A 55,009-nucleotide genomic window follows, 5' to 3' on the forward strand; every position below is an offset into this window, starting at 1 on the left:
ACATCGCCCGATCGAAGCAGCGCCCGGTGTACTCGGCCATCCGCGCCGGGTGGGTCACGTGGCCCTGGTACTTGGTGAACTCCTGGAACATCGGCAGCTGGTGGCACTCCTGGAAGCCGCCTAGGCCGATGCCGGTGGTGCCCGCCTCGGGAGTGACGATGACCACCGGGCTGTGCGCCCAGTAGGCCGCGGCGATGCCGGTCACGGCGTTGGAGATGCCCGGGCCGTTCTGGCCGATCACCGTGCCGTGGCGCCCCGAAACCCGGGCATAGCCGTCGGCCATGTGCGCCGCGCCCTGCTCGTGGACCACCGGGATCAGGCGGATGCCGGCCGGCGCGAAGATGTCCATGGCGTCCATGAAGGCCGAGCCCATGATGCCGAACATGTCGGTGACGCCGTTGGCGACCAGGGTCTCCACGAAGGCCTCGGAGGGCGTCATGGTCTGCTTGCCCTGCACGACCTGGCGGGTGTCTGTGGTGTTGTCGGTGCTCATGGGAACCTCCACGGGAGCGCTGGGATGGATATTGTTCTCGCGAATCCTGTTTATGGTACGAGAAGTTCCAAAAATCGGAACGCGAGTAAAAAGTAGCGCCACACCCACGCCTCGTCAACACAAATTCCATAAAATGGGACAAATTGATTTCTTTTCAGGAACAAATTATCTTGCGAGCAAAGGGAGAGTTGACCATGACCACGCATCGAACCGACATGAGCCGCCTCGAGGGCGATACGCCGGCACAGCGTCTGCTGGCGCTGCTGGAAGTCATCGCCGGGAAGGACCAGTTCTTCACGCTGCAGGGCATGGTCGACGAGACCGGGCTGCCGAAGCCCACCCTGCACCGCATGCTCCAGCAGCTCGAATCGTCGGGCATGCTGCAGCGCGAGGCCGATGGCCGGCACTACAGCAAGGGCAGCCGCCTGCGCCGGCTGGCCGAGACACTGCTGCTCAACGACACGATCCAGGGGGCTCGCCATGCCGTGCTGACCCAGCTGGTCGACGAGGTCGGCGAAAGCTGCAATATCACGGCACTGTCCGGCGGCGAAGTGCTGTATCTCGACCGGGTGGAGACCTCGGCGCCCCTGCGCTTCTATCTCCATCCCGGCTCCCGGGTCCCGGTGCATTGCTCGGCCAGCGGCAAGCTGTTCCTGGCCCAGATGGCGCCCGCCCAGCGGAGGCGCCTGCTGGACCAGATGCCGCTGACGGCATTCACCCATAACACCCTCACCGACCCGGAGGCCCTCGAGGCCGAGATCGAGACCGTGCGTCGCCAGGGATACGCCTTCGATGACGAGGAATTCCTCCCGGGCCTGCTGTGCATCGCGGTGCTGGCCCCCAACCCGGATGGCGCATCGAACACCGGCCTGGCCATCCAGGCGCCTGTGATGCGAATGAATCGCGACAAGGCCCTGGCCTGCCTGCCGGCCCTCCAGAAAGCCGCCGAGGCGATCGCCAACATCCACCGGGAAGCCCTGCCGGACGCTGCCGAGCTCGCCTCGGCGGATCGCTGAGGGACCACTCCATATGCCTGGCCAGACGCCTACCGAGGGGCGGCACGGGGCCCGGTCATGAGACCGGAAGAGAGGCTCCCGGCGAGGCACGATGCCGCTCCCCCTGGCTTGAGGGGGAGATTGCGCATATCCTCTGAGCCATACGTGATGGCCCGCACCGCAACAGGGAGACCGCAATGACCGGACTGCTACCCGATGTCGACCCCGATGGACTGCTCGAGTACTCGGTGGTCTACACGGACCGTTCGCTCAATCACATGTCGAAGAGCTTCCAGGAAGTGATGTGCGACATCTCCGCCACCCTCAAGCAGGTCTACCGCGCCCATTCCGCGGTGATCGTGCCGGGTAGCGGCACCTTCGGCATGGAGGCGGTCGCCCGCCAGTTCGCCACCGACCGGCGTTGCCTGGTGATCCGCAACGGCTGGTTCAGCTACCGCTGGAGCCAGATCCTGCAGAAAGGCGATATCCCCTCCGACCTCAGCGTACGCAAGGCACGCCGGCTGGACGACGATGACCCGACCTCGCCCTTCGCGCCGCCGCCCATCGAGGAGGTGATCGAGTCGATCCAGGACCAGAAACCCGACCTGGTCTTCGCGCCCCACGTCGAGACCTCCTCCGGCATGCAGCTGCCGGACGACTACCTGAGGCGCATCGCCGAGGCCATCCACGACGAGGGGGGGCTGCTGGTGCTCGACTGCATCGCCTCGGGCACCGTCTGGGTCGACATGCAGGACGTCGGCGTCGACGTGCTGATCAGCGCGCCCCAGAAGGGCTGGAGCGGCTCGCCCTGCTGCGGCATGGTGATGCTCTCGCGGCTGGCCCGGGAGATCATCGACGAGACCGAGAGTTCGAGCTTCGCCTGTGACCTGCGCAAGTGGCTGTCGATCATGGAGACCTACGAGGCCGGCGGCCACGCCTATCATGCCACCATGCCCACCGACGGCCTGCGCCAGCTGCGCGACGTGATGGCCGAGACAGCGGCCTATGGCTTCGACAAGGTCCGCGACGAACAGCTCGAGCTGGGTCGCCGTGTCCGCGAGCTGCTCGCCGAGCACGGCTACCGGAGCGTCGCCGCCCCGGGGTATGAGGCGCCCGGCGTGGTGGTCTGCTACACCCAGGATCCCGATATCGCCGTCAAGTTCGCCGCCGCCGGCATCCAGGTGGCCACCGGCGTGCCGCTGATGTGCGACGAGGGCGACGACTTCCAGACCTTCCGCATCGGCCTGTTCGGCCTCGACAAGCTGCACCATATCGAGCGCAGCCTGGGCCACCTCGAAGCAGCCCTGAAGGAAATCGAATCCGGCCACGAACGGGCCTGAGGGCATTCCCCGGAATGATGAAGGGCGGCCATTGGCCGCCCTTCGTGTATCTGTATCTGGGCGTTGACGGGGGAAGGGCTCGCCTCAGGAACCGAACAGCGAGAGGAGGATGCGTTCCCCGTAGCCCCACAGCAGCACCGTCATGCCGAGCAGCGCCTCCAGCACCAGCACGCCGATGCCGAGGGTGGTACTGGAGACGATGAAGCCCTCCTCGCGACTGATACCGAGAAAGGCCGGAATCCCCAGGTACAGCAGGTAGGCGGTATAGCAGAGCCCGACGACGCCCACAAGCAGGCACAGCCAGACCAGCGGGTAGACCGCCACGATGCCGCTGAGGAACATCGGTGTGGCCACATAGCCGGCGAAGACGATGCACTCGCTCTGGCTCGGCGGCTGGGTGAAACGCTTGGCCATGGCGCGGATCACCTTGCCCACCACATAGACCGCCGCGAGTATCACCAGGTAGAAGACGAGCCCTGCGCCCAGGGCATCCAGGTAGCTGAGCCGTATCGTGGTCTCGCCCCCCAGCCCCCAGCCCACCTGGGTCGTGCCGATATAGGAGCAGATGACCGGGATGGCCGCCAGCAACAGCACGTGATGCTCGTAGAGGTGGGTCAGCGTCTCGCGCTCTTCCTTGATCTGGCGCCACTCGCGCTGCGGATGGGCCAGCAGTCCCCAGGCATGTGTCAACATCGCGTTACCTCCTGCCGTCGACGGGCCGTTCGGCCCGTCGGTCCATTGCATTGGGCGACACACGCAGTATAGGCAGGAGGTGGGACGGCATGCCCCGCGCCAGGGACGCTCAGTTCAACGCAGCGGCCCAGAGCGGCGCCGCCGGCGGCAGGCTCGCATCCAGCGACATCATCAGGCTCAGGGCGGTGATGGTCACAATCGAGAAGCCGAACACCCGTCGGGCCCAACGTTCCTCGTCATCGGCACGATAGCCCTGCAGGGCCAGGTATAGCCAGTAGCCGCCCATGCCCAGGGCCACGGCGAAGTAGCCCGGCCCCGCATAGCCCGCCACGCTCAGCGCCAGGGAGGCCGCCACGAAGGCCAGGATATAGCCGAGGATATAGTGCTTGGCCGTGTGGATGCCCTTGACCACCGGCAACACCGGGATCGAGGCCGCGCGATAGTCCTTCAGCCGGAAGATGGCGATGGCATAGGAATGCGGCATCTGCCACAGGCAGAAGATCACCAGCAGCGTCAGCGCACCGGTATCGAACACCCCGGTGACCGCGCAGTAGCCGACCACCGGCGGCACCGCCCCGGACAGGCTGCCCACCAGGGTGCCGTAGGCGGAGCGACGCTTCATGCACAGGCTGTAGGCCCCCACGTAAATGGCGAAGCCAAACGCCGCCAGGCCCACCGTGAGGGCGTTGGTGAACAGCGCCAGCAGGGCAAAGCCCGCGACCCCGAGCAGGGTCGCGAAGCGCAGCGTGGCGGCCGGCGTGAGCCGACCCTGGACCAGCGGGCGGTTCCGCGTGCGCGTCATCAGGGCGTCGATATCCCGGTCGATGACGTTGTTGAAGGCACAACCCGCGGCGATCACCAGCGCCAGCCCGACCAGGGTCGCCAGCAGCAGCAGCGGGTCCACCTCCCCCCGGGCGGCCAGGAAGAAGCCGCCCAGCACCGAGATGGTGTTGCCACCGATGATCCCCGGCTTGGTCAGGGTGAGATAGTCCTGGCGCATGGTCGGCGCCGGAGTCAGCCGATCATCATGTTCAGATGCAGATGATGCATGATCCATAGCGAACCTCCGATGACCAGAACCAGGATCGTCACGGTGAAGACGAATGACATGAAGTTCCAGCCTTCATCGGCCTTGGTATTCATGTGCATGAACAGCACCAGCTGCACCAGCAGCTGGGCCACGGCCGCCACCACGATGGTGATCACCGTCGCCAGGGTGTCGAGGGCCCCGGTCATCACCACCCCGAAGGGAATGATGGTCAGGACGATGGACAGGATCAGGCCGATCACATAGGACCTGACGCTGCCGTGGCTGTGCTCGACGTGCGTTTGTCCACTCATGTCACAGGACTCCCATCAGGTAGACGAAGGAGAAGACGCAGATCCAGACGATGTCCAGGAAGTGCCAGAACAGGCTCAGGCACATGATCCGCGGGCGAGTGACGTCGGTCAGGCCCTGCTGCTTGACCTGGAGGATCATCACCAGGATCCAGATCAGGCCGAAGGTCACGTGCAGGCCGTGGGTGCCGACCAGGGTGAAGAAGGCCGACAGGAAGCCGCTGCGATCCGGTCCGAAGCCTTCGTGAATCAGGTGCTGGAACTCGTAGATCTCCATGGCCACGAAGGCCGTGCCCAGGGCGAAGGTGATCCACAGCCAGCGACCAACCTTGGCCGCCTGGTTGGCGTTCATGGACAGCACGGCCATGCCGTAGGTGAAGCTCGAGAACAGCAGCAGGAAGGTCTCGACCAGGATGAACGGCAGCTCGAAGATCTCGCCCGGGGTCGGGCCCCCGGCCGTGCCCTGCAGGAGCACGGCGTAGGTCGCGAACAGGGACCCGAAGATCACCAGGTCGCTCATCAGGTAGACCCAGAAACCGAAGATCTTGGTGCCCGCGGTGTCGTGGTGGTCATGGTCATGCCCGTGGGCATGACCGTGATTGCTCAGAGTATCGGTAGCCATGATTACGCCTGCACCCCCAGCCGAGTTGAATACGCGAGATCGCCCTTCTGCTTCAGGCTCTGGCGGTGCTCGCGCTCGATGCGCTCCACCTCTGCCGCCGGCACGTAGTAGTCGACGTCATCGTTGAACACGCGGGCGATGAAGGTGGCAAAGACCCCGAGGCCACCCAGAGCCACCAGCCACCAGATGTGCCACACCAGGGCGAAGCCGGCGATGGTGGCGAACAGCGCCATGACCGGGCCTTCCCAGGTGTTCTTGGGCATGTGGATGTCCTGGTAGGGCGGCTCGGACAGCGGCGGCACGCCACCGTTGGCCTGCTTGGCCGTCCAGAAGTCATCGACGCCCTTCACCTCGGGCAGGTGCGCGAAGTTGTAGTACGGCGCCGGCGAGGAGGTCGCCCACTCCAGGGTGCGGCCATCCCAGGGGTCACCGGTGACGTCCAGGTTGAGCTTGCGATCGCGGATACTGACGTAGAACTGGATCACGGTGCAGGCGATGCCGGCGGCGATGATCAGGGCACCGACCCAGGCCACGAGCATCAGCGGCTGCCATTCCGGGTTGGCGTAGGACTGCATGCGACGCACGGCACCGAAGAAGCTCAGCACGTACAGCGGCATGAAGGCCACGTAGAAGCCGATGATCCAGCACCAGAAGGAGCGCTTGCCCCACTTCTCGTTCAGGGTGAAGCCGAAGGCCTTGGGGAACCAGTAGGTGAGGCCCGCCAGCATGCCGAACACCACGCCACCGATGATGACGTTGTGGAAGTGGGCGATGACGAACAGGCTGTTGTGCAGCACGAAGTTCGCGGCCGGCACCGACAGCATCACGCCGGTCATGCCACCGATGGTGAAGGTGATGATGAAGCCGAGGGTCCACAGCACCGGCGAGGTGAATTCCAGGCGGCCGCGGTACATGGTGAACAGCCAGTTGAAGATCTTCACCCCGGTGGGGATGGCGATGATCATCGTCATGATGCCGAAGAAGGCATTGACGTTGGCGCCCGCGCCCATGGTGAAGAAGTGGTGCAGCCAGACGATGAACGACAGGAAGGTGATTGCCACCGTGGCCCAGACCATGGTGTTGTAGCCGAACAGGCGCTTCTTGGCGAAGGTCGCAATGACCTCGGAGAACACGCCGAACGCCGGCAGGATCAGGATGTACACCTCAGGATGGCCCCAGGCCCAGATGAGGTTGACGTACATCATCATGTTGCCACCGAGATCGGTGGTGAAGAAATGCATGCCCAGGTAGCGGTCCAGGGTCAGCAGGGCGATGGTCGCCGTCAGGATCGGGAAGGAGGCGATGATCAGGATGTTCGCGCACAGCGAGGTCCAGGTGAAGATCGGCATACGGAACAGCGTCATGCCCTTGGTGCGCATCTTCAGGATGGTGACGAAGAAGTTGATCCCCGTCAGGGTCGTGCCGATCCCCGATATCTGCAACGCCCATATCCAGTAGTCCACCCCGACCCCTGGACTGTAATCGAGTCCCGAGAGTGGCGCATAGGCCAGCCAGCCGGTCTTGGCGAACTCGCCGACGAACAGCGAGACATTGACCAGCACGACACCGGCGGCAAACAGCCAGAAGCTCAGGTTGTTGAGGAAAGGGAAGGCCACGTCACGCGCGCCGATCTGCAGAGGCACCACCAGGTTCATCAGGCCGATGACCATGGGCATGGCCACGAAGAAGATCATGATCACGCCGTGGGCGGTGAAGATCTGGTCATAGTGCGAGGGGGGCAGGAAGCCCTCGGCCCCGGCCGAGGCCATGGCCAACTGGCTGCGCATCATGATGGCATCGGCGAAGCCACGCAGCAGCATCACCAGGGCCACGATGAAGTACATGATGCCGAGCTTCTTGTGGTCGATGGAGGTGATCCACTCCCGCCACAGATAGCCCCACTTCTTGAAGTAGGTGATGGCGCCCGTGATCCCGAGCCCGCCCAGCACGATGGCCGCAACGGTCACCATGATGATCGGCTCGTCGAACGGAACCGCCTCTAGAGTGAGTTTTCCGAACATAATTTACTCCGCTGCCTCCGCGCTCATGGGCTTGCCGTGAGACTCGGTCGACTCGTGGTGACCGCCACCATGGCCGAAGCCTTCGGCATAGCTGTCGGCATATTTCGACACACGCTCTTCGTGGTCACCGCCGGCATGGAAGCTCTTGATGATGCTCTCGTAGAGAGACGGGGATACCTCGGAGAAATACTGGATCTCGGTGTCCTCGGAGGGCGCGGCGAGCTCGTAGTACTCCTCGGGGAAGGTCAAGGACTCGGACGACTCGCGGACCTTGGTCACCCAGGCGTCGAAGTCCTCCTCGGAGCCCACGTGGGCGTCGAAGGTCATGTCCGAGAAGCCGGCACCACTGTAGTTGGTGGAGCGGCCGGGATAGGTGCCCTGTTCGTCGGCGATCAGGTGGACGTCGTTATCCATGCCGGCCATGGCGTAGATCTGACTGCCCAGGCGGGGAATGAAGAACGAGTTCATCACCGAGCCCGAGGTGACGCGGAAACGCACCGGGGTATCCTCGGGGAAGGCCAGCTCGTTGACCGTGGCGATGCCCTGTTCCGGGTAGATGAACAGCCACTTCCAGTCCAGCGAGACCGCCTCGATCACCATCGGCTCCTCGCCATCGTCGGCAGCGATGGGCTTGTGCGGATCCAGGCTGTGGGAGGTGTACCAGGTCAGCACCGCCAGGAAGGCAATGATCACGCAGGGAATCAGCCAGACCACGGCTTCGATCTTGTTGGAGTGGGCCCAGTCGGGCTGGTAGGTGGCGTCACGATTGCTGCGGCGGTAGCGCCAGGCGAACAGCAGGGTCATCACGATGACCGGCACGACGACGATCTGCATCAGCCCGAAGGCAGTCAGGATCAGGGTGCGCTGCTCTTCCCCGATCTGTCCCTTGGGATCCAGCAACGCCGAGCTGCAGCCCGCCAGCAGCAGCGGTAGCACCGCCAGCAGCAGGCCGCCGAGCTTGCGCAGGGAGGGGGTTCGACTCATGTTTCGACCTCGTCAGGGGGCTTGGTGACAGGCGCATAGCCTATTCATTTTAAGCAAGCTATATGCATGCCCAAGACCTCTCCGGCGCAGGTCGACGCTCTCCCTACGGGGCGACCTTCGACCGTCGTGGAGAGGGCTCCGGGGCTGACTCACGGCCGCTGGATCGGGACACGTCGAACGGTGTCACGAGCGGACGGCGGCCGTGAGGCCGGGATTGTGCAAACAGTGAGGGCGAAACGGAAGGGGCGATTTGACGCAGGGTGTCGCACCGCCCCCTGGAGGGGGCAGCGATCAATTCAGCAGGAATGGTGCCCGGGGCGGGCGCTCAACTCACGAGCGGCTCAGCTCGCCCCCACGCCCTTGGGCAGGAACCCCAGGTTGTTCTCCACGGCCTTGACCCCCGGAATGTTCTCGGCGGCCACCTGGACCGCCCAGCGCTGCTCCTTGCTTTCCACCAACCCCCAGAGCTGGACGTTGCCGCCGGAGACGATGACGTTGAGGCGGTCGACCAGCACGCCGGTGTGAGCATCGACTTCCTTGAGAATGGCCTCGCGAATCGCCCGGTCATCGGCCAGCGGCGCCTCCCCCGGCGACGCAACCGAGAAGCCTCGCAGCAGGTTGGCGCGGCTGACGATACCCACCAGGCGGCCATCACGGACCACCGGCACCCGCTTGATGCCCCGCTTCTCGAGCAGTGCCGCGATGCGGTGCAGCGGTTCATCCTCTAACACGGTGACCGGCGCCGGGGTCATGATCTCGCCGGCCAGGCGCCCGTGCGTGCGCACATACTCGGCGTCCTTGTTCCCCGTGGAGAACAGGCGCAGCCACCAGGATCCATGGGCCTTTTCCGCTTCCTCGCTCTCGATTCGTCGAATCAGGTCCCCCTCGCTGACGATCCCGAGCACCCGCTGATCGTTGTCGACCACCGGGACGGCACTGATGCCATGCTCCAGCAGCAGGCTGGCGATCTCGCGGACCTCGCTGTCGGGGGACACGGTGATCACATGGGGCGTCATGACGTCGGCGGCATGCATGGTCAAGCCTCCAGAGCACGGATGATACGATGAGCGGTAACGGCGGCCGTCCCCGGCCAGGCTTCTATCACCATAGCAGGCCTTGCGGGCCGGGAACTTGATCCGCGACAGGGTTGCTCGTCATCAAGGCCGTTGTGGCGCCGCCTCGGTGATCACCTCGTCGATGTCATCGAGCCCGGCGAAGCGCGCCGGGCGGACCAGGCCCTGCTTGCTGGCGTCGACCACCAGCAGCCGGCGCTGGGCGGTGGCGATGGCCGCCTGCTTGGGCGCCACCTCGTGGAAGTGGAAGCAGCTGAGTCCCTGGCGCGGATGCACGCCGGCAGCCGACAGGAAGGCCTTGTTGAGACCGAAACCGCGGATCGTCTCGGCCATGTCATCGCTGGCGAAGGAACGCGACGAGCCGTGATAGATCCCGCCCAGCAGCCACAGCCGCACCCCCGGCCGGGCGCTGACGGCCTCGGCCACGTTCAGGGCATAGGTGACCACCGTCAGCGACATGTCCTCGGGCAGGCTCAAAGCCAGCGGCATCAAGGTGGTGCCGCAATCGATGAACAGGGTGTCGCCCGCCTCCAGCGTGGCCAGGGCCCGCTCGCACAGCCGCCGCTTGGCCTCGGCGTGGCGGTCGCGCTGCACGGCCAGATCGTAGGCCGGAACATGGCGGGGGTCGTCGGCACGCATCAGGTGACCGCCGATCAGCACCAGCTCGCCGTCGGCTCCCGCCAGGTCACGCCGGATGGTCATCGCCGAGACGCCACACAGCGAGGCCGCCTCGGCCAGCCGCAGGCTACCGCCCTCGGCCAGGGCCTGTTGCAGGCGCGTCAGTCGCACCGCACTTCGATCGTTCACTCCACTCCCTCCGCCTCTCGGGACGGCTCTCGGCGAGCCCACGCCCCTGTTGCGTTGGCGCCGCCGCGAACGCGGGCTTGCGGCGCGAAATGTGATTAAAATAACATTGTCATGTTACCTGAGTAACAGACATGTCGCGCATCAGCCTTATCCCCGGCCCGACCGGGTTCACGTACCGACGTCGGCGTGATCGTCCGCTCCTCCTCTACCCGGCGCATCACACGACAACAACAGCAAGGAAAGCCGTTTCCATGCCGACTGCCATCGCCCCCGGCCGCCTCGCGCCCCTCGCCGGCCTGCTGCTGGCCGCCGCCACGCTGCCCGCCGACGACGCCTCGGCCTCGTCCTTCACCCCGCAGTGGTCGTTCGCCAACGCCTCGATCAACTACCTCGACTGGTCCGACGGCACTGAGCAGCGCACCGCGACCAATGCCGCCAAGGGCGACTTCTTCTACCTCGAGCTCGAGGGCGGCGCAGGGTTCGACTGGGGGGAGTTCTACGGTTTCTACGATTTCGAGAACCCCCACAATGACACCCTCGAGGACGATACCCGCGACAACCGCCGCAGCGCCGCCAAGGTCACCTCGCATATCTATCTCGGCAACTCGCCCTTCTCGCTCTACTTCCATGTCTACGACTTCCGCGACTATGGTTTCGACAGCGAGGAGCAGGACCGCATCGCCGGCCTGGGCTATCGTCACACCTTCGCGAACGGGCTGTGGATCAAGCCCTTCCTCGGCAAGGCATGGGTCGAGAGCGGCGACGGCGGCTACGACGGCGAGAACGGCTACATGGCCGGCTGGGTGCTGGGCTACGACTTCGCGGCCTTCGGCGAGCGCTTCAGCCTGACCAACTGGCACGAGCAGACCTTCGACCGCGAGGACGCCTACCTGCGCCAGAACTACGTCAACGGCCCGGCCGGCGGCGTCGGCACCAATGGCGCGGCGGCCCTATGGTGGCACCCGATCGATGCCGTCACCACCGGCCTGCAGTATCGCTACTCGCACAACAAGCTGGGTACCGCCGACGACTATCAGAATGCGATGATCTACACCCTCAAGTACAACTTCCGGTGAGCCATCGCCGGTCATGAGGCCGTGACCCAGCCCATGCCGCCAACCACAAGGACCTCCCCATGACCTTGATCATGAGCGTGATCGGGATGGTGACGCTGATTGCCATCGCCCTGATCTTCTCCTCCAATCGCCGGGCGATCCGCCTGCGCACCGTGGGCGGCGCCTTCGCCATCCAGGCCGGCCTCGGCGCCTTCGTGCTCTACGTGCCGGTGGGCCAGACGGTGCTCAAGACCGTGTCCGACGCCGTCAGCCAGGTGGTGCTCTACGCCAACGACGGCATCGACTTCCTGTTCGGTGGCCTGGCCAACGTCGAGGCGACCGGCTTCGTGTTCGCCATCAAGGTGCTGCCGGTCATCATCTTCTTCTCGTCGCTGACCGCGGTGCTCTACTACCTCGGCATCATGCAGTGGGTGATCCGCATCCTCGGCGGTGCCCTGCAGAAGGCGCTCGGCACCTCGCGCACCGAGTCGCTCTCGGCCACCGCCAACATCTTCGTCGGCCAGACCGAGGCGCCGCTGGTGGTGCGCCCCTTCATCGCCCGCATGACCCCCTCCCAGCTGTTTGCGGTGATGTGCGGCGGCCTGGCCTCGGTGGCCGGCTCGGTGCTGGCCGGCTACGCCGCCCTCGGCATCCCCATGGAGTACCTGGTGGCCGCCTCCTTCATGGCCGCCCCCGGCGGACTCTTGTTCGCCAAGCTGCTGATGCCCGAGACCGAAACCCCGGACGACGACATGGGCGAGGCGGAGGAACGCCTCGACGCCGAGGAGCACCATCCCAGCAACGTGCTGGACGCCGCGGCCGCCGGGGCCTCCTCGGGCCTCTCCCTGGCCGCCAACGTCGGCGCCATGCTGCTGGCCTTCATCGGCCTGATCGCCCTGCTCAACGGCCTGATCGGCGGGGTCGGCGGCTGGTTCGGCGTGGAGTCGCTGAGTCTGGAGCTGATCCTCGGCTGGCTGTTCTCGCCGCTGGCCTTCCTGCTCGGCGTGCCCTGGGAGGAGGCGACACTGGCCGGCTCCTTTATCGGCCAGAAGCTGGTGGTCAACGAGTTCGTCGCCTATATCAACCTGGCCCCCTATATCGACGGCGAGCAGGTGGTCGCCGCCACCGGCGAGGTGATGTCGGCCCACACCTCGGCGATCCTGTCGTTCGCCCTGTGCGGCTTCGCCAACCTGTCATCCATCGCCATTCTGCTCGGGGGCCTGGGCAGCATCGCCCCGAGTCGGCGCCACGAGATCGCGAGGTTTGGCATCAAGGCCGTGCTGGCCGGTACCCTGTCCAATCTGATGTCCGCTACCCTCGCCGGCTTCTTCCTCGCGCTTGGCGCCTGAGGAGACCGGCAAGCGCCGCGGCCCCCGCCGCGGCGCCACTTTTCCCCCTTAACAGGACGATCCCATGACCGATCTGCAACGCGCTGCCCGCCAGGCTCTCTCGCTGATGGACCTCACCAGCCTCAACGACGACGACACCGATGCCACCATCGAGGCGCTGTGCCAGCGGGCCAAGACCCCGGCGGGGACGCCGGCGGCGGTCTGCGTCTACCCCAACTTCATCGTCCCGGCCCGCCGCGCGCTGACCGCCCACCGGCTCAACGACACGGTGAAGATCGCCACGGTCACCAACTTCCCCCACGGCAACGACGACGTCATGGGCGCCGCCCGCGAGACGCGCGAGGCGGTGGCCTCCGGGGCCGACGAGGTCGACGTGGTCTTCCCCTATCGCGCCCTGCTGGCGGGTGACGAGGCCGTGGGCCAGGAACTGGTCGAGATGTGCAAGGCGGCCTGCGGCGACAAGACCCTCAAGGTGATCCTCGAGACCGGCGAGCTCAAGGATCCCGCGCTGATCCGCCGGGCCGCGGAGCTCGCGGTCGCCGGCGGCGCCGACTTCCTCAAGACCTCCACCGGCAAGGTGGCGGTGAACGCCACTCTGGAGGCCGCCGAGATCCTCCTCGAGGTGATCCGCGACAGCGACCGCGACGTGGGCTTCAAGGCCGCCGGCGGGGTGAGCACCGCCGAGGATGCCGAGGCCTACCTGGCCCTGGCCGAGCGCCTGATGGGGGCGGCCTGGATCACCCCGGCCCACTTCCGCTTCGGCGCCTCGGGCCTGCTCGACGACCTGCTGGACACCCTCGGCCTGGCGGGTGGCGTCGCCGCTCTCGAGGCGAACTACTGATGCTGCCCCAGGAGGCCATCCGCGCCAAGCGCGACGGCCAGTGCCTGGACGCCGTGACGATCCGGGACCTGGTCGCCGGCATCAGTGACGGCGGCCTCGGCGACGCCCAGGTCGGCGCGCTGGCCATGGCCATCTATCTCAGGGGCATGGACGCCGCCGAGACCGTGGCCCTCACCGAGGCCATCCGCGACTCCGGCGAGGTGCTGGACTGGTCGGGACTCGACCTGCCCGGCCCGGTGCTCGACAAGCATTCCACCGGTGGCGTGGGCGATCTCGTCTCGCTGGTGCTCGGCCCCTGGGTCGCCGCCTGCGGCGGCCATGTGCCGATGATTTCCGGCCGCGGCCTGGGCCACACTGGCGGCACCCTGGACAAGCTCGAGGCGATCCCCGGCTATTCGGTCACGCCGGACACCGCCACCTTCCGGCGTCTGGTCAAGGACGTCGGCGTGGCGATCATCGGCCAGACCAGCGAGCTGGCCCCGGCCGACAAGCGCCTCTACGCGGTGCGCGACGTCACCGCCACCGTGGAATCGCTGCCGCTGATCGTCTCCTCCATCCTCGGCAAGAAGCTCGCCTGCGGCCTCGATGCCCTGGTGATGGACGTGAAGGTCGGCAGCGGCGCCTTTATGCCCACGCCCGAGGCGTCCCGGGAACTGGCGGAAACGATTGCCGAGGTAGCGAGCCGCGCCGGCACGCCGACCACGGCGCTGCTCACCGACATGAGCCAGCCGCTGGCGCCCTGCGCCGGCAACGCCGTGGAGGTCCGCGAGGCCCTGGCGGTGCTGACCGGCGAGCGTCGCGACGGCCGCCTGCTGGAGGTGACCCGCACCCTGGCCGCGGAAATGCTGATGGTCGGCGGGCTGGCCGCGGATCGCCCCAGCGCCCTGGCCAGGCTCGACGAACGCCTGGCTTCCGGCGCGGCCGCCGAGCGCTTCGCGCGCATGGTGGCCGGCCTCGGCGGGCCGGCCGACCTGCTCGAGGCCGCCGACCGCCACCTGCCCACCGCGCCGGTGGTGCGCGAGATTCGCGCCGAGCGCAGCGGCTACCTGCGGGCCTTCGATACCCGGGCGCTGGGCATGGCGGTGGTGGAGCTGGGCGGCGGGCGCCGCGCCCCCGGGGACGCCATCGACCCGGCCGTGGGCCTGGCCGACATTGCCGCCCTGGGCGAGCGGGTGGCGGCCGGCCAGCCCCTGGCGATGATCCATGCCAGAAGCGAGCCGGAGGCCGAGCGCGCCGAGCGCCAGTTCCTCGCCGCCCTCGAGATCGGCGAGACGGCCCTTGCCGAACCTACACTGATACACGACATCATTCGTCGGGAGGCCCCATGACCCGCGCCCTCGTGCTCGTCCTCGATTCCTTCGGCATCGGCGCCACCCCGGATGCCCCGGCCTTCGGCGATGCCGGGGCCGATACCCTGGGCCATATCGCCGCGGCCTGCGCCCGGGGCGAAGCGGATAGCGCCGAACGCCATGGCCCGCTCGCGCTGCCGAACCTGGGTCGGCTGGGGCTCTTCCACGCCCACCGCGAGAGCACCGGCGGCTGGGCCGACGGCATCACCCCGCCCGACGCCGTGACCGGCGCCTACGGCCACGCCCGAGAACTCTCCTCGGGCAAGGACACCCCCTCCGGGCACTGGGAGCTCGCCGGCGTGCCGGTGCGCTTCGAGTGGGGCTACTTCCTGGAGCGCGAGCACAGTTTCCCGACCGAGCTGCTCGAGGCGCTGGTCCGGGAGGCCGAACTGCCCGGCGTGCTGGGCGACTGCCATGCCTCCGGCACCGAGATCATCACCCACCTCGGCGAGGAGCACCGGCGCACCGGCAAGCCCATCGTCTACACCTCGGCAGACTCGGTGTTCCAGATCGCCGCCCACGAGGAGGCCTTCGGGCTGGACCGGCTCTACCGGGTCTGCGAGATTGCCCGGCGCCTGCTCGAACCCTACAACATCGGCCGCGTGATCGCCCGCCCCTTCACCGGCGACGACGCCGCGAGCTTCACCCGCACCGCCGCGCGCCGCGATTACAGCGTCGAGCCACCCGCCCCCACGGTGCTCCAGCGCCTGCACGACGACGGCGGCCAGGTGGTGGCGATCGGCAAGATCGCCGACATCTATGCCCACTGCGGCATCTCGCAGACGATCAAGGCCAGCGGTCATGATGCCCTGTTCGACGCCACCCTGGCGGCGCTCGAGGCGGCCGGCGACCGCACCCTGATCATGACCAACTTCGTCGACTTCGACATGGTCTATGGCCATCGTCGCGACGTGGCCGGCTATGCCGCCGCCCTGGAGGCCTTCGATGCCCGGCTGCCCGAACTGCTCGCGAGCCTGGCCCCCGACGACCTGCTGGTGCTCACCGCCGACCACGGCTGCGACCCCACCTGGACCGGCACCGACCACACCCGCGAGCACGTCCCGGTGCTGGCCGTGGGCGCGGGCCTCGCCGCCGGCTCGCTCGGCGCGCGCGCCAGCTTCGCCGACATCGGCCAGAGCCTGGCCGGACACTTCGGCCTGCCGCCCATGGACGACGGCGAGAGCTTCCTGCCGGCAAGTCCCAACCAAGGAGATCAGTAATGGCGACACCCCATATCCAGGCCGCCCGCGGCGACTTCGCCGATACCGTGCTGATGCCCGGTGACCCGATCCGCGCCAGGTACATCGCCGAGACCTTCCTCGAGGATGCCCGCTGCATCAACGAGGTGCGCAACATGTACGGCTACACCGGCACCTACAAGGGCCGCGAGATCTCGGTGATGGGCCATGGCATGGGCATTCCCTCGGTGTCGATCTACGCCAAGGAGCTGATCACCGACTACGACGTCAAGCGGCTGATCCGGGTCGGCTCCTGCGGGGCGGTCCGCGACGACGTGGCGGTGCGCGACGTGGTGATCGGCCTGGGCGCGAGCACCGATTCCGGCGTCAACCGCACCCGCTTCCGCGGCCACGACTTCGCCGCCATCGCCGACTTCGACCTCACCCGCCATGCCGTGGATGCCGCCGCGACCCAGGGCGTGCCGGTCAAGGTGGGCAACATCTTCTCGGCGGACCTGTTCTACAACCCGGACGCCGAGCTGGTCGAGACCCTGCGCCGCTACGGCATCGTCGGCGTGGAGATGGAGGCCGCCGGCCTCTACGGGGTGGCCGCCGAGTTCGGCGCTCGTGCCGCCACCATCTGCACGGTCTCCGACCACATCGTCAAGGGCGACTCGCTGTCCAGCGAGGCGCGCGCCACCACCTTCGACGAGATGATGACCATCGCCCTGGACAGCGTGCTGCGCGACGATGCCCAGGAGGCCGGCGCATGAGCGGGGCCATCGAGCGCGACATCGTCGAGGCGCTGATCGCCGTGCGCGACCGCGCCTACGCCCCCTACTCCCACCACCCGGTGGGCGCCCTGGTCGTCAGCGAGAGCGGCACCCGCTACACGGGAGCCAATGTCGAGGTGGCCCACTACAAGGGGCTCTGCGCCGAGGCCTCGGCCATCGCCGCCTTGGCCAGCGCCGGCGAGCGCGAACTGCGCGAGGTCTACGTGATCGGGCCGGGCGAGCACCTGTGCACGCCCTGCGGCGACTGTCGCCAGCGCATCCGCGAGTTCGCAAGCCCCGAGACGCTGATCCGGGTGGTCGACGCCGAGGGCCGGTTGCTGCGCCGCTACACCATGGACGAGCTGCTGCCGGACTCCTTCGGCCCGGAGAACCTGGGGCGTCCCTCGACCATGGGCGACTGAGGCAAGCCGCCGGCGGGTCTCACTTCGTCGGTGGCACTTTGGTAGACTGTGGCCCCGCCAGGCCCCCGCGCACGACAGGAGACCCGCTCCATGCCTGCCCCCGCCCTTGCCATCCGCCGCACCCCCCTGGTCGCCGTCTACGGCACCCTGAAGCGCGGCCTGCGCAACCATCACTGGCTGGACGGTGCCGACTTCGTGGGCGCGGATCGGCTCACCGACGCCACCCTCTACGACCTCGGCCCCTACCCCGGCGCCCGGCTCGAGCCCTCGCGGGGCGTCGAGATCGAGGTGTTCCGCGTCGATGCGTCGCTGCTTGCGGGCCTCGACCGCCTGGAGGACTACCGGATCCGGCGCCCGGCAAGCGGCACCTACGACCGCGTCGTCCATCCCACCGCCTTCGGGCCGGCCTGGCTGTATCTCTACAATCGCGACGTGGCGGGCTGCAGCGTGATCCGCGAGGGCGGCTGGTCGCCGCACGCCCGCCGTTCTGTGGTATAACCCCTGCCGATCTCTCGCATGCCACGACCAAGGAGAATGCCGTGGGCCGTCTCTTGTCCCTTATCGTGATCCTCGGCCTGGCCTATGGCGGGCTCTATGTCGTCTATGGCATGAGCGTCAAGGACGACGTCGAGCAGGCGCTCGCCGACGTCGGCCTGACCGCCCTGGAGGTGCAGGGCGTCGACTACGGCCCGCTGGCCCCCCTGAGCACGGAGGCGACGATCTCCGCCGACGTCAACTATCAGGGCGCCTCGGCTACCGTCGACCTGCGTCTGCAGGGCCATCCGCTGTTCTCGGACAAGATCCGCCTCGAGCTCAACGGCCTGCAGGCCCTGCGGCTGACCATCGGGGCGGGGCAGTAACGACCTCGTCAACAGGGCCGGCCCCCGGTTACGGTCGGTACTGATGACCGTTCATCCGCCATCGACGACCCGGAGCCCCTTCATGTCCCGCGCTATCGACATTCCCGCTGCCGACGGCATCATCGACGCCCATGTCTTCACGCCCGGCAACGCCGCCGGCCCGCTGCCGGCCGTGGTGCTGTTCACCGATATCGGCGGCCTGCGCCCCTGCTATCACGAGAAGGCCCAGCGGCTCGCGGACAACGGCTACGCCGTGTTGATGCCCAACGTCTACTACCGCGATGCGACCGGCACCGTCGTGCCGGAAGGCAAGTCCTTCCGCGATCCGGACGTGCGCCCGACGCTGCTCGGGTATGCCGAGCACCTGACCCCCGAGGCACAGGCCCGCGACTTCGTCGCCCTCCTGGACTGCATCGATGCCGAAGCCGAGTTCGCGGACAGCAAGGTGGGCGTGGTCGGCTACTGCATGACCGGGGCCTTCGCACTGCGCATGGCGGCCGAACACCCCGGCCGCGTGGCCGCCGCGGCCGGCTTTCACTCGGCCCGCCTGGCGGAGGCCGGCGACCCGACCAGCCCCGTGCAGGTGGTCGGCACCATCGAGGGGCGCGTCTACTTCGGCCACGCCGACCAGGACGAGCTGCTGCCCCCCGCGCAGATCGCCCACGTGGACGAGGCACTGGCCGAGGCCGGCGTGCACTTCACCACCGAGCTCTACAAGGGCGCCGCCCACGGCTTCACGGCCAAGGACGCGCCCTCCTACGACGCGGCCGCCGACGCCCTGCATCACAAGCGCCTGGCCATGCTGCTGGAGGAGGCGCTATGAGGCCGGGCATGAATTGACTGGCCTTACCGAGATTCACGCCCTGCTGGCCTCGACCGACGCCCTGGGCTACAGGCGCCCGTTGCGGGTCGGCCGAGGCACGACGACGACCCCTCACGAATCCGCTGACGGGCGGGATGGGGCCGGGAGGTGGTATCCCATGACGATCAAGCGTTCAGCCAGGGTGGCAATATGCGCCGGACTGACCTCGCAGCAGCCGCCGACGATAGTCGCGCCCAGCTCAATCCACCGACAAGCATGGTCGGCATAGCCCTCTGGATCCAGATCCTTGCGTGTCTCCAGTGCCTTCACCGTGCCGCCGGGCTTGAGGTCAGCCGCCGACATGAAGCCGTTGGCGTACCCCCCGAATGGCACGCCAAGGCCAGCAAGCTCGTCCATCGCGGTCGTGACCGCCTCAGGCACCGAACAATTGACCAATATCGCCTCGGCACCGGCCTCTACCGCCCCCCGGGCCGCCTCGACCAGCGGCTCGCCGGAGCGCAGACGCGTGCCATCGTGGTCTTCCACCGTGAAGGCGACCCACACCGGGATACCAGACTCCACCGCCGCGAGCGTCGCGGCACGCGCCTCGCGCATGAGGGACATGGTTTCACAGAGGAAAAGATCGACCCACTCGGCCTGGGCCTGCACCAGTCGGCGATAGTCGCGCAGGCAAGTGACGTCGTCCGGCACGACTTCGGGGTGATAACTCGCGACCAGCGGAGGTAGGCAGCCCGCAATGCGCACCGCCCGACCGCTTTCCTCACGCACCTGGCGAGCGGCGTTCAGCGCCGCGGCATGCAGCGGCGCGAACATGCCGGCATCACCGTCACGCGCAAGGCGCTGCGGTGTCGCGCTGTAGTTGTTGGTCGTGATGACCTGGGCACCGGCGTCGATGAAGTCACGGTGGACGGCGGTGACCAGCTGCGGTTCGTCCAGCATGACCTGCGCGGACCACAGCGGAGTGGCAGGGCGATCGCTGCGCCGCCTGAGCTCCTGGCCCATGCCTCCGTCCAGCAGCACTACGCGGTGTTGTTCAGAGCTCATCCGATCACTGCCCTTCTGTTTTTGCCAATGAGTTGTCAGCCGGGATATTGCCCCGCGACCCTAGCCGTTCGAGTTTGCCTGCTCAAGCCCCTGCCGGCTCAAGGAATGGCGCCGTATGGTACCAACCAGTGCCCCGACCGCCGCGCGCGTGGCCCGGATCGGTATGAAATCGATCATTCAGGTATCCACATCCATCAGTCCGGTTCACGCCGCTCGTCAAGGAGCCGATCAAGGGCTGCCTCAAAGGTGCCGTCCTCTCGCCATTGCCGAAACCGGTCGTGGACCGTCTTCCAGGGGCCATACCCTTCCGGGAGGTCGCGCCACTTGGTGCCAGAGCATAGCGCCAGCAATTTCCGTTCAGCACTTCGCGGTCCTCCCGGCGGGGACGGCCCAATGGCTGGGTAGGCGAGGCAATGTCCTCGATCGTCTTCCAGCATTGATCGGAGAGCGCGTAGCGTCCTGCCATGCGCGATGATTCAGTTGCGGCATGGGTCATAGTAAAACCCGACGTTTCAACAAACCGGAAGCGAATGAGGAGCCAGCCGCAATGGCTCTTTGAGCTTTGATCCAGCCCAGGAAAGCGACGAGGCGCTGCGTTGATGCACCTCGACGGGGTCGCCTCGCTATTCGCCGAACTGCTCCCTGAGGTAGTCGATGATGACCTGGGCGCCGTAGAGCCAGCGCTCCTCGCCCTGCGGCTCGCGAATATACAGGCAGGGCACCTCCAGCTTGCCGCCCTCCTCCTTCAGGGCCCGGGTATTCTCGGGGTCGAGGCGCACGTCGCGGGTCTCGATCTCGAGACCCAGCCGGGTGATCTCCCGCCTGACCTGGATGCAGTCGGGCTCGCTCCAGGCCTGGTAGAGGGCCAGGGTCTCGCAGGCCTGGTCCACCTCGGCCTGCTGTGCCTCGCTGCGCGACACCTGCCGGGAAGTGCCGAGCTTGTCGGCCACCCAGATCACCGGCGCCAGCAACGTCCGAATAACAGAACGCATGATGTTCCTCCCTACCATCAAGATTTGACGCCCGTCGCCGATAACGGATGGTCGTCCCCGCGATCGGCGAGCGCCGGACCTTCTGGCCCCCGAGATTACGCTAGCATATCGTGGCCCCGGGCTTGGCAAGGCCCGGAGCCAGTAAAACCATGAGCCCCCAGGCCCACCGACAAGAGTCAGGGAATGACCGCCGCCCGCTTCTCCCCCTTCGAACTCCTGCTGCTCCAGAGTCGCGACCAGGCCGACACTGCCGCCCTGCTGCTGCTGGCCTGGGTGCTGACCCAGCAGGGGCCGGTCGGGGAGTCCGAGCGCGCCCACCTCACCGCCCTGACCGGAGCCTTCCGCCACGGCCATGAGCTAGCCCCCGTGCTGGAGGTCGCCGCCAGCCAGGACCTGGGCGCCATCCAGCTCGCCGCCGAGGTGCTGCAGAAGGAACTCCACGGAGAGACGTCCCGCGCCTTCCTGCGCCTGGCCGTCACCCTGGCCACCGAGGAAGCCGAACCGACCCTGGCCAATCATCATGTCCTGCGCTTCCTGGCCGACCTGCTGGGTGTCGCACCCGCCGAATTCGCCGCGCTATATGCCTCCCAGGCGGGCCGCCCGCTGCGCGAGCCGGGCGATCCCAGCCGCCACGCGTACTGGCAGCGCCGCGAAAAGGGTGCCCGGGAACGCCGTCGCAAGCCGCCGCCCGGCAAAGGCGACGAGCCCCAGGACGAGACACAGGAAGCGATACGCAAGCGCCAGCGTGACGAGCGGGCGGAAGCCCGCCGCCAGGCCCGCGCGGCACGGGCGCAAGCCAGGCACGAGCAGCACAAGGCCAAGGAGCAGGCCCGGGCCCGGCAGCGCGCCGAACGCGAAGCCGAGCGACGCCACAAGCAGGCCCGGCGCGAGGCCGAGAGAGAGCGCCAGCGGGCCGAGCGCGAGGCAGCGCGACAGCGCCGGCAGGCCCACCGTGAACGCCGGCGGGAATCCCATGACGAGCGCCGGCAACGCTCGAGGCCGGGGGGCGACGGGACTCACCATGCCCACGCGCGGGCCACGGCGCCCGACCCGAGAATCCGCAGCGCGCTGACCGTGCTGGGGCTGGAGCCCGGTGCCAGCCGCGGCGAGATTCGCAAGGCCTATCGCCGCCTGGCCCAGGCCCACCATCCGGACCGTTTCCACCGGGAGGGCGAGGCCATCGTCGCCAGCGCATCCCGGCGCTTCCAGCGGATCCGCAAGGCCTATGACTTCCTGATGAAGGTGAGCTGAGATGCGCGACCTCTATCAGCGGCTGCGCCTGGCCCCGGGGGCCGACGACGCCCAGATCGCCGCGGCCATTGCGGCCTGCGAGCATACGGCGCTCAAGGCCGATGCCGACGCGGTGCTGCAGACCGAATGGCGCCGCGCGGAGTATGACGCCCTGCACGACACCCTCGCCGATATCGGCCGGCTGCGGGCCCGGCTGGGCTTGACCCATGCCCCCTACTGGCGGGCCGGGCCCGCCGACGACTTCTCGCTGCCGCCGGGCCCGCCCGGCTCCCGCCTCGAGGCACTGATGGGGCGCCTTGAGCATGCCGCCCGCCGCTACAACCGCTGGCGCCGCCTGCATGCCCCCTGGTTGATCGCCGGGCTGGTGGCACTGGCGCTGGGCGCCGGCGTCATGCTGGGTCGCTGGATGCCGTGATCCCGGCTACTGGCCCGGCGACGGGTCTGGCGAGGCCCCCCGGGCATTGGTGTCGCCGCCCGGGTCGGCCACGCCGGCCTCGCCCGGCTCGCGGCCCGCGGCATCGCGGGCCTCGCCCCGCTCTTGGCTGCCGTCCAGGCGGCCGCCGCCCATGCCCTCCATGCTGACGCTCAGGCGTGGCACGCCCAGGTCCAGGGCCTGCTCTTCCATGCGCTGCTTGAGCAGCAGGTTGAAGGCGCGGGCCACGTCCCACTGCATCTCCGGCGAGGTGCGAAAGCGCATGCGCAGGATGGCGCAGCCATCCTCGAAGTGGTCGATGCCCTGCATCTCCAGCGGTGACCAGATATGGTGACGCATCATCGGATCCTGGCGCAGCGCCAGGGCGGTGTCGTGCATCAGGTCGGTGGCCTTGTCGATGGGCATGTCGAAGGGGATGCGGATCTTCATCAGGGCGATGCCGAACTGCCGCGACATGTTATGGATCGACTCGATGCGGCTGAAGGTGATGATGTGCACGATGCCATCGAGATCGCGCAGCCGCACGGTGCGCAGGGTCAGGCCCTCGACGGTGCCCATGTGGCCGTTGATCTTGACGAAGTCGTCCACGGCCAGCGAGTCCTCGATGAGGATGAAGATACCGGTGATCAGGTCCTGGACCAGGGTCTGGGCACCGAAGCCCACGGCCAGGCCGATCACCCCGGCACCGGCCAGCAGCGGCGTGACGTTCACGCCCAGGTTGGCCAGCCCGACGATGGCCGCAATGATCACGATGGTGGCGAAGATGATGTTGCGGATCATCGGCGTGATGGTCTGGGCGCGGGCCTGGTTGACGCGCCGGCCGCGGGAGCGTGCCGAGGACACCAGGGCCCGCTGGATCGCCGTGTCGGCGAAGATCCATGCCAGCCAGGCCAGCAGCACGGTGAAGCCGATGCCCAGCAGCGCCTGGCCGATGCGTACGCTGGCCACGCCCTGCTGGCCGATGCCGACCAGCGAACCACCCCAGACCTGCAGCGACAGCTCGGCGAAGGCGATCCAGGCCAGCACATGGGACAGGGCATAGCCGAAGCGCTCCAGGCGCCGCCGGTAATCGCTCTGGCGCCGTCGCTTGGAGCGGCGCTCGGCATGGCGGCGGATCAGACCGGTCACCACCAGGGTCAGCACCAGCAGCGAGGCGGAGATGATCGAGCGGGCCAGGGCCGTCCCCACGTCGCCGCCGGTCACGAAGATCGCCAGCAGCGAGCCCCACACCAGCATCAGGGCCGGCACGTGCCACAGGCCGCCGACCACCCGGGCCACCTCGGTGGCCCCGCTGCGCTCGCGGCGATAGCGATAGGAGCGGTTGCCGATCAAGTGCTTGATGGGGCGCTTGAAGCGCAGGATGAAGCGTCCGCTAAGCAGCGCCGCCAGGGTGTTGGCCAGCACCGAGAGCAGGCTGGCCAGATCACTGCCGAGCAGCTCGGTGAGGCGCGACGAGTTGAGGGCATCGCCCAGGGCGATCAGTGCGCCGATGATGAACAGCGGGCGCAGGGCGCGGTGCTGGAGAAGCTGCACGGCGGTGAAGCGGTGTCCCCGGGTGAACACCGAGATCACCGACTCCACCACCACCGACAGGGTGCGCCCGCACAGGGCCACATAGGCGATCACCAGGGAGGCGGTGCGCCCGGCGCTCTCCGGCACCAGCTGGGCGATGCCCAGCACCATGGCGAACGCCAGCGCCCAGGGCAGCATGCGGCGCAGGAAGTGGATCGCCAGCAGGCCGCCCTTGGGTTCCCGAGGCAGGTCCAGGGGCCACCCCCGCCGCTGGGCCAGCATGCGGCCCAGGGCGATGAGGATGATCAGCAGGCCGGCCCAGATCACCGTCAGCACGGCCATCTCGATCACGAAGCGCAGCAGCTCGGTGTTGCCGGTGTTCACTACCAGCGCCGATAGCTCCGACCAGCCCTGGCGCAGCTGGCGTCCCCACTCGTCGAGCGGTGAGCGCCCCGACTCGGCCTGCTCGCCCAGCGCGTTGAAGGTCTCGGCGAGCGCCCCCAGCAGGCCCTGCGGGGTCGCGATGCCTTCCTGGTCCACCACCTCCTCGTTGGCCTGGCGCAGGGCCTCCAGGTTGGCGAGCAGCTCCCCGCGGCGCTGCTCATTCTCCAGGGTGTCGATGATCCGCTCCAGAGACGCCTGGAAGGCCTCGGGATCGTGCCCCTCCTCGGTCTCCCCGCCCCCCAGGGCGGACAGCGGCAGGGACTGCGCCGCCGCCGCCAGGGGCAGCAGCACGAGCACCAGGGTCAACAGGCCTCGCAGGGCATCGCGTAGGCGGGGCAGGCTTGGCAACGTCGGGTCTCCCTTGTGTGGCATGCCGGCATCTTGCCGCATCCTGTCCTCCAACGGCAGTGTGTTAGGCTGCCGACGAACAAGCCCACAGGATGCCGACATGACGCCCCAGCCGCCACCCGTGCCCTGCAAAGCCGATGGCAGTCGCCGCCGGGTCGGCGTCGAGATCGAGTTCGCCGGCATGCCCCCCCGCGAGACGGCCTGCCTCGTGCAATCGCTGTTCGGCGGCCGGCTGGACGTGATCAGTGCCCACCGGCTCAAGGTGACGGGCGCCCGCTGGGGCGACTTCGGCATCGAGCTGGACACCCAGTATGCCCATCCCGACAGCCGGCTCCTGGATCCCGATGCCTACCAGGACAGCGAGTGGGAACGCATGCGCCAGGACTTCCACAAGCGCACCCGGGAACTGATCGGCGACGTGGTCACCGGCCTGGTGCCCACCGAGATCGTCTGCCCCCCCGTGCCCTGGGACGAGCTCGAAGAACTCGACGCGCTGTTCGAGGCGCTGCGCCATCATGGCGCCAAGGGCACCGACGCCAGCCTGCTGTACGGTTTCGGCCTGCACCTCAATCCCGAGGTCCCGAGCCTGGCCGTCGAGGATATCCTGGCCTACCTGCGGGCCTACCTGCTCACGGCGAAGTGGCTGCGCGAACAGATCCGGGTGGACATCACCCGCGAGATGCTGCCCCATGCCAACCCCTTCCCCCGGGCCTATGCCCTCAAGGTGCTGGACCCGGGCTACACCCCCGACCTGGAGACGCTGATCGACGACTACCTGGAGGACAACCCGACCCGCAACCGCGAGCTGGACCTGCTGCCGCTGTTCGCCTACCTGCATCCCGAGCACCCCCACGAGCTGCTCAATGACGCCCTGGTCAAGCCGCGCCCCACCTTCCACTACCGGCTGCCCAATGCCCAGCTGTCGGAACCCGGCTGGGGGGCCGTCACCGAATGGAACCGCTGGCTGGAGGTGGAGGTGCTGGCGACCGCGCCGGCCACCCTGGCGGAGCGGGGCGCCCAGTACCTGGCCCTGCATCGGCCCTCGCTGCCCCGGCGCTGGTGGACCGCCCTGCGGCGCTGGAGCCGTCGCCCATGAGTCGGGAGACGCGTCCCCTGATCGGCATCACCACCTCGGACCGCAAGAGTCGGATCGCCTGGTGGTTCGACTGGTTCGCCGTGTGGCGCCATGGTGGCCGGCCCCTGCGGCTGTCCCCCGCGCGCCCCCGCCCGATGGCCCTGGATGGCCTGATCATCGGCGGCGGCGACGACATCGAGGCCCACCACTATGGCGGCGAGATGCAGCTCGACGTGCGCGTCGACCCCGAGCGGGACCAGCTGGAGCTCGAGCTGCTCGAACGCTTCATCCCCGCGCGCCGGCCGGTACTCGGCATCTGCCGGGGCGCCCAGCTGATCAACGTCCACCTGGGAGGCACCCTGGACCCGGACATCTACACCACCCATGAGGGGCTCAAGCGGCGGCGCACGGTCTTGCCGCGCAAGACCGTGGACATCGTCGGCGACAGCCAGCTGAACCGCATCCTGCGGGTCACCTGGTGCCGCATCAACAGCCTGCACCACCAGGCGGTGAAGGAGACCGGCCAGGGCATCGAGATCGTCGCCCGGGACCGGGACGGCCTGGTGCAGGGCATCGAGTCCCGCCAGCACGACTTCCTGATCGGGGTGCAGTGGCATCCCGAGTGGCTGATCTTCAACCGTCCCCAGCAGCGCCTGATCCGCGCCCTGGTGGACGCCGCCCGGCGCCGGCCCTGAACGCCAGGAGGCCACCCGACGGTGGCCTCCTCGTCTGGCGCGAGCGCTGCTGGCTCACCCCTCCAGCTTGGCGTCCAGGCTGATCTCGGCGTTAAACAGCTTGGAGACCGGGCACCCCTCCTTGGCCTTGTTGGCGGCATCCTGGAAGGCCGCCTCGTCGGCGCCGGGGACGCTGGCCCGGGTGTCCAGGTGGATCGCGGTGATGCCGAAACCACCTTCGACTTCCTCCAGGGAAACCGTGGCCTGGGTGGCGATGCGCTCGGGGGTGAAGCCCGCCTCGCCGAGGATCATGGACAGCGCCATGGAATAGCAGCTGGCATGGGCGGCGCCGATCAACTCCTCGGGGTTGGAGCCGGCCTCGCCCTCGAAGCGCTTGGCGAAGCTGTAGGACACCTCGTTGAGCACGCCGCTCTGGGTGGAGACCGTGCCCTGGCCATCCTTGAGACCGCCCTGCCAGACGGCGCTTCCGTTCTTCTTGATGCTCATGTCGACTCCTTGATCGTTGGGTGGGTCGAAGCCTTGCCCCTACACGATAGACCATGCGGGTGGCCTCCCCGGGACACAGGGTCACGTTGCATCCCTTTCGAGCTGCCTCCAGAATACATGGAAAATCCTTCCACAAATATCGAAAGGAGGCGTCATGACGATCCCGCCCCGTGTCACCCTGGCTGCCACCGCCCATGAACCCGCCGTCGAGCTTCCCGCCATCGGCCAGGGCACCTGGTTCATGGGCGAGGGTCTCGTGCCCCGGGCCAACGAGGTGCGCGCCCTGCAGCAGGGCCTGGAGCGCGGCCTGAGGCTGATCGACACCGCCGAGATGTACGGCGACGGCGGCGCCGAGTCAGTGGTCGGCGAGGCCCTGGCGGGACGCCGCGAGGACGCCTTCCTGGTCTCCAAGGTATATCCCTGGAATGCCGGGCGGGAGACCGCGATCGCCGCCTGCGAGGCGAGCCTCAAGCGACTCGCCACCGACCACCTCGACCTCTACCTGCTGCACTGGCCCGGCGGCATCCCCCTGGACGAGACCCTGGAGGCCTTCGAGCGGCTGCGCGCGGCCGGCAAGATCCGCCGCTTCGGCGTCTCCAACTTCGACGTGGCTGATATGGACGCTCTCCAGGCCACGCCCGGCGGGGACGCCTGTGCCATCAACCAGGTGCTCTACCATCTGGGCTCCCGCGGCATCGAGCATTCGCTGCGTCCCTGGCAGCGCCGGCATGGCATGCCGCTGATGGCCTACTGCCCCCTGGCCCAGGCCGGCCGGCTGCGCCGGCGGCTGCTCGACCACCCGGAGGTGCAGGCGGTGGCCGCCGAACGCGATCTCACGCCCGCCCAGCTGCTGCTGGCCTGGGCCATCCGCCCGGTCGACGACCAGCGTGGCGAGGCCCGACGCGACGTCATCGCCATTCCCAAGGCCGTCCAACCCGGCCACGTGAGCGACAACGCCGACACCCTCGACATGCGCCTGGACGAGGACGCCCTGGCGCGGCTCGATGCCGCCTTCCCGACGCCGACGCACAAGGCGCCGCTGGATATCGTCTGAGGCCTGCCGGCGCCCCGTCGTGTGGGGCGCCTCACCACACCTTCCCTTGCCTCCAGGTCTGCGTCCGCAGGCCGACGCCCCCTTGTCTCCTGCCGGCACGCTGGTAACATCGCGTTACAAATTGTACCCATTGGAGCATCCTGGTGCCATCCTGCCGTGGTTTCACCCTGATCGAGGTGCTGGTCGCCGTCCTGGTGCTGTCGATCTCCCTGCTGGGCCTGGCGGCCCTGCAGCTCAAGAGCCTGCAGGGCAGCCATGTCGCCTATCAGCGTGCCGTGGCCAACCTCGCCGCCCAGGATGCGGGCGAACGTCTCTGGGAATGGCTGGGCCAGCAGGAGGGTCTGGCCTGCCCGGACGACAATGAGCTGTCGACCCTCCAACGGGACTGGACCCAGGCCTGGGAGAATGATCTACCAGGGTTTTCGAGCAGTCGCTTGAGTTGGGCGGATCGCTCGGCTTGCCGGGTCGATGTCACAGTCCGCTGGAAAGATGAGCGCTTTGCGTATCGCAAGGCCGATGGTGACATGGAGACGGAGAGCGTCTCCCTGCTGACCTACACGCTGGCTATTCCCCATGCATGAACCGACGCCACCCATGCCACGGCGGCACCACCAGTCGGGCTTCTCGCTCGTCGAGACGATGATCGCCACCCTGCTGGGGCTATTGGTGCTCGCCGGGGCGACGCAACTCTATCTCACCCTGGGCCGCAGCCAGGATCGTAGCGAGCAGCTGGCGGAACGCCAGCAGGCCCTGGTCTTCGGCACCGACAGCCTGCTGCGCGACATTCGCGTCGCCAAGGGATGGGACCTGCCAGCCGACGGCATGACCGCCACCAGCCTTCGGCTCACCCTGGAGGGCAGTCGCCGTGCCACGTATTGTCCGGGCGCCGGCACCGACGATTTCACCGTGACCTATGCCCGGCAGGACGATGACCTGATCCTGGATCCCGGCTGCGCGGCCTCGATGGCACTGGTCAGCGGCATTGCCGGCTTCCGCGTCGAGCGCGGCGCCGGTTCCCACAGCGCCAGGATCACGATGACCCTGACGGCGGCGCAGGATGCGCCGTCGCCGACCCTGACGTTCACGGCCGTCAACCGACCGATGACAATCCGCAACGCCACAGCAGATGACTGAAGGGGAATAGACATGGATGTCCAGCCTGGTCGCCAAGGAGGCATGGCGCTGGTCGTGGTGCTCGTGCTGATGTCGGTGGGGACCTTGCTCGCGCTCTCGACCTTCCAGTCGAGCCTCTTGCAGGAGCGCATCACCGGGAACTATCGCCTGGCGACCCTGGCCCAGATGGGCGCCGAGGCCGGCATCGGTGCCGGACGCCGGGCCTATGGCGAGGGGCAGCGGCCGCCGTCCGGCCTGGACGATCCGGCCTCGACCTGGAGCGCGACGACCCCGGTATCCTCGCTCGCCAGCTTTCGCTTCGCCATCGTCGATAAGCAGCAGGCAGAGCAGCTGACCAACCTGGCGTCCGTGGCGACGGGCACCTACGTGCTATCGCGCGGCTACGCCGGCCCGGACGCCAGCCCCGTGGAGCGCATGATCCTGTCGCGGGTGGCCGGCGGGGGCGCGGCGCCTGACCTGGAGGCCGTGTTCACCTGCTTCGGCGCCGACTGCTCGGCCATCGGTATCGAGCATGTCGATGGCCGGGATCATCACCTTCCCAGCGACTTCTCCTGCACCGGGAGCCACTGCACCACGACTCCGGTGGACGACCCCGACGCGATCCCCCGGACGGCGCTTTACAACGATGCCTGGTTCAGGGCAGAGAGCGGACAGGCGGATGGCGACACGGATTCGCTCAGCGCCGAGTACCTCGAAAAGCGCCAGGCCTGGGCGGACTATCTGGACAGCCTTCCCGAAGCCTCCGCCAGCTTCGGCGACAGGAAGAACGACAAGATCAGCGGTTGGACCTCCCGGGAAGACCAGAGAGTCATAGAGATCATCGGCAGCGCCCGACTCAACAGCAACCAAGCTACCGCCGGGGTGATCATCGTCAGGGATGGCGGCATCCTCAGCGTGAACGGCACGGCCCACCATGAGGGGCTGATCCTGGTCGAGGAAGGCGGCCGCATCGACCTGGCCAACGGCACCTTCGATCTCTATGGCGGGATCGTGATGCTGAAGTCCCCATCCCCCGACGGCCAGACCGCACCATCTCAATCCCCCCAGCGCCAGTCGGCACAGGGTCGCGGCAATGGCAATGGCAATGGCAATGGCAATGGCAATGGCAATGCTAGCGGCAACCACACTGCCGACCTGGCGCTGAACGGAAATATCAACCTGAGCTATAGCAAGGCAGCACTGGAGAACCTGGGGCTGATCGCCGGCGTGGGGGGCGACGGGGCGAGCATCACCTGGCAGGAGGTCTTCTGACAGCGCTCGCGGCCAGTCGGGGGCGGATCCCATCTGCCCTTCCCCGCGTGCCCCGGATAGGCGGGATCGCGCCCCGCGGTGTCACTCGCCCCGCAGCGCCGCCAGCGAGGCGGCCAGCCGCTCGCGTCCCAGGGCCTGCATCCGCTCGCGGTTGCGTTCGGGGATCGCCTCGGGGTCGGGATAGTGTGCCAGGGCCCGCTCCAGGCCCGCTTCTCGCAGCAGGTGCCACATCGGCCAGGGCGAGCGGTTGGTGAAGTTGCGCGGGGCATCCTCGGCTTCGCCGTCGAACTGGTAGTCCGGGTGGAAGCTCGCCAGCTGGTAGCCCCCCTCGTAGCCCTGCTCGACCAACAGCGCCTCGGCCAGCCCCAGCAGGTCCAGGTAGTCGTCGAAGTCCGCCAATCCCTCGCTCAAGACCAGCAGGGTGGTCTCGGTCTCGGGATGGTCGTCGAGGTGCCAGCACTCCTCCATCAGCCGCATCAGGGCGGTGGCAGGGTCGGTGGCGTCCACGTCTACATAGCGGATGCTGTCGCGGGCGACCTCGCGGCCGGCGAAGGGGCAGACTTCATGGCCGACCACGAAGGTCTCGACCCAGGCACGGGTGGCGTCGAGGGGGCTGACGGGCGAATCGGTCATGTCGGGCATCCGAGGTTAAGGGGTCGTCATGATCCGCCGCTCTGCCACGGTTGGCAAGCGGCGGCCCCGGAAGAGCGGCTCAGCGCCGCTTCTGATCCCGGCGCGAGGCCAGCCGATCGGCCAGCCGGGTGGGCTCCGGCAGCTTGGTCTTGCCCAGGCAGGCCACCACCCAGCCCACCGACGTCTCCAGGCACAGCCGGTGCCCCGGCGAGACGAACACCGGCTTGACGCCCTGGCGGGAGCGCAGCACCGCGCCGATGACCTCCTCGCCCCCGGGGCCGTCATCATGGAGCGGCGCCCAGTCGCCGCGCTCGGTGCCCGGCTCGCCATGGCGGCCGACCAGCCGCGACTTGGCCACGCCGATGGTCGGCCGATCGAGCCATAGTCCCAGGTGGCTGGCCACGCCCAGCCGCCGCGGATGGGCGATGCCCTGGCCGTCCACCATCACGAGCTCGGGGCGAATCGTCAGGGTGTCGAAGGCGGCCAGCGCCGCGGGCACCTCGCGGAAGGACAGCAGCCCCGGGATATAGGGCATGCGGGTCGGCTCGCGATGCACCGCCTGCTCGACCACCACGAAGTCGCCCTCGGCCGCTGGCGGCCAGGCCAGCACCACCACCGCGGCCCGGGTGATCTCGCCGCCCTGCTCGAAGCCGATATCCACTCCGGCGACATGGCGCACCGGGTCGAGCCGGTCGACCCGCTCGACCCGGCCGGCCAGGCGCCGCTGCAGGGCGATGGCCTCGGCGGGGGCGAGCTCCCAGTCATGCAATGGCGTCGATGACATCACGGGCTCCCTGAATCATGGTAGTGGCTCGGGTTAGACTACGGCTTTTGCCGCGTGACGGAACACCGGAGGGCAACGGGTGAAACTGATCCATACCGCCGACTGGCATCTCGGCCAGAGCTTTCACGGCCAGGAGCGCCACGAGGAGCATCGTGCCTTCCTGACCTGGCTGCTGGATACCCTGGTCGCCCGACAAGCCGACGCCCTGCTGGTGGCCGGCGACCTCTTCGACGTGGTCAACCCCTCCCTGCAGGCCCAGGCCCTGCTCTACGACTTCATTGTCGACGCCCACGAGCGCCTGCCCCACCTGGATCTGGTGCTGATCGCCGGCAACCACGACAGTGGCAACCGCATCGAGTTGCCGGCCCCGCTGATGCGGCGGCTGCGCACCCATGCGCTGGGCCGGGTCGCCTGGACCGGGGACGGCGAGCTCGACGCCGAGCGCCTGCTGGTGCCGCTCACCGACGCCGCGGGCGCGACCCGCGCCTGGTGCCTGGCGCTGCCCTTCCTGCGGCCGGCCGAGGTCACCGGCCGGGGCCTCGACGAGGCCGGCGATCCCGGCAACGCCTATGTGGCCGGCATCGGCCGCGTCCACGAGCGGCTGATCGCGGCGGCTCGGGCGCGCCGCGCCCCCGGCCAGGCCCTGGTAGCCATGAGCCATGCCCACCTGCGCGGCGCCGCCGTCTCCGAGGACAGCGAGCGGCCCATCGTCATCGGCGGCGAGGAATCGATCTCCGCGGCGCTGTTTCCCGAGGACATCGCCTACGTGGCGCTTGGCCACCTGCACCGTGCGCAACGGGTCGGCGAGGCGCGCATCCGCTACAGCGGCAGCCCCCTGCCCCTGGACTTCAGCGAGGTGGCCTACCCCCACCAGGTGCTCGAAGTGACCCTGGAGGGCGAGGCGCTGGCCGGCGTCGAGGCGCTGCCCGTGCCCCGACCGGTGGCCATGCATCGGCTCGGCCCCGCGCCCCTCGACGCGGTGCTGGCCGACCTCGAGGGGCTGGAGGACGACCCCGCCCTGCCCCGGGAGCGCTGGCCCTGGCTCGAGGTCAACGTGGAACTCGAGGCCCCGGTGCCCGACCTGCGCGCCCGCGTCGAGGCGGCCCTGGACGGCAAGGCGTTGCGCCTGCTGCGCCTCAAGCGCCGGCTCCCCGAGACGGACAGTCAGCGCCCCCGGGCCAGCGAGCGCCTGGAGGACATCGGCCCCCGCGCGCTCTTCGCCCGCACCTGGGAGGCCCGCTGGGGAGCGCCCCCGGAGGACGCGGTGCTCGCCGACTTCGACCGGCTGCGCCAGGACGTCCTGGACGCGGCCGGGGATGCGGACACCTGCAGCGGGGAGGCCCGCCCATGAGGATCCTCGCCCTGCGCCTGGCCAACCTGGCCTCGCTGCCCGGCCCCGTCGAGCTCGACTTCGGCAAGGCACCGCTGGCCGACGCCGGCCTGTTCGCCATCACCGGCCCCACCGGGGCCGGCAAGAGCACCCTGCTCGATGCGCTCTGCCTGGCGCTCTACGGCAGCACCCCCCGACTGCGCCAAGCCCCGGTGCGCGACGCCCAGCTGCCCGATGTGGGTCGCGAGACCCTGACCACCGCCGACCCCCGCACCCTGCTGCGCCGGGGCACGGCCAGCGGCCATGCCGAGGTCGACTTCCTGGGGCGCGACGGCCGCCGCTACCGGGCGCGCTGGGCGGTACGCCGGGCCCGGGAGAAGGCCGGAGGGCGCCTGCAGGCGGTGGAGCAGTCGCTCACCGACCTGGAGGACGAGCGGCTGCTGACCACCCAGAAGCGCGAGTTCGACCGGCTGCTCCCGGAGCGGCTGGGCCTCAGCTTCGACCAGTTCACCCGGGCGGTGCTGCTGGCCCAGAGCGAGTTCGCCGCCTTCCTCAAGGCCGACGACAACGAGCGCAGCGAGCTGCTGGAGAAGCTCACCGACACTGCCGAGTACTCCGAGATCTCCAAGGCCGCCTACCGCCGCGCCCGGGAGGCCCAGCGGCGACTCGAGGTCCTGGAGGCCCGACTCGCCGACGACCCGCCCGCCGAGCCCGAGGCCCGCGCCGAGCTGGAACGGGCCGCCGAGACCACCCAGCGAGCGCTCACCGACCTGCAGAAGCGCGCGGAATCGCTCCAGGCCGAGCAGCGCTGGCACGACGACGATACTCGCCTGGCGGACGCCTTCCGCCAGGGCCAGGGCGAACTCCAGAGTGCCGAGGCGGAGTGGCGATCGCTCGCCCCACTGCGCACCGACCGCGAATGGCGCCGGCTGATCGCGCCCCGCCGCCACGACCTCACCCGCCAGGCCGAGCTCCCCGACGAGATTTCGGCCCTGGAGGCGACCCACGCCGAGATCCTGAAGGCCCGCGACAATGCCCACGCCGAACGACAAGCCGCCGGCCAAGCCCTCGTGCAGGCCGACCAGGCGTTGAACGAGGCCACAGAAACACGGCGCCGGGCCGACCCCGAGCTCCGCGAGGCCCGCGAGTTGGCCCAGCGACTCGCCACCCAGGAGAGGCAGCTTGCCGACCTGGAAGCGAGCCATCACCAACTGCAGAAGCAGGCCACCACTCTCGCCGGGGAACATCGCCAGGCCGATGAAGCCCAGCGCGCCCGGCAGCAGCAACGCGACGACTGGCAGAAGACCCAGCGCCGGCTGTTGGGCCCGCATCGCCATCTCGACGACGCCCGCCGCGCCGCTCAGCAGCTCCACGACCAGGCCGCCCAGCGCCGACTCGCCCTGGGCGAGTTGTCCAGCCACTGGCAGGAGGTCTGCCACGCGGCGCAGGCCCGGGATAGGCTGACCAACCAGGTCAGCGAAGAGCGCTCACGGCGCGAACGGCTGCTGGCCGAGGGCCAAGCCGCCCGGGAACGCCTGGACCGGGCCCAGGCCCACCTCGACAGCGTCTCGGCGCTGGTCGAACGCGGCCGCGCCGTGCGCAGCGAGAGCGTCGCCCGGCTGCGCGAGGCCCTCACGGACGGCGAGCCCTGCCCGGTCTGTGGCGGCCTCGACCACCCCTGGCGCCACCAGCCGCCTGCCTCGCCCGAAGCCACCCAGCTCGCCGCCCAGGAAGCAGAGGAAGCGCGCCAGCTGAGCGAGGCCCGGGCGACCCGGGACACGGCTCAGCGGCAGCGCGACGAGCTGGTGGGCGACTACCGCGGCGTGGAACGCTCCCTCAAGCCGCTGGAGCGCGACCTGGAGACCACCGAGCAGCGCCTGGGGGCCGCCCAACAGGCGCTGGAAGCGCACCCGCTGCACGACGAGCTGGCCGCGGTCGACACCGCCGAGCGCAACGCTTGGCTACAGGCCCAGCGCGAGCAGAGCGAGGGCCAGCGGCAACAGCAGCGCCAGGCCCTGGAGGCGCTGACCCAGGCGGAAGAGGCCCTGGCCCCGCTGGAGGAATCCCTGCGCCAGGGTGAGCTGGCACTGACTCGCCTGGAAGCCGAGAAGGCCAGCGCCGACAGGCGGCTGGCCGAGGTGGACGAGCAGCTGCCAGCCCATCGGCAACGACGCGACGGCCTCGCCCGTGAACTCGCCGCCCGGCTTGGCGAGCATGCCTCACCGGACGCCTGGCAGCAGCACCTCGACACCCGCCAGGAGCGCGCCCGCCAGGCATGGGATGCCGCCCAGGCTCGGGATCACGAGGCGCAGCAACGGCATCAGCGTCTCACCCAGCAGCTGGAGCAAGAGACCCACCAGCTCGACCAGCGCCGCCAGGAGCGACAAGACCTGGAACACGAGTTGACCACGTGGCGCCGGGGCCATCCCGAGCTGGACGATGCCACCCTGGCGCGTCTACTGGACCAGTCGGAAGAGGACGCCGAGGAGGCCGAGCGGCGAATCGAGGCCGCCAGCCAGGCCTGCCAGCGCACTGCCGCCACCCTGGGTGAGCGTCGCGACGCCCTGTGGCGTCACCGTCGCGACCGTGGGCTGGTCGAAGGCGACACCGGTGACGAGGAGACGCTGCTGAGCGACGCCATTGCCGACGAGCTTCACCGTCGCCGGGAGGCACTGAGCGAGGCCCAGGTCGAGCTGGGACCCCGGCTCGCGGCCGCCCAGCGGGACCGCGACGAGGCCGTGCATGCCCTGAAGGACGACGACCGCCGCCGGGAGCGGCAGCGCCAGGGCCAGGCCGAGCGCGAGGCCGCGCAAGCCGAGCAGCGCCGCTGGGGGCGCATCAGCGAGTTGATCGGCGCCGCCGACGGCAAGGCCTTCCGGCGCATCGCCCAGGCCTGGAACCTGGAGCGACTGCTGGAGGAGGCCAACGCCCACCTGACCGGCCTGACCCGCCGCTATCGCCTCGAGCGGGGCGGCAGCGAACTGGGCCTGCTGGTGGTGGACCGGGACATGGGCGACGAGCGCCGCTCGGTGCACTCGCTGTCCGGCGGCGAGACCTTCCTGGTCTCCCTGGCCCTGGCGCTGGGGCTGGCCTCCATGGCCTCGGGCCAGCTGGCGATCGAGTCGCTGTTCATCGACGAGGGCTTCGGCAGCCTCGATCCCCAGTCCCTGGCGCTGGCCATGGAGGCCCTGGACGGCCTGCAGGCCCAGGGCCGCCGGGTCGGGGTGATCTCCCATGTGCAGGAGATGCACGAGCGCATCCCGGTGCAGATCCGGGTGGAACCACTGGGCAACGGCACCAGCCGGGCCCGGCTGGTCAGTGGATAAGCCAGCGCCGACGCGCGAGGCAACAGGTGACGAATCCGGGGTGGCGAGAAGGAGCAACGAGGATGTCAGACGCCCGAGACACGACGACACGCAGCATCCTGATCACGGGCTGCTCGAGCGGTATCGGCCATGCCGCGGCCCACGCCCTGGCGGCGCGCGGCTGGCGGGTCTTCGCCACGGCCCGTCGCGAGGCGGACGTCGCGAGGCTCGGCGAGGAAGGCCTGGAGGCCCTGCCGCTGGACCTCGCCGACAGCGACTCGATCGAGGCCACGGTGGAAGCGGTGCGGGAACGCACCGCGGGACGGCTGACGGCGCTGTTCAACAACGGCGCCTACGGCCAGCCCGGGGCGGTGGAGGACTTGTCCCGGGCGGTGCTGCGTGCCCAGCTGGAGACCAACCTGCTGGGCACCCACGAGCTCACCACCCGGGTCCTGCCGATGATGCGCGCCCAGGACCACGGCCGCATCGTGCAGAACAGCTCGGTGCTGGGCTTCGCCGCCCTGCCCTACCGCGGCGCCTATGTGTGCTCCAAGTTCGCCCTGGAGGGGCTCACCGATACCCTTCGCCAGGAGCTTACGGGCAGCGGCATCCAGGTCAGCCTGATCCAGCCCGGTCCCATCACCAGCCGCTTCCGCGAGAACGCCTACCGCGCCTTCCAGGCGAATATCGATCCCGTCCACAGCGCTCATGCCAATACGTACCGGAAGGTGGCGGCCCGCCTGGCCAGCCAGGACGGCAAGGCCCCCTTCACCCTGGGCCCCGACGCCGTGGTGGACAAGCTGATCCATGCCCTGGAGAGTCGACGCCCGAAGCCCCGCTACGCCGTGACGCTGCCCACCCACCTGTTCGCGGCACTCAAGCGCATCCTGAACACGCGCGGCATGGACCGGGTGCTGCTGCGCTCGACCCGGGACGAGCGGGAGTGAGCCCATCGCCGGCCCGTCTCCTCGGCTGGAGGAAGCCTCACTCGAGCCTGAGCGGTGGCTCGGCCAGTCCCCGGCAGCCGGGCAGATGCCCGGCCAGCTCGATGGCGAAGACGCCGCCCTCCGCCGCCTCCGGGGCCACCAGGCCCTCCCGGGCCGTGGTGACATAGAGGGTGGTGAGGCTCGCGCCGCCGAATACCGGGCAGGAGGGCTGGCGCGCGGGCACCCTGACGTGGGCGATCTCGTCGCCCTCGGGGCTCAGCCGGGCCACCCGCCCGGCGCCCCACAGGGCGATCCACACACCGCCCTCGCTATCCATCACGGCCCCGTCCGGGCCGCCCCCCGACTGGCGCAGGTCGGCCCAGGGCTCGGGTTCCGCGAAGGCGCCATCCTGGCCACGCACGGGGAATCCCTGGTCGTCCAGCGACCAGCGCATCACCCAACCGGTCGCGGTGTCGCTGAAGTAGGCATGGCGGCCGTCCGGCGAGAAGCACAGGGCGTTGGGAATGGTCAGCCCCCGGCGCAGGCAGGTGAGCTCGCCGCGGTGCAGGCGGTAGAGGCTGCCGGCGCCCGGCTCGGCGTCGAGTCCCATGGTGGACAGCCACAGGCTGCCATGGGTATCGACGCGAGCATCGTTGCTGCGGGTGACGGGATTGTCGGCCTCGAAGGGCAGCAAGGCGCGGCTCACGCCGGTCGACGGGTCGAAACGCGACAGGCAGTTCTCCGCCACCAGCAGATAGTCATCGTCGCGGGTCAGCGCCGCATAGGAGGTCCGGTGCTCCAGCCGGGTGACGCGATGCTCACGGCCATCGCCGCGGGCACGGTGCAGTTCGCCGGCCAGGATATCCAGCCAGCGCAGCTCGCTGTGCCCTGCATCCCAGCCGGGGCCCTCGCCCAGCTCGCAGCGACTGTCGATCAGCCACTTCACCTGGCCGAGGCACGGGCTGGTCGGCAAGGTCTCGTCGGACGGGGACTCGCTCATGCTCGGGGTTCTCCTGTCGGGGCGTGTCAGAGTGCCTGCTGCCAGGCCGTGACCAGCGCGCGGGCCCGCTCGCCCACCTCGGCGGCCGTCAGTCCCGGCGTGTAGAGGGCGGTCCCCAGGCCCGCCCCGTGCACGCCGGCGCCACGCCAGGCGGCGAAGTTGTCGATCCCGATGCCGCCCACCGCATAGAGCTCGGTGCCCGCGGGCAACACGGCCATCATCGCCTGCATGTTGGCGATGCCAACCTGGGAGGCGGGGAACAGCTTCAGGCCCGAGGCGCCGGCGGCCAGGGCGGCGAAGGCCTCGGTGGGAGTGACGATGCCGGGCAGGGAGACCATCTCGAGGCGACGGCTCTCGCCGATCACTGCCTCGTTCATGTTCGGCGAGACGATCAGCCCCCCCCCCGGCGGCGTGGACCTCGCGCACCTGCTCGGGTGTCAGCACGGTGCCGGCCCCCACCAGGACGTCCTCGCCGCCACGCTGGGCGCAGTGCGCCGCCAGGCGGCGGAGGCTCTCCAGGGGCTCGGGGGAATTGAGGGGCACCTCGATGCGGGTGATACCGGCATCGATGACGGCCCCGGCGATCTCGATGACCTCGTCCGGCGTGACGCCGCGCAGGATGGCGACCAGTGGCAGGCTCATACAGGCTCCTTGCAGTCTCGGGGCGGCGCCGGGCGGCGGCGGCCGCGCATCAGGGGGTTGCGAGCGTGGTGTGGTGGATGCGCCCCAGGCCGGCCAGGATCATGTCGGCATTGGCGTGCTCGTCGACCGTGAAGCCCCGGTGCTCCAGGGCGATTCGATAGCGGTGGCACAGCGTCTCGGCCCCGATCAGCACGACGCGACTGCCGGGGGCCAGGGTGACGGTGGCACCGGCCAGCTCGAGCCCCAGCACCAGGCCGGACAGGCGCGCGCCGAGCCGGGCACCGCGTCGCTCGCCGACGGGCAGCCGGGGGTCGAGCAGGTCTCGGGCACGGATGCCGAACAGCTCCGCGCTCAGGCGCTCGGGAGTGGCCATGGCGATGTCGATGCCCTCCAGGTAGGCCGCATGCTGGGCCGCGTCGGCGAGGTCATCGGCGTGGAGCGAGTGCTTCAGCACCGAGTCCCGGCTGAGCAGCTGGTAGAGCTCGCCGCTCATGAAGGTGGTGAAGCCGGTGATGCGGCCCGCCTCGAGGCGCGCCCACTTGGCGTGGGTGCCCGGCAGGCAGACGGCGCCGCTGAACTCGGGGTGCCGGGCGACCAGGCCGAATAGCTGGGTCTCCTCGCCGCGCATCACGTCGAAGGCCTCGCCGCCGTCCTGGCTGGCGTGCTGACAGAGCCCCGGCACGATACGCACGCGCAGGCGGGCATCGCGGGTGGTCACCGGCGTCAGCCGGCCGCCGAGACGGCCGAGGGTATCGGTCGCCCCGGCATCCAGCGGCAGGTAGGCGGCCTCGACCCAGCCCTGGCGGGCGCCGGCCATGCCACAGACCAGCACCTCGGTCGGCCGGCTCCCGGCTGCCGGCGCCAGCCAGTCGCCGATCACCTCCAGCAGTGCGCCCTCGAATGCCTCGGGGGCCAGGCCCAGCATGCCGCGCGGGGCGCTGGCCTCGGCGATGACCCGGTCATCGGCATCCAGCGCCCAGGCCCGCAGGTTGCTGGAGCCCCAGTCCACGGCGATCCAGGCCGGGGCAAGGGTCGCATTGGTCGATACGCTCATACGCGCCCACCGTCGACCACCAGGGGCTGGCCGGTCATCATTCGCGAGGCCGTCGAGGCCAGGAACAGGCAGGGGTTGATCATGTCCTCGACCGGGATGGCCTCCTTGAGGCACTGCTGGTCGAGACATTCCTGGAGGTCCTGGTCGTTGACCCACAGCTCGCGCTGGCGCTCGGTCATCACCCAGCCGGGAATCAGGCAGTTGACGCGGATGGCGTCCGGGCCCAGCTCCCGGGCCAGGGCCTTGGTCAAGCCCATGATGCCGGCCTTGGCGGTGACGTAGGTGGGGTAGCCGTCGAGGCCCAGCAGGAAGCTGTTGGAGGACAGGTTGATGATGGCGCCGCCACCGAGGCCGCGCATGTCGTCGGCCACCGCCTGGGCAGTGAAGAACGGCGGACGCAGGTTGGTGGCGATGGACGCGTCCCACTGCTCGACCGTCCACTCCCCGAGGGTATGGCGGGTGTCGCGGGCGGCGTTGTTGACCAGCACGCCGATCGGGCCATGGGCCTTGCGGGCCTGGCCGATGGCCGCCTGCAAGGCCGCGATGTCCTGGATGTCACAGGGGAGGAACAGCGGGCGGTTGGCGTACCGGGCTTCCATGGCATCGCAGAAGGGGGTGGCGTCGGACAGCCCGACGAAGGCGACCCGGGCGCCCTGGGCCAGAAACCCCTCGGTCAGGGCGGCGCCGATGCCGGAGCCGCCGCCGGTGATGAAGACGCTGGCGCCATTGAGGTCCGGGTAGCGGAAGTCGGCGAAGGCGGGCACCGGGCCGGATGCGGAAGCAGCTGACATGGGAACTCCATAGGGTCTGGGGCGAGGCACCCCCGGGGCGGCGGTGCCGGCGTTCATGGGGAGAGGCGTGATCGCGGGCGCGAGGCGCGGCCTACCATTCGGCCACCGAGCCATCCTCATGCTGCCACACCGGATTGCGCCAGCGGTGGCCCACCTTGGCACGCTCCTCGACGAAGGCCTCGTCGATCTCCACACCCAGCCCCGGGCCCTGGGGAATGGCGCAGAAGCCGTCCTCGATGGCCAGGGCCGACTTGTCGACCAGGTAGTCGAGCACGTCGTTGTCCCGGTTGTAGTGGATGCCCATGCTCTGCTCCTGGATAAAGGCGTTGTGGCAGACCGCATCCACGTGCAGCGAGGTGGCCAGGGTCAACGGGCCCAGCGGACAGTGCGGCGCCAGGGCCACGTCATGGGCCGAGGCCAGGGCGGCGATCTTGAGGCCCTCGCTGATGCCCCCGCAGTGCGAGAGGTCCGGCTGGACGATGTCGACCATGCCATCGGCCAGCAGGTCGCGGAACTCGAAGCGGGTGTGCAGCCGCTCGCCGGTGGCCAGCGGGTAGCCGAGCCCGCCGGCGATATGCTTGAGGCACGGCAGGTGCTCGGGAGCCACCGGCTCTTCGACGAACATCGGGTGGAAGGGCTCCAGCTCGCGCAGCAGGGCCTTGGCCATGGGGCGATGCACGCGTCCATGGAAGTCGATGCCGATGCCGACGTCCGGCCCCACGGCGTCGCGGGCCTCCGCCACCCGGGCCACGGCCTCGTCGATCTTGCGGTGGGAGTCGACGATCTGCAGCTCCGGCGTGCCGTTCATCTTGAAGGCGGTGAAGCCCTGGTCGACTAGGGCCCGGGCACCGGCCCCCACGTCGTCGGGCCGGTCGCCGCCGGTCCAGGCATACATGCGCATCCGGTCGCGCACCGGGCCGCCCAGCAGTTGGTGCACGGGCACGCCCAGGTCGCGGCCCTTGAGGTCCCAGAGCGCCTGGTCGATACCGGCGATGGCCGACATCAGGATGGGGCCGCCGCGATAGAAGCCGGCGCGATACATCACGTTCCAGAGGTGCTCGATATGGTGCGGGTCCTGACCGACCAGGTAGTCGGCCAGCTCATGCACCGCCGCCTCTACCGTGGCGGCGCGCCCCTCGATGACCGGCTCGCCCCAGCCATAGCAGCCCTCGTCGGTCTCGATCTTGAGGAACAGCCAGCGGGGCGGCACCTGCCAGGTCTTGAGTCGGGTGATCTTCATGTGATGGGTCCTGTAGATGGGGCAAGTGGCGACAGCCGCGCCGTGGCGGGGCCGCGGTTCAGAGGGGAAGCGAGGTCGGACGCTTCAGCGAGCGCGTCCCGTTCTCCACGCCGAGGTCGGCAGCAGTACGCGCCAGGACACGCTCCGTGGCATCCCGCGCCGCCTCGGGATCCCGCAGGCGGATGGCCTCGAAGACTCGGCGATGCCGGTCCAGGCTGTCGTCCAGGGAGCCGGCCTGGTGGTGGGAGTGCTGGATCAGGGCGACGATCGAGGGCCGCAGCAGCAGTCCCATCTGGCGCCAGACCAGGTTGTGACTGGCGCGGTAGATGGCGTCGTGAAAGGCGACGTCATGCTCGGCATGTTCCTCCCGCCGGGCCGGGTCGGTTGCACTGTCACACATCCCGACCAGCGCCGCTTCGATGCGTGCCAGGTCCTGTGCCGTGGCCGCCAGGGCGGCGAGCTCGCTGATGAACGGCTCGGCGGACAGGCGAAAGGCGAAGACCTCGCGGATCAGCTGAGGGTGCGGCGCCTCGAGGCCGGCCATCCAGTCGCTCATCTGCGGGTCGAGGAGATGCCAGTCCTCGATATCGCGCACCACGGTTCCGCGTCCCGCGGTACGCTCGATCAGGCCACTGCCGCTCAGCTCGGCGAGGGCGTTGCGCACGCGATTGCGACTGGCCGAGAAGTGCTCGCACAGATCCCGCTCGCGGGGAAAGGGCTCACCGCTTTCCCATTGGCCCGACAGGATGGCATGCGCCAGCGTGGTGGCCAGGGCCTGGGCCCCTCCGGCCTCGGGGGGCAGCGGAAGCTGGGATAGCGTCGTCACGGTGACCTCCAAAATATCTGACCTTACTATACGAAATGTCTGACATTTATCGCAAGCCCTTCGCCCCCGGGCCAGTGCCCTGGTCTCGCCACGCCGACGGGGGCCACCCGGCGTCGAGGGGGAGACCCAAGGACAGAATAATTGTCCAATAAAGACAATAAAAATAGGCCATAAAAGTAGATAAATAACTAACACTGGACTATTATCCCGCCGGACAGCGGAGTTACCCCTCGGCTGTGTCGTCGGCGGCCCTACCCGGGCCGCCGAATCCTTCAGGAGAACCACCATGTCCTCTGATCCCGTCACCCTGATGGTGGCGCGTCGCGTGGCCCGCGGGCGCTACCGTGATTTCCTCTCGTGGCTCGAGGAGGGCCGCGCGCTGGCCGCGGACTTCGGCGGCTACCTGGGCTCCGGGGTGCTGGCCCCGCCCCCCGACGATGACGAGTACCAGATCATCTTCCGCTTCCGCGATGCCGAGACCCTCGGCACCTGGGAGCACTCCGCCTCGCGTCGGGCCTGGCTGGCCCGCGGCCAGGGCCTGTTCGAGGCGCCCCAGGAGCACCGCGCCACCGGCCTGGACCACTGGTTCCAGCCCGCCGGCAGCGCCGCACCGCCGCGCTGGAAGCAGGCCATCGCCATCTGGCTCGCCTTCTTTCCCGTCTCGCTTGGCTTCCAGCTGCTGTTCGGCGAGTCGCTGGCGGGCCTGCCCCTGGTGCCGCGAGTGCTGGCCAGCACCCTGATGCTGACTCCGGTGATGGTCTTCCTGTTCATCCCGCTGTCGACCCGGCTGCTGGGCCCGTGGCTGCGTGGCGAGGTTGCCTCCCTGCCCCGCCTGGCACGCCGGCTGAGGGCCTGAGCGGCATAGCGGGCCGTCTTCCCCTCCGGGGGATGCATGGTAGGCTAGCGGACGATTCCCCCCATTCCGGAGCCCGACCATGACCGACGCCGCTCAGCTCCTCGAGACTCTGGTGGGCTTTGCCACCGTCTCGCGTGACTCGAACCTGGACCTGATCGCCTTCGTCGAGGAGTATCTTGACGGCCATGGCGTCGAGCACTGGCGCGTCGACAACGACGACGGCACCAAGGCCAATCTGCTGGCCCGGATCGGGCCGGCCGTGGAGGGCGGTGTGGTGCTGTCCGGCCATACCGACGTGGTGCCGGTGGATGGCCAGCCCTGGTCCAGCGATCCCTTCACCCTGCGCGACGGCGGCGATGGCCGCCTCTACGGCCGTGGCACCTGCGACATGAAGGCCTTCATCGCCTGCGCCCTGGCCGAGGTGCCGCACTGGGTGACCCTGGAGCTCAAGCGGCCAATCTACCTGGCCTTCTCCTATGACGAGGAGGTCGGCTGCCTGGGCGCGCCACGCTTGATCGAGCGGCTGCTGGCCGACCACCCCCGGCCGGCGGCGGTGTTCGTCGGCGAGCCGACTCTGATGCAGCCGGTGGTGGCCCACAAGGGCAGCACCAACCTGCGCACCACCGTGACCGGCCGCGCCGCCCACTCCAGCCAGGTCAATCAGGGCGTCTCGGCGATCCACGTCGCCGCCCGTCTGGTGACCCGCATCGAGGACGTGATGGCCGAGCTGCGCGCCGAGGGCCGAGTCGACGAGGCCTTCAACGTCGCCCACTCGAGCCTGCACGTGGGCAAGATTGCCGGCGGCACCGCCATCAATATCATGGCCCGGGAGTGCAGCTTCGACTGGGAGGTACGCCACCTCCCGGGAGACCGCTTCGAGGACCTGCTGGGCCGGGTCGAGGCCTATGCCGACGAGCTGCAGGCCGAGATGCATGCCCGGGCCCCGGAGACCGGGATCCGCACCGAGCGCCTCACCAACACCGTGCCGGCGCTGGCCGATGACGACAACGCCGAAGTATTGGCCCTGTGCCGGGCGCTGGTCGGGGAGGTGCCCTCCGGGGCGGTGGCCTATGCCACCGAGGCCGGCCAGTTCCAGCGGGCCGGCCTGTCCACGGTGATCTGCGGCCCGGGCAGCATCGCCCAGGCCCACCAGCCGGATGAGTACCTCGAGATCGAGCAGCTCGAGGCCGGGGTGGCCTTCATGCAGGCCCTGGGACAGCGGCTGGCGGGGGACCGCTGAGATGCCACGACTGCTGATCGTCAAGACCGGCGATACCTTCGAGGACGTGGCGCGGATGCACGGTGACTTCGAGGCCTTGTTCCTGGCCGTACTGGAGCCGCTGGCCAGGCGCCATCCGGCGCTGTCCCTGTCGGTCTTCGATGCCCGCCGCGACGGCGCCCCGCCCGCCCTGGACAACTTCAACGCCCTGGTGATCACCGGCTCCCATGCCATGGTCAGCGACGCCGAGCCCTGGAGCGAGGCATTGATGCCCTGGCTGCGCGAGGCCATCGCGAAGGACATCGCCATGCTCGGTGTCTGCTACGGCCATCAGCTGATGGCCGCGGCGTGCGGCGGCGCGGTCGGCTACCATCCGGGGGGTCGGGAAACCGGCACCCAGACGATCACCCTGACCGAGGCCGGCCGCCGCGATCCCTTGCTGGGCGAGCAGCCCGACACCTTCAGTGCCCAGCTGACCCATGCCCAGTCGGTGCTCGAGGCCCCACCTCAGGCCGAGGTGCTGGCCCATAATGCCCATGACGCTTACCAGGCCCTGCGCTACGGCCCCCGGCAGTGGAGCGTCCAGTTCCATCCGGAATTCACCGCCCCGGTGATGCGCGCCTACCTGAGCCACCAGCGCGAGGCCCTGGCCGAGCAGGGGCAGGATGCCGACGCCCTGATCGAGGCCGTCAAGCCCGCGCCCGCCGCCTCCGCGGTGCTGCGGCGCTTTGCCGAGCAACTGATCGCCGGCGCCCCCTGAGCCAGGCGACGGCGCCCCCGCCGTCACCGTCGAGGGGCTTCACCAGCGCACCGATCCGACCAGGCTCAGCGGCGCTCGAGACCCATCTCGCCCTGGCATGACGTCTCGCTGTCCTCCTGAGCCTGGGCGGCCATTTGCGGAAGCCGCTGAGCATCCGGGGCCCCGGCAGCCGCCTTGCGGCGCTGACGATGCAGGTCGCGCAGGCCGCTGAGCAGCATGGCGGCAACGATCAGCCCTCCCCCCAGGAAGGCCAGCAGCGTCGGTACTTCACCGACCCAGGCCCAGACCAGCAGGGTTCCAACCAGAGTCTCGAGCAGCATCACCAGGCTGACCTCGGCGCCGGGGAGGTAGCGCGGGCCGGTCTGGATCAGGAAGTAGGCGGCGGGCAGCAGCAGGCCCATCAGGGCGATGCGCTGCATGTCGTCGGGCGGCGGTATCTGCACCCCGCCCAGCGGGATGGCGGGCAGCAGCATCGCCAGACAGCCCAGCGGCAGCACCACGGTGGTGTCGACCCCGCGCCGGCGGTCGCCCTTCTGGACGCTGGCCACGGTGGTATTGATGGCAATGGAGGCCGGCACGAACAGCGCCACCGCCAGGCCCAGCAGGCTGCCCTGCCCGAGCTCCCCCGCCGCCATCAGGCTCGCGCCGGTCACGCAGATGCCGATCACCACCCAGGTCTGGCGCCGCAGCCGCTGGCCGAAGCACAGCAGGCCGATCAGCCCGGCGACCAGCGGTGCCAGGTTCATCATCACCAGCACGTTGCCGGCGGAGGTGAGCCGGTTGGCGATCACGAAGGCCCAGGCACTGCCGGCGAAGGCCAGCGGGCACCACCAGATGGCGGGGCCGCAGGCACGGATGGCCGCCGGCAGGGCGCGCCCGTAGCGCAGCACGGCGATCAGCAGCAGCAGGCTGCCGAGCAGCAGCCCCCGCCAGAACATGAAGGTGGCGACATCCACCTGGGTATCCTTGACCAACAGGGCATCCGGCGACAGCAGGAGCACCCCGGTCATGGTGATCAGGTAACCGCGCAACCGGAACGGCAAGCGCTTCCACATGCGTGCTCCCTCCCTGTGGGCGATGAAAGGTGTCGGCGATATCAACGACAGCAGGCCGGGGGAACCCCCCGGCCTGCTGGTCGTTACGGGTGTCGCCGAGGTCTCCCCCGGCGACGCGGCTCAGGCCCGCTCGCGGCGAGGCACCGGGCCATCGTCATCGCGGCGACGACGGGGAGCCCGCTCGGGGGCGCGGTCCTCGCTGATCTCCAGCGGACGACCGGCCACCCGGGCGCGCGCCATCTTGGCCAGGATGCTGGACGGCAGGCCGTTCGGCAACTCGACGACGGAGAATGCATTGCGGATGTCGATACGGCCAATGCGGTTGCCCTCGATGCCGCCCTCGTTGGCCAGCGCGCCGACCAGTTGGCCCGGCTTGACGCCGTCCTTGTGGCCCACGGAGACGCGATAGCGGGTCATGCCCTCGCTGGGGGCACGGTCGCGGGGACCGCCCTCGCGACGCGGCGCCTTGCCGTCGCGCGGGCTGCGCTCGTTACGCTCCTTGCGCGGCGCCTGGAGACGGCCGATGGGCGCCTCGTCGGCACGGGCCAGGGCGGCGAAGGCGCAGGCCAGCTCGACGGGGTCATGCCCCTCCTCGACCAGCCGCTCCACCAGGGCCCGCTGCTCGTCGGCGCCCTTGGTCAGGGAGGCAACCACCCGGTGGTGGAAGACCTGGTCGCGATGGGCGCGGATGGCGGCCTCGTCGGGCAGCGGCATCTCGATCATCTTCTGGCCGGTGGCCTGCTCCAGCCAGCCGACCTTGCGGCTCTCGCGGTTGCCGGCGAAGGTGATCGCCACACCGTCGCGGCCGGCGCGGCCGGTGCGCCCGATGCGGTGGGTATAGGCCTCGGAATCCTGCGGCAGGTCATAGTTGATGACGTGGGTGATGCGCGGCACGTCCAGGCCGCGGGCAGCCACGTCGGTGGCGATCAGCACGTCGACCTTGCCGCGCTTGAGGCGGGTGATGGTGCGCTCGCGCAGGCTCTGATCCAGGTCGCCGGACAGGCTGGCCACGTTCACGCCGCGGGCGGAGAGCTGCTCCATCAGGGTGGTGCAGGCCGCGCGGGTACGCACGAAGACGATGGCGCCGTCCACCGGTTCCACCTCGAGGATACGCGCCAGGGCTTCCAGCTTGGCGCCGCCCTCGATGCGTACCCGGCGCTGCTCGATATTCTCGCCGGTGGTGGTGCGCGACTCGATGGCCACCTTGACCGGCTCCACCAGGTAGCGGTTGACGATGCGCTCGATCTCGGTGGGCAGCGTGGCGGAGAAGAACACCCGTTGGGCGTCGGTGGGGGTGTCGGCCACCACGCGCTTGACGTCATCGATGAAGCCCATGCGCAGCATCTCGTCGGCCTCATCGAGCACCAGGGCGGACAGGCCATCGAGCTTCAGACTGCCGCGATCCAGGTGGTCGATGACCCGGCCGGGGGTGCCGACCACGACCTGGGCACCACGCCGCAGGGCGCTGAGCTGCTCGCGGTATTCCTGGCCACCGCACAGGGTCGCCACTTCCAGGCCCTTGAGGTTCTGGCCGTACTTGGTGAACGACACGGCGACCTGCTGGGCCAGCTCGCGGGTCGGGGCCAGCACCAGCACCTGGGGCGCGCGGCGCGAGAGGTCGAGCCGCGAAAGCAGCGGCAGGGCGAAGGCAGCGGTCTTGCCGGTGCCGGTCTGGGCCTGGCCCAGCATGTCGCGGCCTTCCAGCAGGGCCGGAATGGTCTGTGCCTGGATCGGCGACGGGGTCTCGTAGCCGAGGGTCTCGATGGCGGAGAGAACGTCAGGCAGCAGGGCCAGATCGCCGAAGCTCGGCGAGGCGACAGAAGTCGAGGTCATGAATCACACCTTGGTAGGCCGGCAGGGCCGGCGAAAAACATCGTTGGCGCCCCTGACGCGGTCAACACGGTCAGGACCCTGCACGCGGCAAGGCAACTACATCGGAGTCGGGGACGCCGGTCGCACCTGGCATCCGGTTGGCACCTGCACCCTGGCAGGCGAACCGTCGTGGCGACCGTCTGCGCCGAACTCGCCCGGGTGGCGAATTCTCGTTGGCGCTCCATCTTCACAGTTCGAACGCACGGGGCACGGGGCCTGGCGTTTTGCGATCATCGCGCTCACCTGGCGTGAGCGGGTCGCATCGTCATGATGGTGGGGTCAGCACATGCGAGGAGCGCGCATGCTACCATCGCCGCGCTGCCCTGGCCAGCCTTATTCGCCCCCGCCCTCTTTCAGGAGCCTTCCATGCCAAGCCTCTGGGTCGACGCCGATGCCTGTCCGCGCATCGCCCGCGACATCATCGTGCGCGCCGCCGAGCGCACCGCCACGCCGACCACCTTCGTGGCCAATCATCAGGTCCCCCTGCCGCCCTCGAAGTGGGTCAAGGGGCTGGCGGTGAGCCACGGTTTCGACGCCGCCGACGACGAGATCGTCGAACGCCTCCAGCCCGGCGACCTGGTGGTCACCTCGGACCTGCCGCTGGCCATGGCCGCCATCGAGCATGGCGCCAGCGTGATGACCAGCCGCGGCGAGGCGCTGGACAAGAGCAACATCCGCGCCCGGGTGCAGATGCGGGACTTCATGGAGACCCTGCGCGCCAGCGGCGAGCATACCGGCGGCCCCAAGGGCTATTCGGATGTTGATCGCCGCGAGTTCGCCAATGCCCTGGATCGCTGGCTGGCGAAGAACGCCTGACCGGCCGCATCTGCACGGGTCCCAATGCGACTCATACAGAACTGGCATGGAGACCCTGCGCGCCAGCGGCGAGCATACCGGCGGCCCCAAGGGCTATTCGGATGTTGATCGCCGCGAGTTCGCCAATGCCCTGGATCGCTGGCTGGCGAAGAACGCCTGACCGGCCGCATCTGCACGGGTCCCAATGCGACTCATACAGAACTGGCATGGAGACCCAGCGCGCCAGCGGCGAGCACACCGGCGGCCCCAAGGGCTATTCGGACGTGGATCGCCGCGAGTTCGCCAATGCCCTGGATCGCTGGCTGGCCAAGCAGCGGTAAGGGGCGAGGAGCGAGGTGCAAGGGGTAAGGAGTTAACCCCTCGCCCCTCGCACCTCGTTATCCCTTCCCGCGGATACCCTTGCCCGGCAGGCGATCGCGGTCATGGGGCCGGTCGAGTGCGAGCACTGGGCCGGCGGGGACGATACCGTTGGGATTGATGGACTTGTGGCTCAGGTAGTAATGGCGCTGGATATGGTCCATGTCGACCGTTTCGGCCACACCCGGCCACTGGTAGAGCTCACGCAGGTAATTCGACAGGTTCGGGTAGTCCTCGATACGCCGCAGGTTGCACTTGAAGTGGCCGTGATAGACGGCATCGAAGCGCACCAGGGTGGTGAACAGCCGGATATCCGCCTCGGTGAGCCACTCGCCGGCCAGGTAGCGCCACTCGGCCAGCCGAGTCTCCAGCCGATCCAGGGACGCGAACAGCGCCTTGACGTGTTTCTCGTAGACGCCCTGGTCGGTGGCGAAGCCCGACTTGTAGACCCCGTTGTTGACGTTCTCATAGACATCGGCGTTGACGGCGTCGATGGTCTCGCGCAGGTCCTCCGGGTAGAGGTCCAGGTGATTGCCGGCAAGCCCATCGAAGGCGCCGTTGAGCATGCGCACCAGCTCCGCCGACTCATTGTTGACGATCCGGCCGTCCTGCTTGTCCCACAGGGCCGGCACCGTCACCCGGCCGGTGTAGTGCGGGTCGGTAAGGGTATAGAGCTCGCGATGGAAATCGACCCCATTGACCGGGTCGCCGCTGGAGCCCTCGTCACGCTGATAGGTCCACCCCTGGTCGAGCATCAACGGGCTGGTATGGGAGACGCCAATCAGACCTTCGAGGCCCTTGAGACGCCGCATGATCAGTACCCGGTGGGCCCAGGGGCAGGCGAGAGACACATAGAGGTGGTAGCGGCCCGCCTCGGCGGGCCGACCCGGCTGGCCGTCCGGGCCCGGAGACCCGTCGGCGGTGACCCAGTCACGCAGTTTTGCGGATTCGCGAACGAACTCCCCGCCGTGCGTCTTGGTGTCGTACCACTGGTCGTGCCATTGTCCGTTGATCAAGAGCCCCATCTTGGCCTCCTCGTGACTGGTGAGATTACTGCCAGCGTAAGCCAATAAAATTGAAGCTCAAGCGCACAATTTTCCTAAAATCATTCGATTTTTTCGAATCGATTCGAAGGCGCACAGGCCGAGACGGCATCCTGCAGATGCTGGGCCATGGCCCGGGTAGCCGGCCCGGCACGATCCCGGTCACGATGGATCAGCTGGATCGGCACCTCGCGAACACCCCCGGCCGCCAGTGGCAGCGGCTTCAGGCGCCCCGCCTGCAGAGCGCCAATGATGCGCGTCTCGGGCACCCAGGCGAAACCGAGGTTGCGCTCGAGCATGTCGATGGAGGTGTCGAGATGGCTCACCGTCCAGCGCTGTTCGGCTTTCAGCCAGCCAGCATCCAGGGACTGGCGAAGGGCGGAGTCGCGCACCACCAGCTGGCGGTGCTGCTCCAGGTCACGCAGGTCCAGCACCCGCCCCAGGCGATGCAGCGGATGGTCGGGGTGGGCAACGGCGATAAAGCCGACCGTCACCAGCGACTCACCCAGAAAGCCCTTGGCGGCCAGCCCCGAGACCAGCAGGTCAGCGTGGCCGTCCTCGAGCATCTCGACCCCCCCGTTGAGCACTGTCTCATGGAGCTGCACCCGCACGTGGGGATACGACGCCGAGAAGGCTTCCAGTGCGCGGGCCAGGGCATCCGGGGGAAAGATCTGATCGATGGCCAGCACAATCTCCGCCTCCAGGCCCTCGGCCAGCCGCGTGGCCACATCCTCCAGGGAATCGGCGTTCTCGATCAGCTGACGAGCGCGACGCAGCAGCATCTCGCCGGCCTCGGTCAGCCGCACCTGGCGCCCCACCGGCTCCAGCACCGCCACGCCGAGCTGCTCCTCCAACTTGTGCACCGCATGATTGAGGGTCGACGGGCTCTTGTGGATGGCCTCGGCGGCACGGGCGAAGCCGCCGTGATCGACCACGGCAGCCAGCATCTGCCATTGGGCCAGGGTGACACGTGACATTTCGATTTCCTCGAATAAAAGTAGCGAATTATTGCGCTTAATTTTCGAAAAAACCGACCTAGAATACAAATCCTTATCTTTCGGAAGCGGAGACGACATCATGGCCCCCACCTCGACGACCCGGCAGGTAGAGCGTCTGCTGAACACCCAGCCGAGCCAGGATGGCGATGGCGTCAAGATCCAGCGTCTACATGACTTCGCAGGGGGCCTGGACCCCTTCCTGATGCTCGACGAGCTGGGCTCCGATCGGCCGGACGACTACATCGGCGGCTTCCCGTCTCACCCCCACCGGGGAATCCAGACGCTGACCTATGTGATCCATGGGGGCCTGACCCATGAGGACCACCTCGGCCACTCAAGCACCATTCGCTCGGGCGATGCCCAGTGGATGCACACCGGCCGCGGCATCATCCACTCCGAGATGCCGCTGACCGACCACAAGGGGCTCCACGCCTTCCAGCTGTGGCTGAACCTGGCGGCCCGGGACAAGCTCAGCGAGGCGACCTATCGGGATGTACGCGCCGAAGAGATGCCCGAGTTGGTCGGCAGCCATGCCTCCCTGACCGCGCTGGGCGGACGCTGGCAGACACTGGCCGGCGATAGCGTCGACGGCCCCTTGGCGCGGCTGGCCGGCCAGGGAGCCGTCTCCCATGCACGACTGGACGCCGGTGGCGAGCTCGCTCTGGCAAACCACGCCACCACCCTGCTGGTCTACGTCTTCGCCGGCAGCCTGGACGTCGCGGGCACCCCTGTCGGGAAAGGGCAGCTCGCCCGCCTGAGCGCCGGGGAAGAACTCCTGTTGTCCAGCGCCGAAGGCGCCCAGGCCCTGCTGCTTGCCGGAGAGCCCCATGGCGAGCCGATCGCCCATTACGGCCCCTTCGTGATGAACCATCGCCATGAGCTCGACAAGGCCATGCGCGACTACCGCGACGGTACCTTGACCTCATGAGGCGATGCCGGGGGTTGCCAAGCGGCCACGGGTCATGTCACTGTCGGCCTCAGTAAACAAACAGTGTTCGCTATTCAACCGCCTACCTCCTTCCCGCTCAGGGAGGGGGTGAGGCGGGCTACTGTATGGGTGTACAGACTAGGCACTATAACCATCATGGGTTAAGGTTCTAGTGACTTTTTCTATGTTCTATACACCTTTTTTATTACGGCCAAATCCATGATGCGAATCCTTAATTCGCTGCCCCGCACACACAAGTTACTGTTGTTACCCGTTGCCACCATGGTCACAGTGCTGGGCGCCCACAAGATTCTCACCTCCGTCGAGGACGCCCGGCATGACCGGCAACCCCTCGACACCGTGCTGGTCCCCCTCGACGCCACGGCTTCCCCCGGCGTGCCATCGCTGTCCCTGGATCGCGAGCCGGTCACCAAGGCCATCCAGGTGGCCTCCCGGGCCATGGACGCCACCCGCGAGCCGGTGCCCCTGTCACAGCTGACCGCCTCCGAGATCGTCGATCTCGACTTCATCGACACGGCCCAGGCCAAGCCGGACGCCGCCTCGGTTAGCAACGCTGATTCGCAGCGCGAGGCCACGGACACCGCGTCATCTCCCCTGGACGAGGGCGCCCGCCACATGGCCATCGTGCTCGGCACGGTGGCCAGCGGCATGCTCGCATCCAACGAGCGCCTGGTGGCCGATGCCACCTCCTACGAGGAGGTCTCCGAGGACGATCTCGAGCTGTTCGACGAGGGCCCGATCCTCCTCGAGGAAGAGATTGCCGCCAGCGAACCCTATGTCCCCGAGTGGCAGACCTACACCGTCCAGCCGGGCGATACCTTCGCGCTCATGGCCCAGGAGCACCTGGGCATGGGCTACAGCGAGGTAATGACCCTGCTGGAGGCGATGCCCGAGCCGCGCCTGCTGAGCCACTGGCGAGTCGGCAACCACTTCGAGTACCAGCTCGACGCCGAGGGCAAGCTGCTCGCCCTGCGTCTGATGAAGAACGCCCGGGATGGCTACCTGGTCGAGCGTGGCGAGCAAGGCATCGACGTGGCGACCATCGAGCGCGCCGGCGAGGCCACCCAGCGGCTCTATGCCGGGACGGTCAGCGGCAGCTTCGCCCGCTCGGCACAGGCCACGGGCCTGACCAGTGCCGAGGTGGCCGAGCTCGCCCAGGTGCTGGAGAAGAAACTGGACTTCCGCCGCGACACCCGTCGCGGCGATCGTTTTCAAGTGCTGGTGGAGTCCGACATCATCGACGGCAAGAGCCTCGACCCGCGGGTGCTGGCGGTCAACTATGACGGTGCGCGCATGGACCTGACACTGGTGCGCAACGACGAGGACAACCGCTTCTACACCCCGGATGGCGCCAGCCTCGACCCGGCCTTCGACCGTCGCCCCTTCGCGGGCCATTATCGCCTGAGCTCGTCGTTCAACCCGCGCCGCCGCCACCCGGTCACCGGGCGCATCAGCCCCCACAAGGGCACCGACTTCGCCATGCCCAGCGGCACTGCGGTCAATGCCCCCGCCGACGGCCGCGTGGAGAAGGTCGGCAACCATCCGGCGGCCGGCCGCTATATCGTCATCCGCCATGACAACGGCTACAAGACCCGCTACCTGCACCTGTCGCGACCGCTGGTCAATCGCGGCGACCGGGTGACCCGCGGCGAGCGCATCGCCCTTTCCGGTAATACTGGCCGCAGCACGGGTCCCCACCTGCATTACGAGGTGCTGGTCAACAACCGCCAGGTGGACGCCATGAAAGTCGAACTACCGGAAAGCCAGAGCCTCAGCGGCGACGCCCTGATGGCCTTCCAGCGCCAGGCCGAACCGGTG

The 55,009-nt window shown here is 68.7% G+C and carries 57 protein-coding genes and 1 pseudogene (1 of these 58 cut by a window edge); 31 read left to right on the forward strand and 27 right to left on the reverse strand.

Annotated elements, in window-relative coordinates; translation table 11 throughout:
- Positions 1–493, reverse strand: a 493-nt coding sequence (locus tag EKG36_RS11140) for a thiamine pyrophosphate-binding protein (protein WP_246007492.1), incomplete at its 3' end; no start/stop codon positions are given.
- Positions 494–687: 194 nt separating this feature from the next.
- On the opposite strand from EKG36_RS11140, the gene EKG36_RS11145 reads away from it, so the two are divergent.
- Together EKG36_RS11145 and EKG36_RS11150 are read left to right on the forward strand one after the other, a co-directional pair.
- A complete protein-coding gene (locus tag EKG36_RS11145; RefSeq protein WP_126484063.1) occupies positions 688–1,509 on the forward strand; it encodes an IclR family transcriptional regulator in 822 nt (273 codons plus the stop codon).
- Positions 1,510–1,685: 176 nt separating this feature from the next.
- A complete protein-coding gene (locus EKG36_RS11150; protein ID WP_126484065.1) occupies positions 1,686–2,828 on the forward strand; it encodes an aminotransferase class V-fold PLP-dependent enzyme in 1,143 nt (380 codons plus the stop codon).
- 84 nt (positions 2,829–2,912) lie between these two features.
- Here the strand turns inward: EKG36_RS11150 and EKG36_RS11155 are convergent, their stop codons facing one another.
- From EKG36_RS11155 to EKG36_RS11190, 8 genes are all read right to left on the reverse strand, one after another.
- A complete protein-coding gene (locus EKG36_RS11155) occupies positions 2,913–3,521 on the reverse strand; it encodes a Yip1 family protein (protein ID WP_126484067.1) in 609 nt (202 codons plus the stop codon).
- 109 nt (positions 3,522–3,630) lie between these two features.
- A complete protein-coding gene (gene cyoE, locus EKG36_RS11160) occupies positions 3,631–4,578 on the reverse strand; it encodes a heme o synthase (protein ID WP_126484069.1) in 948 nt (315 codons plus the stop codon).
- Entirely contained in the window at positions 4,536–4,862 is a 327-nt protein-coding gene (gene cyoD / locus EKG36_RS11165; protein ID WP_126484071.1) for a cytochrome o ubiquinol oxidase subunit IV, read from the reverse strand. Before cyoD ends, cyoE begins: the two co-directional genes overlap by 43 nt.
- A 1-nt stretch (position 4,863) precedes the next feature.
- Entirely contained in the window at positions 4,864–5,481 is a 618-nt protein-coding gene (gene cyoC, locus EKG36_RS11170; RefSeq protein ID WP_126484073.1) for a cytochrome o ubiquinol oxidase subunit III, read from the reverse strand.
- A 2-nt stretch (positions 5,482–5,483) separates the two neighbouring features.
- The gene (cyoB, locus tag EKG36_RS11175; RefSeq protein WP_126484075.1) at positions 5,484–7,502 is read right to left on the reverse strand and encodes a cytochrome o ubiquinol oxidase subunit I; all 2,019 of its coding nucleotides are present in this window, start codon (positions 7,500–7,502) and stop codon (positions 5,484–5,486) included.
- Positions 7,503–7,505: 3 nt separating this feature from the next.
- Positions 7,506–8,486, reverse strand: coding sequence for a ubiquinol oxidase subunit II (gene cyoA / locus EKG36_RS11180; protein WP_126484077.1), 981 nt, complete (start codon positions 8,484–8,486; stop codon positions 7,506–7,508).
- A gap of 341 nt (positions 8,487–8,827) precedes the next feature.
- The gene (locus tag EKG36_RS11185) at positions 8,828–9,520 is read right to left on the reverse strand and encodes a CBS domain-containing protein (RefSeq protein ID WP_126484079.1); all 693 of its coding nucleotides are present in this window, start codon (positions 9,518–9,520) and stop codon (positions 8,828–8,830) included.
- A 123-nt stretch (positions 9,521–9,643) separates the two neighbouring features.
- Positions 9,644–10,366 (reverse strand): DeoR family transcriptional regulator, encoded by a 723-nt coding sequence (locus EKG36_RS11190; RefSeq protein ID WP_126484081.1) that lies wholly within the window; start codon positions 10,364–10,366, stop codon positions 9,644–9,646.
- A 251-nt stretch (positions 10,367–10,617) separates the two neighbouring features.
- Here EKG36_RS11190 and EKG36_RS11195 point away from each other — a divergent pair, with 251 nt between their 5' ends.
- The 10 genes from EKG36_RS11195 (at position 10,618) to EKG36_RS11240 (ending at position 19,016) form a co-directional block, all read left to right on the forward strand.
- Entirely contained in the window at positions 10,618–11,442 is an 825-nt protein-coding gene (locus EKG36_RS11195; protein ID WP_126484083.1) for an outer membrane protein OmpK, read from the forward strand.
- Positions 11,443–11,501: 59 nt separating this feature from the next.
- Positions 11,502–12,770, forward strand: a complete 1,269-nt coding sequence (locus EKG36_RS11200) for a NupC/NupG family nucleoside CNT transporter (protein WP_126484085.1) — start codon at positions 11,502–11,504, stop codon at positions 12,768–12,770.
- Positions 12,771–12,834: 64 nt separating this feature from the next.
- Positions 12,835–13,611 (forward strand): deoxyribose-phosphate aldolase, encoded by a 777-nt coding sequence (gene deoC, locus EKG36_RS11205; RefSeq protein ID WP_126484087.1) that lies wholly within the window; start codon positions 12,835–12,837, stop codon positions 13,609–13,611.
- Positions 13,611–14,939, forward strand: coding sequence for a thymidine phosphorylase (deoA, locus tag EKG36_RS11210; protein ID WP_126484089.1), 1,329 nt, complete (start codon positions 13,611–13,613; stop codon positions 14,937–14,939). Before deoC ends, deoA begins: the two co-directional genes overlap by 1 nt.
- Positions 14,936–16,180: a phosphopentomutase gene (locus tag EKG36_RS11215; protein WP_126484090.1), complete on the forward strand. Its 1,245-nt coding sequence runs from the start codon at positions 14,936–14,938 to the stop codon at positions 16,178–16,180. Before deoA ends, EKG36_RS11215 begins: the two co-directional genes overlap by 4 nt.
- Complete coding sequence (gene deoD / locus EKG36_RS11220) at positions 16,180–16,911, forward strand: purine-nucleoside phosphorylase (RefSeq protein ID WP_126484092.1); 732 nt, start codon at positions 16,180–16,182, stop codon at positions 16,909–16,911. Before EKG36_RS11215 ends, deoD begins: the two co-directional genes overlap by 1 nt.
- Complete coding sequence (gene cdd / locus EKG36_RS11225) at positions 16,908–17,333, forward strand: cytidine deaminase (protein ID WP_126484094.1); 426 nt, start codon at positions 16,908–16,910, stop codon at positions 17,331–17,333. Before deoD ends, cdd begins: the two co-directional genes overlap by 4 nt.
- A 90-nt stretch (positions 17,334–17,423) precedes the next feature.
- Positions 17,424–17,831 (forward strand): gamma-glutamylcyclotransferase family protein, encoded by a 408-nt coding sequence (locus EKG36_RS11230; RefSeq protein ID WP_126484096.1) that lies wholly within the window; start codon positions 17,424–17,426, stop codon positions 17,829–17,831.
- 41 nt (positions 17,832–17,872) lie between these two features.
- Positions 17,873–18,193: a hypothetical protein gene (locus EKG36_RS11235; protein WP_185827540.1), complete on the forward strand. Its 321-nt coding sequence runs from the start codon at positions 17,873–17,875 to the stop codon at positions 18,191–18,193.
- Positions 18,194–18,275: 82 nt separating this feature from the next.
- Positions 18,276–19,016 carry a dienelactone hydrolase family protein gene (locus EKG36_RS11240; RefSeq protein ID WP_126484098.1) on the forward strand — a complete coding sequence of 247 codons (741 nt, stop codon included), beginning with the start codon at positions 18,276–18,278 and terminating at the stop codon, positions 19,014–19,016.
- 111 nt (positions 19,017–19,127) lie between these two features.
- On the opposite strand, the gene EKG36_RS11245 is transcribed toward EKG36_RS11240, so the two are convergent.
- The 3 genes from EKG36_RS11245 to EKG36_RS11255 all read right to left on the reverse strand — a co-directional run bounded on the left by EKG36_RS11245 (position 19,128) and on the right by EKG36_RS11255 (position 21,052).
- Positions 19,128–20,060, reverse strand: a complete 933-nt coding sequence (locus tag EKG36_RS11245; protein ID WP_126484100.1) for a homocysteine S-methyltransferase family protein — start codon at positions 20,058–20,060, stop codon at positions 19,128–19,130.
- 194 nt (positions 20,061–20,254) lie between these two features.
- Positions 20,255–20,497, reverse strand: a complete 243-nt coding sequence (locus EKG36_RS21090; RefSeq protein WP_126484102.1) for a transposase — start codon at positions 20,495–20,497, stop codon at positions 20,255–20,257.
- 186 nt (positions 20,498–20,683) lie between these two features.
- Positions 20,684–21,052 carry a glutaredoxin family protein gene (locus EKG36_RS11255; RefSeq protein WP_185827541.1) on the reverse strand — a complete coding sequence of 123 codons (369 nt, stop codon included), beginning with the start codon at positions 21,050–21,052 and terminating at the stop codon, positions 20,684–20,686.
- Positions 21,053–21,235: 183 nt separating this feature from the next.
- Between EKG36_RS11255 and EKG36_RS11260 the strand changes: the two genes are divergently transcribed.
- Positions 21,236–22,303 (forward strand): J domain-containing protein, encoded by a 1,068-nt coding sequence (locus EKG36_RS11260; RefSeq protein ID WP_126484104.1) that lies wholly within the window; start codon positions 21,236–21,238, stop codon positions 22,301–22,303.
- Between the two features lies 1 nt (position 22,304).
- The gene (locus tag EKG36_RS11265) at positions 22,305–22,718 is read left to right on the forward strand and encodes a hypothetical protein (RefSeq protein ID WP_126484106.1); all 414 of its coding nucleotides are present in this window, start codon (positions 22,305–22,307) and stop codon (positions 22,716–22,718) included.
- Positions 22,719–22,724: 6 nt separating this feature from the next.
- On the opposite strand, the gene EKG36_RS11270 is transcribed toward EKG36_RS11265, so the two are convergent.
- Positions 22,725–25,064 (reverse strand): mechanosensitive ion channel family protein, encoded by a 2,340-nt coding sequence (locus EKG36_RS11270; protein ID WP_126484108.1) that lies wholly within the window; start codon positions 25,062–25,064, stop codon positions 22,725–22,727.
- Between the two features lie 76 nt (positions 25,065–25,140).
- Between EKG36_RS11270 and EKG36_RS11275 the strand changes: the two genes are divergently transcribed.
- Both EKG36_RS11275 and EKG36_RS11280 read left to right on the forward strand, forming a co-directional pair.
- Positions 25,141–26,136 carry an amidoligase family protein gene (locus EKG36_RS11275; protein WP_126484110.1) on the forward strand — a complete coding sequence of 332 codons (996 nt, stop codon included), beginning with the start codon at positions 25,141–25,143 and terminating at the stop codon, positions 26,134–26,136.
- Positions 26,133–26,810 carry a gamma-glutamyl-gamma-aminobutyrate hydrolase family protein gene (locus EKG36_RS11280; RefSeq protein WP_126484112.1) on the forward strand — a complete coding sequence of 226 codons (678 nt, stop codon included), beginning with the start codon at positions 26,133–26,135 and terminating at the stop codon, positions 26,808–26,810. Before EKG36_RS11275 ends, EKG36_RS11280 begins: the two co-directional genes overlap by 4 nt.
- A 54-nt stretch (positions 26,811–26,864) precedes the next feature.
- On the opposite strand, the gene EKG36_RS11285 is transcribed toward EKG36_RS11280, so the two are convergent.
- Positions 26,865–27,296 carry an OsmC family protein gene (locus EKG36_RS11285; RefSeq protein WP_126484114.1) on the reverse strand — a complete coding sequence of 144 codons (432 nt, stop codon included), beginning with the start codon at positions 27,294–27,296 and terminating at the stop codon, positions 26,865–26,867.
- 154 nt (positions 27,297–27,450) lie between these two features.
- Here EKG36_RS11285 and EKG36_RS11290 point away from each other — a divergent pair, with 154 nt between their 5' ends.
- From EKG36_RS11290 to EKG36_RS11305, 4 genes are all read left to right on the forward strand, one after another.
- Entirely contained in the window at positions 27,451–28,350 is a 900-nt protein-coding gene (locus EKG36_RS11290) for an aldo/keto reductase (RefSeq protein ID WP_126484116.1), read from the forward strand.
- A gap of 143 nt (positions 28,351–28,493) precedes the next feature.
- Positions 28,494–28,931 (forward strand): type IV pilus modification protein PilV, encoded by a 438-nt coding sequence (pilV, locus tag EKG36_RS11295; RefSeq protein WP_126484118.1) that lies wholly within the window; start codon positions 28,494–28,496, stop codon positions 28,929–28,931.
- 13 nt (positions 28,932–28,944) lie between these two features.
- A complete protein-coding gene (locus EKG36_RS11300; RefSeq protein ID WP_185827542.1) occupies positions 28,945–29,484 on the forward strand; it encodes a PilW family protein in 540 nt (179 codons plus the stop codon).
- Between the two features lie 12 nt (positions 29,485–29,496).
- A complete protein-coding gene (locus EKG36_RS11305) occupies positions 29,497–30,735 on the forward strand; it encodes a pilus assembly PilX family protein (RefSeq protein WP_126484122.1) in 1,239 nt (412 codons plus the stop codon).
- An 81-nt stretch (positions 30,736–30,816) separates the two neighbouring features.
- Here EKG36_RS11305 and EKG36_RS11310 read toward each other — a convergent pair whose 3' ends face one another.
- Both EKG36_RS11310 and nfi read right to left on the reverse strand, forming a co-directional pair.
- Positions 30,817–31,368 (reverse strand): DUF1415 domain-containing protein, encoded by a 552-nt coding sequence (locus tag EKG36_RS11310; RefSeq protein WP_126484124.1) that lies wholly within the window; start codon positions 31,366–31,368, stop codon positions 30,817–30,819.
- 79 nt (positions 31,369–31,447) lie between these two features.
- Positions 31,448–32,152, reverse strand: coding sequence for a deoxyribonuclease V (gene nfi / locus EKG36_RS11315; protein WP_126484126.1), 705 nt, complete (start codon positions 32,150–32,152; stop codon positions 31,448–31,450).
- 79 nt (positions 32,153–32,231) lie between these two features.
- Between nfi and EKG36_RS11320 the strand changes: the two genes are divergently transcribed.
- The 3 genes from EKG36_RS11320 to EKG36_RS11330 all read left to right on the forward strand — a co-directional run bounded on the left by EKG36_RS11320 (position 32,232) and on the right by EKG36_RS11330 (position 37,734).
- Entirely contained in the window at positions 32,232–33,503 is a 1,272-nt protein-coding gene (locus tag EKG36_RS11320; protein WP_126484128.1) for an exonuclease SbcCD subunit D, read from the forward strand.
- Positions 33,500–36,808 (forward strand): AAA family ATPase, encoded by a 3,309-nt coding sequence (locus EKG36_RS11325; protein ID WP_126484130.1) that lies wholly within the window; start codon positions 33,500–33,502, stop codon positions 36,806–36,808. The genes EKG36_RS11320 and EKG36_RS11325 overlap by 4 nt, the downstream gene beginning before the upstream one ends.
- Positions 36,809–36,870: 62 nt before the next feature.
- Positions 36,871–37,734: an SDR family oxidoreductase gene (locus EKG36_RS11330; protein WP_126484132.1), complete on the forward strand. Its 864-nt coding sequence runs from the start codon at positions 36,871–36,873 to the stop codon at positions 37,732–37,734.
- Between the two features lie 37 nt (positions 37,735–37,771).
- On the opposite strand, the gene EKG36_RS11335 is transcribed toward EKG36_RS11330, so the two are convergent.
- From EKG36_RS11335 to EKG36_RS11360, 7 genes and pseudogenes are all read right to left on the reverse strand, one after another.
- Positions 37,772–38,713, reverse strand: coding sequence for an SMP-30/gluconolactonase/LRE family protein (locus EKG36_RS11335; protein ID WP_126484134.1), 942 nt, complete (start codon positions 38,711–38,713; stop codon positions 37,772–37,774).
- 26 nt (positions 38,714–38,739) lie between these two features.
- The gene (locus tag EKG36_RS21015; protein ID WP_342774444.1) at positions 38,740–39,090 is read right to left on the reverse strand and encodes a beta/alpha barrel domain-containing protein; all 351 of its coding nucleotides are present in this window, start codon (positions 39,088–39,090) and stop codon (positions 38,740–38,742) included.
- A gap of 85 nt (positions 39,091–39,175) precedes the next feature.
- Positions 39,176–39,355: pseudogene (locus EKG36_RS21020) on the reverse strand (2-dehydro-3-deoxy-6-phosphogalactonate aldolase); the annotation flags it as partial.
- A 49-nt stretch (positions 39,356–39,404) separates the two neighbouring features.
- On the reverse strand, positions 39,405–40,409 hold the full coding sequence (locus EKG36_RS11345) for a 2-dehydro-3-deoxygalactonokinase (RefSeq protein ID WP_126484136.1): 1,005 nt from the start codon (positions 40,407–40,409) through the stop codon (positions 39,405–39,407).
- Positions 40,406–41,200, reverse strand: a complete 795-nt coding sequence (locus EKG36_RS11350) for an SDR family NAD(P)-dependent oxidoreductase (protein WP_126484138.1) — start codon at positions 41,198–41,200, stop codon at positions 40,406–40,408. The genes EKG36_RS11345 and EKG36_RS11350 overlap by 4 nt, the downstream gene beginning before the upstream one ends.
- Before the next feature lie 91 nt (positions 41,201–41,291).
- Entirely contained in the window at positions 41,292–42,440 is a 1,149-nt protein-coding gene (gene dgoD, locus EKG36_RS11355; protein ID WP_126484140.1) for a galactonate dehydratase, read from the reverse strand.
- 58 nt (positions 42,441–42,498) lie between these two features.
- On the reverse strand, positions 42,499–43,266 hold the full coding sequence (locus EKG36_RS11360) for a FadR/GntR family transcriptional regulator (protein ID WP_246007494.1): 768 nt from the start codon (positions 43,264–43,266) through the stop codon (positions 42,499–42,501).
- A gap of 286 nt (positions 43,267–43,552) precedes the next feature.
- Between EKG36_RS11360 and EKG36_RS11365 the strand changes: the two genes are divergently transcribed.
- The 3 genes from EKG36_RS11365 to EKG36_RS11375 all read left to right on the forward strand — a co-directional run bounded on the left by EKG36_RS11365 (position 43,553) and on the right by EKG36_RS11375 (position 46,101).
- Positions 43,553–44,122, forward strand: a complete 570-nt coding sequence (locus EKG36_RS11365; protein ID WP_126484144.1) for a putative antibiotic biosynthesis monooxygenase — start codon at positions 43,553–43,555, stop codon at positions 44,120–44,122.
- A gap of 79 nt (positions 44,123–44,201) precedes the next feature.
- A complete protein-coding gene (argE, locus tag EKG36_RS11370) occupies positions 44,202–45,362 on the forward strand; it encodes an acetylornithine deacetylase (protein WP_126484146.1) in 1,161 nt (386 codons plus the stop codon).
- A 1-nt stretch (position 45,363) separates the two neighbouring features.
- The gene (locus EKG36_RS11375; protein WP_126484148.1) at positions 45,364–46,101 is read left to right on the forward strand and encodes a glutamine amidotransferase; all 738 of its coding nucleotides are present in this window, start codon (positions 45,364–45,366) and stop codon (positions 46,099–46,101) included.
- A gap of 65 nt (positions 46,102–46,166) precedes the next feature.
- Here the strand turns inward: EKG36_RS11375 and EKG36_RS11380 are convergent, their stop codons facing one another.
- Positions 46,167–47,156, reverse strand: coding sequence for a DMT family transporter (locus EKG36_RS11380; RefSeq protein WP_126484150.1), 990 nt, complete (start codon positions 47,154–47,156; stop codon positions 46,167–46,169).
- A gap of 120 nt (positions 47,157–47,276) precedes the next feature.
- Positions 47,277–48,989 (reverse strand): DEAD/DEAH box helicase, encoded by a 1,713-nt coding sequence (locus EKG36_RS11385; protein ID WP_126484153.1) that lies wholly within the window; start codon positions 48,987–48,989, stop codon positions 47,277–47,279.
- 405 nt (positions 48,990–49,394) lie between these two features.
- Here EKG36_RS11385 and EKG36_RS11395 point away from each other — a divergent pair, with 405 nt between their 5' ends.
- From EKG36_RS11395 to EKG36_RS11405, 3 genes are read left to right on the forward strand one after another with little or no spacing between them, the layout of a single operon-like run.
- Entirely contained in the window at positions 49,395–49,844 is a 450-nt protein-coding gene (locus EKG36_RS11395; RefSeq protein WP_126484155.1) for a YaiI/YqxD family protein, read from the forward strand.
- 46 nt (positions 49,845–49,890) lie between these two features.
- Positions 49,891–50,004, forward strand: coding sequence for a DUF188 domain-containing protein (locus tag EKG36_RS11400; protein WP_425459584.1), 114 nt, complete (start codon positions 49,891–49,893; stop codon positions 50,002–50,004).
- 46 nt (positions 50,005–50,050) lie between these two features.
- Positions 50,051–50,164, forward strand: coding sequence for a DUF188 domain-containing protein (locus EKG36_RS11405; protein WP_425459585.1), 114 nt, complete (start codon positions 50,051–50,053; stop codon positions 50,162–50,164).
- Between the two features lie 57 nt (positions 50,165–50,221).
- Here EKG36_RS11405 and EKG36_RS11410 read toward each other — a convergent pair whose 3' ends face one another.
- Positions 50,222–51,226 (reverse strand): glutathione S-transferase family protein, encoded by a 1,005-nt coding sequence (locus EKG36_RS11410; protein ID WP_126484157.1) that lies wholly within the window; start codon positions 51,224–51,226, stop codon positions 50,222–50,224.
- Positions 51,227–51,306: 80 nt separating this feature from the next.
- The gene (locus EKG36_RS11415; RefSeq protein WP_126484159.1) at positions 51,307–52,221 is read right to left on the reverse strand and encodes a LysR family transcriptional regulator; all 915 of its coding nucleotides are present in this window, start codon (positions 52,219–52,221) and stop codon (positions 51,307–51,309) included.
- Between the two features lie 100 nt (positions 52,222–52,321).
- Between EKG36_RS11415 and EKG36_RS11420 the strand changes: the two genes are divergently transcribed.
- Together EKG36_RS11420 and EKG36_RS11425 are read left to right on the forward strand one after the other, a co-directional pair.
- On the forward strand, positions 52,322–53,170 hold the full coding sequence (locus tag EKG36_RS11420) for a pirin family protein (RefSeq protein ID WP_126484161.1): 849 nt from the start codon (positions 52,322–52,324) through the stop codon (positions 53,168–53,170).
- 219 nt (positions 53,171–53,389) lie between these two features.
- Positions 53,390–55,009, forward strand: the 5' portion of a protein-coding gene (locus tag EKG36_RS11425) for a peptidoglycan DD-metalloendopeptidase family protein (protein ID WP_126484164.1). Its footprint extends 84 nt past the window's final position; 1,620 of the gene's 1,704 nt are visible here — the first part of the coding sequence; the start codon lies at positions 53,390–53,392; the stop codon falls past the right edge of the window.

This window comes from Halomonas nitroreducens, assembly GCF_003966155.1.
GTDB classification, from domain to species: Bacteria; Pseudomonadota; Gammaproteobacteria; order Pseudomonadales; family Halomonadaceae; genus Halomonas; species Halomonas nitroreducens.

Coding starts and splice junctions, on each gene's coding strand:
- EKG36_RS11145 (WP_126484063.1), top strand. CDS start 688: ATGACCACGCATCGAACCGACATGAGCCGCCTCGAGGGCGATACGCCG.
- EKG36_RS11150 (WP_126484065.1), top strand. CDS start 1,686: ATGACCGGACTGCTACCCGATGTCGACCCCGATGGACTGCTCGAGTAC.
- EKG36_RS11155 (WP_126484067.1), bottom strand. CDS start 3,521: ATGTTGACACATGCCTGGGGACTGCTGGCCCATCCGCAGCGCGAGTGG.
- cyoE (WP_126484069.1), bottom strand. CDS start 4,578: ATGGATCATGCATCATCTGCATCTGAACATGATGATCGGCTGACTCCG.
- cyoD (WP_126484071.1), bottom strand. CDS start 4,862: ATGAGTGGACAAACGCACGTCGAGCACAGCCACGGCAGCGTCAGGTCC.
- cyoC (WP_126484073.1), bottom strand. CDS start 5,481: ATGGCTACCGATACTCTGAGCAATCACGGTCATGCCCACGGGCATGAC.
- cyoB (WP_126484075.1), bottom strand. CDS start 7,502: ATGTTCGGAAAACTCACTCTAGAGGCGGTTCCGTTCGACGAGCCGATC.
- cyoA (WP_126484077.1), bottom strand. CDS start 8,486: ATGAGTCGAACCCCCTCCCTGCGCAAGCTCGGCGGCCTGCTGCTGGCG.
- EKG36_RS11185 (WP_126484079.1), bottom strand. CDS start 9,520: ATGCATGCCGCCGACGTCATGACGCCCCATGTGATCACCGTGTCCCCC.
- EKG36_RS11195 (WP_126484083.1), top strand. CDS start 10,618: ATGCCGACTGCCATCGCCCCCGGCCGCCTCGCGCCCCTCGCCGGCCTG.
- EKG36_RS11200 (WP_126484085.1), top strand. CDS start 11,502: ATGACCTTGATCATGAGCGTGATCGGGATGGTGACGCTGATTGCCATC.
- deoC (WP_126484087.1), top strand. CDS start 12,835: ATGACCGATCTGCAACGCGCTGCCCGCCAGGCTCTCTCGCTGATGGAC.
- deoA (WP_126484089.1), top strand. CDS start 13,611: ATGCTGCCCCAGGAGGCCATCCGCGCCAAGCGCGACGGCCAGTGCCTG.
- EKG36_RS11215 (WP_126484090.1), top strand. CDS start 14,936: ATGACCCGCGCCCTCGTGCTCGTCCTCGATTCCTTCGGCATCGGCGCC.
- deoD (WP_126484092.1), top strand. CDS start 16,180: ATGGCGACACCCCATATCCAGGCCGCCCGCGGCGACTTCGCCGATACC.
- cdd (WP_126484094.1), top strand. CDS start 16,908: ATGAGCGGGGCCATCGAGCGCGACATCGTCGAGGCGCTGATCGCCGTG.
- EKG36_RS11230 (WP_126484096.1), top strand. CDS start 17,424: ATGCCTGCCCCCGCCCTTGCCATCCGCCGCACCCCCCTGGTCGCCGTC.
- EKG36_RS11240 (WP_126484098.1), top strand. CDS start 18,276: ATGTCCCGCGCTATCGACATTCCCGCTGCCGACGGCATCATCGACGCC.
- EKG36_RS11245 (WP_126484100.1), bottom strand. CDS start 20,060: ATGAGCTCTGAACAACACCGCGTAGTGCTGCTGGACGGAGGCATGGGC.
- EKG36_RS21090 (WP_126484102.1), bottom strand. CDS start 20,497: ATGCTGGAAGACGATCGAGGACATTGCCTCGCCTACCCAGCCATTGGG.
- EKG36_RS11255 (WP_185827541.1), bottom strand. CDS start 21,052: ATGCGTTCTGTTATTCGGACGTTGCTGGCGCCGGTGATCTGGGTGGCC.
- EKG36_RS11260 (WP_126484104.1), top strand. CDS start 21,236: ATGACCGCCGCCCGCTTCTCCCCCTTCGAACTCCTGCTGCTCCAGAGT.
- EKG36_RS11265 (WP_126484106.1), top strand. CDS start 22,305: ATGCGCGACCTCTATCAGCGGCTGCGCCTGGCCCCGGGGGCCGACGAC.
- EKG36_RS11270 (WP_126484108.1), bottom strand. CDS start 25,064: ATGCCACACAAGGGAGACCCGACGTTGCCAAGCCTGCCCCGCCTACGC.
- EKG36_RS11275 (WP_126484110.1), top strand. CDS start 25,141: ATGACGCCCCAGCCGCCACCCGTGCCCTGCAAAGCCGATGGCAGTCGC.
- EKG36_RS11280 (WP_126484112.1), top strand. CDS start 26,133: ATGAGTCGGGAGACGCGTCCCCTGATCGGCATCACCACCTCGGACCGC.
- EKG36_RS11285 (WP_126484114.1), bottom strand. CDS start 27,296: ATGAGCATCAAGAAGAACGGAAGCGCCGTCTGGCAGGGCGGTCTCAAG.
- EKG36_RS11290 (WP_126484116.1), top strand. CDS start 27,451: ATGACGATCCCGCCCCGTGTCACCCTGGCTGCCACCGCCCATGAACCC.
- EKG36_RS11300 (WP_185827542.1), top strand. CDS start 28,945: ATGCCACGGCGGCACCACCAGTCGGGCTTCTCGCTCGTCGAGACGATG.
- EKG36_RS11305 (WP_126484122.1), top strand. CDS start 29,497: ATGGATGTCCAGCCTGGTCGCCAAGGAGGCATGGCGCTGGTCGTGGTG.
- EKG36_RS11310 (WP_126484124.1), bottom strand. CDS start 31,368: ATGACCGATTCGCCCGTCAGCCCCCTCGACGCCACCCGTGCCTGGGTC.
- nfi (WP_126484126.1), bottom strand. CDS start 32,152: ATGTCATCGACGCCATTGCATGACTGGGAGCTCGCCCCCGCCGAGGCC.
- EKG36_RS11325 (WP_126484130.1), top strand. CDS start 33,500: ATGAGGATCCTCGCCCTGCGCCTGGCCAACCTGGCCTCGCTGCCCGGC.
- EKG36_RS11330 (WP_126484132.1), top strand. CDS start 36,871: ATGTCAGACGCCCGAGACACGACGACACGCAGCATCCTGATCACGGGC.
- EKG36_RS11335 (WP_126484134.1), bottom strand. CDS start 38,713: ATGAGCGAGTCCCCGTCCGACGAGACCTTGCCGACCAGCCCGTGCCTC.
- EKG36_RS21015 (WP_342774444.1), bottom strand. CDS start 39,090: ATGAACGAGGCAGTGATCGGCGAGAGCCGTCGCCTCGAGATGGTCTCC.
- EKG36_RS11345 (WP_126484136.1), bottom strand. CDS start 40,409: ATGAGCGTATCGACCAATGCGACCCTTGCCCCGGCCTGGATCGCCGTG.
- EKG36_RS11350 (WP_126484138.1), bottom strand. CDS start 41,200: ATGTCAGCTGCTTCCGCATCCGGCCCGGTGCCCGCCTTCGCCGACTTC.
- dgoD (WP_126484140.1), bottom strand. CDS start 42,440: ATGAAGATCACCCGACTCAAGACCTGGCAGGTGCCGCCCCGCTGGCTG.
- EKG36_RS11365 (WP_126484144.1), top strand. CDS start 43,553: ATGTCCTCTGATCCCGTCACCCTGATGGTGGCGCGTCGCGTGGCCCGC.
- argE (WP_126484146.1), top strand. CDS start 44,202: ATGACCGACGCCGCTCAGCTCCTCGAGACTCTGGTGGGCTTTGCCACC.
- EKG36_RS11375 (WP_126484148.1), top strand. CDS start 45,364: ATGCCACGACTGCTGATCGTCAAGACCGGCGATACCTTCGAGGACGTG.
- EKG36_RS11380 (WP_126484150.1), bottom strand. CDS start 47,156: ATGTGGAAGCGCTTGCCGTTCCGGTTGCGCGGTTACCTGATCACCATG.
- EKG36_RS11385 (WP_126484153.1), bottom strand. CDS start 48,989: ATGACCTCGACTTCTGTCGCCTCGCCGAGCTTCGGCGATCTGGCCCTG.
- EKG36_RS11395 (WP_126484155.1), top strand. CDS start 49,395: ATGCCAAGCCTCTGGGTCGACGCCGATGCCTGTCCGCGCATCGCCCGC.
- EKG36_RS11400 (WP_425459584.1), top strand. CDS start 49,891: ATGGAGACCCTGCGCGCCAGCGGCGAGCATACCGGCGGCCCCAAGGGC.
- EKG36_RS11405 (WP_425459585.1), top strand. CDS start 50,051: ATGGAGACCCAGCGCGCCAGCGGCGAGCACACCGGCGGCCCCAAGGGC.
- EKG36_RS11410 (WP_126484157.1), bottom strand. CDS start 51,226: ATGGGGCTCTTGATCAACGGACAATGGCACGACCAGTGGTACGACACC.
- EKG36_RS11415 (WP_126484159.1), bottom strand. CDS start 52,221: ATGTCACGTGTCACCCTGGCCCAATGGCAGATGCTGGCTGCCGTGGTC.
- EKG36_RS11420 (WP_126484161.1), top strand. CDS start 52,322: ATGGCCCCCACCTCGACGACCCGGCAGGTAGAGCGTCTGCTGAACACC.